The sequence below is a fragment of the Streptomyces sp. DH41 genome, from assembly GCF_029813785.1.
Lineage (GTDB): Bacteria > Actinomycetota > Actinomycetes > Streptomycetales > Streptomycetaceae > Streptomyces.
Map to the genome: position 1 here is coordinate 1 of NZ_JARVKY010000025.1, position 56,982 is coordinate 56,982.

The 56,982-nt window shown below is 70.8% G+C and carries 50 protein-coding genes (1 of these 50 only partly in view); 21 read left to right on the forward strand and 29 right to left on the reverse strand.

Translation table 11 applies throughout. From position 1 onward, the window contains the following. Positions 1-177: 177 nt before the first annotated feature. Positions 178-1,563, forward strand: a complete 1,386-nt coding sequence (locus QC283_RS31590) for a serine hydrolase domain-containing protein (protein WP_279565165.1) — start codon at positions 178-180, stop codon at positions 1,561-1,563. An 84-nt stretch (positions 1,564-1,647) separates the two neighbouring features. Here the strand turns inward: QC283_RS31590 and QC283_RS31595 are convergent, their stop codons facing one another. From QC283_RS31595 to QC283_RS31625, 7 genes are all read right to left on the reverse strand, one after another. Continuing rightward, positions 1,648-2,100, reverse strand: coding sequence for a GNAT family N-acetyltransferase (locus QC283_RS31595; protein ID WP_279565166.1), 453 nt, complete (start codon positions 2,098-2,100; stop codon positions 1,648-1,650). A gap of 129 nt (positions 2,101-2,229) precedes the next feature. Then, positions 2,230-3,096: a GNAT family N-acetyltransferase gene (locus tag QC283_RS31600; protein ID WP_279565167.1), complete on the reverse strand. Its 867-nt coding sequence runs from the start codon at positions 3,094-3,096 to the stop codon at positions 2,230-2,232. A 164-nt stretch (positions 3,097-3,260) separates the two neighbouring features. Next, positions 3,261-3,743, reverse strand: coding sequence for an NUDIX hydrolase (locus tag QC283_RS31605; RefSeq protein WP_279565168.1), 483 nt, complete (start codon positions 3,741-3,743; stop codon positions 3,261-3,263). A gap of 67 nt (positions 3,744-3,810) precedes the next feature. Next, positions 3,811-4,716 (reverse strand): LysR family transcriptional regulator, encoded by a 906-nt coding sequence (locus QC283_RS31610; RefSeq protein WP_279565169.1) that lies wholly within the window; start codon positions 4,714-4,716, stop codon positions 3,811-3,813. A gap of 231 nt (positions 4,717-4,947) precedes the next feature. Beyond that, positions 4,948-6,126, reverse strand: a complete 1,179-nt coding sequence (locus QC283_RS31615) for a cystathionine gamma-lyase (RefSeq protein WP_279565170.1) — start codon at positions 6,124-6,126, stop codon at positions 4,948-4,950. Further along, positions 6,123-6,617, reverse strand: a complete 495-nt coding sequence (locus QC283_RS31620) for a low molecular weight protein-tyrosine-phosphatase (protein WP_279565171.1) — start codon at positions 6,615-6,617, stop codon at positions 6,123-6,125. The genes QC283_RS31615 and QC283_RS31620 overlap by 4 nt, the downstream gene beginning before the upstream one ends. A 5-nt stretch (positions 6,618-6,622) precedes the next feature. Then, positions 6,623-7,000, reverse strand: coding sequence for a phage holin family protein (locus QC283_RS31625; RefSeq protein ID WP_279565172.1), 378 nt, complete (start codon positions 6,998-7,000; stop codon positions 6,623-6,625). 59 nt (positions 7,001-7,059) lie between these two features. Here QC283_RS31625 and QC283_RS31630 point away from each other — a divergent pair, with 59 nt between their 5' ends. The 4 genes from QC283_RS31630 to QC283_RS31645 all read left to right on the forward strand — a co-directional run bounded on the left by QC283_RS31630 (position 7,060) and on the right by QC283_RS31645 (position 9,347). After that, positions 7,060-7,377 carry a cupin domain-containing protein gene (locus tag QC283_RS31630; RefSeq protein ID WP_279565173.1) on the forward strand — a complete coding sequence of 106 codons (318 nt, stop codon included), beginning with the start codon at positions 7,060-7,062 and terminating at the stop codon, positions 7,375-7,377. Between the two features lie 176 nt (positions 7,378-7,553). Further along, the gene (locus tag QC283_RS31635; RefSeq protein ID WP_007388908.1) at positions 7,554-7,766 is read left to right on the forward strand and encodes a DUF5326 family protein; all 213 of its coding nucleotides are present in this window, start codon (positions 7,554-7,556) and stop codon (positions 7,764-7,766) included. Between the two features lie 318 nt (positions 7,767-8,084). Then, positions 8,085-8,810, forward strand: coding sequence for an IclR family transcriptional regulator (locus QC283_RS31640; protein WP_336620674.1), 726 nt, complete (start codon positions 8,085-8,087; stop codon positions 8,808-8,810). Positions 8,811-8,909: 99 nt separating this feature from the next. Then, positions 8,910-9,347 carry an SsgA family sporulation/cell division regulator gene (locus QC283_RS31645; protein ID WP_279565175.1) on the forward strand — a complete coding sequence of 146 codons (438 nt, stop codon included), beginning with the start codon at positions 8,910-8,912 and terminating at the stop codon, positions 9,345-9,347. Positions 9,348-9,407: 60 nt separating this feature from the next. Here QC283_RS31645 and QC283_RS31650 read toward each other — a convergent pair whose 3' ends face one another. Continuing rightward, a complete protein-coding gene (locus QC283_RS31650) occupies positions 9,408-11,024 on the reverse strand; it encodes a YibE/F family protein (RefSeq protein ID WP_279565176.1) in 1,617 nt (538 codons plus the stop codon). Between the two features lie 253 nt (positions 11,025-11,277). On the opposite strand from QC283_RS31650, the gene thiC reads away from it, so the two are divergent. Next, complete coding sequence (thiC, locus tag QC283_RS31655; RefSeq protein ID WP_279565177.1) at positions 11,278-13,071, forward strand: phosphomethylpyrimidine synthase ThiC; 1,794 nt, start codon at positions 11,278-11,280, stop codon at positions 13,069-13,071. Between the two features lie 248 nt (positions 13,072-13,319). Further along, positions 13,320-14,840, forward strand: a complete 1,521-nt coding sequence (locus QC283_RS31660) for a VWA domain-containing protein (RefSeq protein WP_279565178.1) — start codon at positions 13,320-13,322, stop codon at positions 14,838-14,840. Between the two features lie 24 nt (positions 14,841-14,864). Here the strand turns inward: QC283_RS31660 and QC283_RS31665 are convergent, their stop codons facing one another. The 3 genes from QC283_RS31665 to QC283_RS31675 all read right to left on the reverse strand — a co-directional run bounded on the left by QC283_RS31665 (position 14,865) and on the right by QC283_RS31675 (position 18,517). Next, positions 14,865-15,734 (reverse strand): hypothetical protein, encoded by an 870-nt coding sequence (locus tag QC283_RS31665; RefSeq protein WP_279565179.1) that lies wholly within the window; start codon positions 15,732-15,734, stop codon positions 14,865-14,867. 182 nt (positions 15,735-15,916) lie between these two features. Next, the gene (sppA, locus tag QC283_RS31670) at positions 15,917-17,023 is read right to left on the reverse strand and encodes a Ser/Thr/Tyr protein phosphatase SppA (RefSeq protein WP_279565180.1); all 1,107 of its coding nucleotides are present in this window, start codon (positions 17,021-17,023) and stop codon (positions 15,917-15,919) included. Positions 17,024-17,404: 381 nt separating this feature from the next. Beyond that, on the reverse strand, positions 17,405-18,517 hold the full coding sequence (locus QC283_RS31675) for a LacI family DNA-binding transcriptional regulator (RefSeq protein ID WP_279565181.1): 1,113 nt from the start codon (positions 18,515-18,517) through the stop codon (positions 17,405-17,407). Between the two features lie 409 nt (positions 18,518-18,926). Between QC283_RS31675 and hisC the strand changes: the two genes are divergently transcribed. The 6 genes from hisC (at position 18,927) to QC283_RS31705 (ending at position 29,430) form a co-directional block, all read left to right on the forward strand. After that, the gene (gene hisC, locus QC283_RS31680; RefSeq protein ID WP_279565182.1) at positions 18,927-20,006 is read left to right on the forward strand and encodes a histidinol-phosphate transaminase; all 1,080 of its coding nucleotides are present in this window, start codon (positions 18,927-18,929) and stop codon (positions 20,004-20,006) included. Positions 20,007-20,418: 412 nt separating this feature from the next. Next, positions 20,419-21,924, forward strand: coding sequence for a cytochrome ubiquinol oxidase subunit I (locus QC283_RS31685; protein ID WP_279565183.1), 1,506 nt, complete (start codon positions 20,419-20,421; stop codon positions 21,922-21,924). Between the two features lie 21 nt (positions 21,925-21,945). Continuing rightward, entirely contained in the window at positions 21,946-22,950 is a 1,005-nt protein-coding gene (cydB, locus tag QC283_RS31690) for a cytochrome d ubiquinol oxidase subunit II (protein ID WP_279565184.1), read from the forward strand. 24 nt (positions 22,951-22,974) lie between these two features. After that, positions 22,975-26,469, forward strand: coding sequence for a thiol reductant ABC exporter subunit CydD (cydD, locus tag QC283_RS31695; RefSeq protein ID WP_279565185.1), 3,495 nt, complete (start codon positions 22,975-22,977; stop codon positions 26,467-26,469). A 106-nt stretch (positions 26,470-26,575) separates the two neighbouring features. Continuing rightward, complete coding sequence (locus tag QC283_RS31700) at positions 26,576-28,258, forward strand: sensor histidine kinase (RefSeq protein ID WP_279565186.1); 1,683 nt, start codon at positions 26,576-26,578, stop codon at positions 28,256-28,258. Between the two features lie 122 nt (positions 28,259-28,380). Next, entirely contained in the window at positions 28,381-29,430 is a 1,050-nt protein-coding gene (locus QC283_RS31705; protein WP_279565187.1) for a M23 family metallopeptidase, read from the forward strand. 31 nt (positions 29,431-29,461) lie between these two features. Here the strand turns inward: QC283_RS31705 and QC283_RS31710 are convergent, their stop codons facing one another. The 5 genes from QC283_RS31710 to QC283_RS31730 all read right to left on the reverse strand — a co-directional run bounded on the left by QC283_RS31710 (position 29,462) and on the right by QC283_RS31730 (position 34,285). Continuing rightward, positions 29,462-30,349 carry an HAD-IIB family hydrolase gene (locus tag QC283_RS31710; RefSeq protein WP_279565188.1) on the reverse strand — a complete coding sequence of 296 codons (888 nt, stop codon included), beginning with the start codon at positions 30,347-30,349 and terminating at the stop codon, positions 29,462-29,464. Between the two features lie 96 nt (positions 30,350-30,445). Further along, positions 30,446-31,351, reverse strand: coding sequence for an LLM class flavin-dependent oxidoreductase (locus QC283_RS31715; RefSeq protein WP_279565189.1), 906 nt, complete (start codon positions 31,349-31,351; stop codon positions 30,446-30,448). Positions 31,352-31,403: 52 nt separating this feature from the next. After that, the gene (locus tag QC283_RS31720) at positions 31,404-31,844 is read right to left on the reverse strand and encodes a hypothetical protein (protein WP_279565190.1); all 441 of its coding nucleotides are present in this window, start codon (positions 31,842-31,844) and stop codon (positions 31,404-31,406) included. Between the two features lie 6 nt (positions 31,845-31,850). Next, on the reverse strand, positions 31,851-32,417 hold the full coding sequence (locus QC283_RS31725; protein ID WP_279565191.1) for an RNA 2'-phosphotransferase: 567 nt from the start codon (positions 32,415-32,417) through the stop codon (positions 31,851-31,853). A gap of 110 nt (positions 32,418-32,527) precedes the next feature. Beyond that, a complete protein-coding gene (locus tag QC283_RS31730) occupies positions 32,528-34,285 on the reverse strand; it encodes an SDR family oxidoreductase (RefSeq protein WP_279565192.1) in 1,758 nt (585 codons plus the stop codon). 331 nt (positions 34,286-34,616) lie between these two features. Between QC283_RS31730 and QC283_RS31735 the strand changes: the two genes are divergently transcribed. From QC283_RS31735 to QC283_RS31755, 5 genes are all read left to right on the forward strand, one after another. Continuing rightward, a complete protein-coding gene (locus QC283_RS31735) occupies positions 34,617-35,591 on the forward strand; it encodes an ABC transporter ATP-binding protein (protein ID WP_279565193.1) in 975 nt (324 codons plus the stop codon). Beyond that, positions 35,581-36,489: an ABC transporter permease gene (locus tag QC283_RS31740; protein ID WP_279565194.1), complete on the forward strand. Its 909-nt coding sequence runs from the start codon at positions 35,581-35,583 to the stop codon at positions 36,487-36,489. Before QC283_RS31735 ends, QC283_RS31740 begins: the two co-directional genes overlap by 11 nt. Then, a complete protein-coding gene (locus QC283_RS31745) occupies positions 36,486-37,397 on the forward strand; it encodes an ABC transporter ATP-binding protein (protein WP_279565195.1) in 912 nt (303 codons plus the stop codon). Before QC283_RS31740 ends, QC283_RS31745 begins: the two co-directional genes overlap by 4 nt. 11 nt (positions 37,398-37,408) lie before the next feature. After that, positions 37,409-38,128, forward strand: coding sequence for an ABC transporter permease (locus QC283_RS31750; protein ID WP_279565196.1), 720 nt, complete (start codon positions 37,409-37,411; stop codon positions 38,126-38,128). A gap of 192 nt (positions 38,129-38,320) precedes the next feature. Next, positions 38,321-38,572, forward strand: coding sequence for an SGM_3592 family protein (locus QC283_RS31755; protein WP_279565261.1), 252 nt, complete (start codon positions 38,321-38,323; stop codon positions 38,570-38,572). A 255-nt stretch (positions 38,573-38,827) separates the two neighbouring features. On the opposite strand, the gene QC283_RS31760 is transcribed toward QC283_RS31755, so the two are convergent. The 9 genes from QC283_RS31760 to QC283_RS31800 form a co-directional block, all read right to left on the reverse strand. Next, positions 38,828-39,670, reverse strand: a complete 843-nt coding sequence (locus QC283_RS31760) for an HAD family hydrolase (RefSeq protein WP_279565197.1) — start codon at positions 39,668-39,670, stop codon at positions 38,828-38,830. Then, on the reverse strand, positions 39,667-40,944 hold the full coding sequence (gene serS / locus QC283_RS31765; RefSeq protein ID WP_279565198.1) for a serine--tRNA ligase: 1,278 nt from the start codon (positions 40,942-40,944) through the stop codon (positions 39,667-39,669). The genes QC283_RS31760 and serS overlap by 4 nt, the downstream gene beginning before the upstream one ends. A gap of 625 nt (positions 40,945-41,569) precedes the next feature. Continuing rightward, positions 41,570-42,502, reverse strand: coding sequence for a prephenate dehydratase (gene pheA / locus QC283_RS31770; RefSeq protein WP_279565199.1), 933 nt, complete (start codon positions 42,500-42,502; stop codon positions 41,570-41,572). A gap of 80 nt (positions 42,503-42,582) precedes the next feature. Continuing rightward, positions 42,583-43,920, reverse strand: a complete 1,338-nt coding sequence (efeB, locus tag QC283_RS31775) for an iron uptake transporter deferrochelatase/peroxidase subunit (protein WP_279565200.1) — start codon at positions 43,918-43,920, stop codon at positions 42,583-42,585. A gap of 8 nt (positions 43,921-43,928) precedes the next feature. Next, positions 43,929-45,950 carry a copper resistance CopC/CopD family protein gene (locus QC283_RS31780; RefSeq protein ID WP_279565201.1) on the reverse strand — a complete coding sequence of 674 codons (2,022 nt, stop codon included), beginning with the start codon at positions 45,948-45,950 and terminating at the stop codon, positions 43,929-43,931. 13 nt (positions 45,951-45,963) lie between these two features. Then, positions 45,964-46,416 carry a copper chaperone PCu(A)C gene (locus tag QC283_RS31785; RefSeq protein WP_279565262.1) on the reverse strand — a complete coding sequence of 151 codons (453 nt, stop codon included), beginning with the start codon at positions 46,414-46,416 and terminating at the stop codon, positions 45,964-45,966. Between the two features lie 29 nt (positions 46,417-46,445). Continuing rightward, on the reverse strand, positions 46,446-47,096 hold the full coding sequence (locus tag QC283_RS31790) for an SCO family protein (RefSeq protein ID WP_279565202.1): 651 nt from the start codon (positions 47,094-47,096) through the stop codon (positions 46,446-46,448). A gap of 130 nt (positions 47,097-47,226) precedes the next feature. Beyond that, positions 47,227-47,979: a YcnI family copper-binding membrane protein gene (locus QC283_RS31795; protein WP_279565203.1), complete on the reverse strand. Its 753-nt coding sequence runs from the start codon at positions 47,977-47,979 to the stop codon at positions 47,227-47,229. A 145-nt stretch (positions 47,980-48,124) separates the two neighbouring features. After that, positions 48,125-48,973: a hypothetical protein gene (locus QC283_RS31800; RefSeq protein ID WP_279565204.1), complete on the reverse strand. Its 849-nt coding sequence runs from the start codon at positions 48,971-48,973 to the stop codon at positions 48,125-48,127. 271 nt (positions 48,974-49,244) lie between these two features. Between QC283_RS31800 and QC283_RS31805 the strand changes: the two genes are divergently transcribed. After that, the gene (locus QC283_RS31805; protein WP_279565205.1) at positions 49,245-49,709 is read left to right on the forward strand and encodes an ATP-binding protein; all 465 of its coding nucleotides are present in this window, start codon (positions 49,245-49,247) and stop codon (positions 49,707-49,709) included. Between the two features lie 95 nt (positions 49,710-49,804). Here the strand turns inward: QC283_RS31805 and QC283_RS31810 are convergent, their stop codons facing one another. Both QC283_RS31810 and QC283_RS31815 read right to left on the reverse strand, forming a co-directional pair. Next, positions 49,805-51,292 carry an aminopeptidase P family protein gene (locus tag QC283_RS31810; protein ID WP_279565206.1) on the reverse strand — a complete coding sequence of 496 codons (1,488 nt, stop codon included), beginning with the start codon at positions 51,290-51,292 and terminating at the stop codon, positions 49,805-49,807. A gap of 152 nt (positions 51,293-51,444) precedes the next feature. Then, positions 51,445-52,893 (reverse strand): PP2C family protein-serine/threonine phosphatase, encoded by a 1,449-nt coding sequence (locus QC283_RS31815; protein ID WP_279565207.1) that lies wholly within the window; start codon positions 52,891-52,893, stop codon positions 51,445-51,447. 649 nt (positions 52,894-53,542) lie between these two features. On the opposite strand from QC283_RS31815, the gene QC283_RS31820 reads away from it, so the two are divergent. Beyond that, positions 53,543-54,208 carry a bifunctional DNA primase/polymerase gene (locus QC283_RS31820; RefSeq protein ID WP_279565208.1) on the forward strand — a complete coding sequence of 222 codons (666 nt, stop codon included), beginning with the start codon at positions 53,543-53,545 and terminating at the stop codon, positions 54,206-54,208. Between the two features lie 1,153 nt (positions 54,209-55,361). Here QC283_RS31820 and QC283_RS31825 read toward each other — a convergent pair. Further along, positions 55,362-56,351: a DUF5926 family protein gene (locus QC283_RS31825; RefSeq protein WP_279565209.1), complete on the reverse strand. Its 990-nt coding sequence runs from the start codon at positions 56,349-56,351 to the stop codon at positions 55,362-55,364. Positions 56,352-56,488: 137 nt separating this feature from the next. Here QC283_RS31825 and QC283_RS31830 point away from each other — a divergent pair, with 137 nt between their 5' ends. After that, positions 56,489-56,671 (forward strand): hypothetical protein, encoded by a 183-nt coding sequence (locus QC283_RS31830; protein ID WP_279565210.1) that lies wholly within the window; start codon positions 56,489-56,491, stop codon positions 56,669-56,671. Positions 56,672-56,789: 118 nt separating this feature from the next. Here the strand turns inward: QC283_RS31830 and QC283_RS31835 are convergent, their stop codons facing one another. Continuing rightward, on the reverse strand, positions 56,790-56,982 hold the final stretch of the coding sequence (locus QC283_RS31835) for an ATP-binding protein (protein WP_279565211.1). It continues 359 nt past the right edge of the window; 193 of the gene's 552 nt are visible here — the last part of the coding sequence; the start codon falls outside the window, past its right edge — the gene reads right to left on this strand; the stop codon is at positions 56,790-56,792.

Consider the following 56,982-nt stretch of genomic DNA (forward strand, 5'->3'; position numbering starts at 1 on the left):
GCCGCGCTGGCCGCAGGCAGAGGAAATGACACGGAGCTGAGACAACGAGCGGATGCCCCGGCGTGAGACAGCGCGACAGTGCCCTGGTCACAGCGTCGCCGCATGACAGGAGCCGCGAGATCCTACAGGCGGGGAAATCGGCTCGACGTGGGGGAGCCGGGCCGATGAACTGGGGGTATGACGACACAACAGGAAGAGTTGCTCCCCGCCACCCGCCGGGCGCTGCTGCACCGGATCGCCGTGGCACAGGCCGAAGGGCGCACCCCGTCGCTCGTCGCCGCTGTCGTCCGGGACGGGCACGCCGTGTGGCACGGAGCCCGGACCTCGGTCGAGGGGCACGGCCCGGACAAGAACGTGCAGTACCGGATCGGATCGATCACCAAGACGTTCACCGCTGTTCTCGTTCTGCGGCTGCGTGACGAGGGTGTGCTCGACCTCGGGGATCCGCTGGAGAAATACCTGCCGGGTACCGGGGCGGGCGAGGCCACGATCGCCGAGCTGTTGGCGCACTCAGGCGGGCTGGCCGCCGAGTCGCCCGGGCCGTGGTGGGAGCGGACGCCGGGTTCTCTGCGGCCCGAACTCGCCGATGTGCTGGGCAAGCAGCCGCTCCTGCATCCGGCGGGCCGTCGGCACCACTACTCGAACCCTGGCTATACCCTGCTCGGCGCGCTGGTCGAGAAGTTGCGCGGTGCTCCGTGGGAGGAGGTCCTGCGGCGGGAGGTGCTGGAACCGCTGGGTCTGGACCGTACGAGCGGGCGCCCGTTGATGCCCCACGCCGGTGGCTGGGCGGTACATCCGTGGGCCGATGTGATGCTGGCCGAGCCCGCCGAAGACCTCGGGCGGATGGCCCCCGCCGGGCAGCTCTGGTCCACCACCGCGGACCTGGCACGGTTCGCCGTCTTCCTGACGAAGGGGGACGACAGGGTGCTGAGCGCGGAGACCGTGCGGGAGATGCGGGAGCCCGCGGCGCCGTCCGAGGCCGCGGATGTCGTGGACGGCGCCGCGTACGGCCTCGGCCTGCAGATCCAGCGCTGGGACGGGCGGCTGCTCGTGGGGCATTCCGGCTCCCTGCCGGGTTTCCTGGCGAACCTCACCATCAGCGTGGAGGACGACGTCGCCGCGGTGGTACTGACCAACTGCACGTCCGGGCCACTGCCGGCCGGGGTCGGCGCCGATCTCGTTCGTATCGTCGCCGAGGCGGAGCCCCGGATCCCCGAACCCTGGCGCCCCCTGCGAGAAGTCGACACCTCTGTGCTGGAGTTGGCCGGGCAGTGGTACTGGGGGACACACGCCTTCGCCCTGCGGCTGACGGCGGATGGGGGAGTCTCGCTGGAACCGCTGTCGGGCTATGGTCGCCGCTCACGCTTCCGGACGAACGGCGACGGCACGTGGACGGGGCTCGAGGGCTACTACGCCGGGGAATCTCTGCGAGCCGTGCGGCGCCCGGACGGTTCCGTGAGCCACCTGGACCTCGGATCGTTCGTGTTCACACGTCAGCCGTACGACGAAGGGGCCCCTGTGCCGGGAGGAGTGGACCCGGCGGGGTGGCGAGGGATCGGCTAGGCATCTCGACCAGAGTCTTGGACGCGGTGCCTTGTTTCACGTGAAACAGGGCACCGCGGAGGACCGCGCAGGCGGTGCGTTCACTCAGAGCTGGAGTTTGAAACCCGTGTGGGAGGCTGAGAAGCCGAGGCGCTCGTAGAAGCGGTGGGCGTCCGTACGGCTCTTGTCGGAGGTGAGTTGTACCAGGTGGCATCCCTGCCGACGGGACTCGTCGACCGCCCACTCGATGAGCTGGGTGCCCAGGCCGCTGCCGCGTTCGGCGGCGTGGATGCGGACACCTTCGATGACCGAGCGGGTGGCGCCGCGCCGGGACAGACCGGGGACGATCGTCAGCTGGAGGGTGCCGACGACGCGGTCGCCGCGGACAGCGACGATGAGGTGCTGGTTCGGATCGGCGCTGAGCCGTTCGAACGCGGCCAGGTAGGGATTCAGGTCGTCCGGTGACTCCCGTTGGGCGCCCAGGGGGTCGTCGGCGAGCATCGCGACGACCGCTGGGATGTCGTCCTCGGTGGTGGCGCGTATTTCAAGATCTCCCATGGCCGCACCCTACGCAGAGGCGGCAGGAGGGAGCACGGCGTAGGGCGGCGTCATGGGCGGAACGCCTCGTTCCAGAGCTTGAGGCCAACCCCGGTGTCGTCGTGGCAGGAGAGGAAGCCCGCCGCGAGGTCAGCCCGCCGCCACCGTCAGCGGTGCGAACCGCCGGTTCCAGTCTCCGGGCAGCTCGGTGATCCCGTACGTCATGACCACATTGGGCGCGATGGAGACGAGACCGTGTGCCTTCGCCCAGGACAGCAACTCCTCGTGCCGTACGTCGATGTCCGTGCGCAGCGGACGGTCGGTGCGGGCGGCGAGGGAGGCGATGAGAGCCTTGGCCGCATCGGTGTCGCGGGCGATCAGGGGACCCACGACGTGGGTGTCCATATTGGGCCAGGCCGCGGCGTACCCGATGAGCCGGCCGTGCTCCTCGGCGACGCGCAGCTGGTCGGCGAAGGCCGGCAGCCGCGTGATGATGTGGGTGCGGTCGGCGCCGAACACCTCCTCATCGAGCCGGAGGATCGCGGTGAGGTCCTCGGCCGTGGCCGCGCGCGTGGCGACCCGGGGTTCGGGTCCGCCTGGAGTGAAACGCCCGCGCACCATCTCCGCCCGGCCGGTGGCCTTGAAGCCGAGCTCCTCGTAGAGCGGTCGGCCGTGGGGAGTCGCGTGCAGGGTCAGGGGGGTGGGGCCCAGCGCGGAGACGACGTGACGCATCAGCCGTCGTCCGACGCCCTGGCGGGCATGCCGCTCGGCGACCAGCACCATGCCGATGGCGGCGAGGGAGGGACGTTCGTGCGGTCCGTACTCGGTGATGGTGCAGGCGCTGACGAGACCGCCCCCCGGGTCGTCGATGCCGTACCCCTTCCCTGCTGTGAGGAGGAATCCCCACTTGTGCTCCTCGCGCGGCCACCCCCGGTCCTCGGACAGGTCGGCGCAGGCGGCGAGATCGCGGAGCGTCAGACGGCGGATCGGCAGAGAGGCGAGGGAAGGTGTCGGCACGCAGGTCAGGCTGTCCGACGACAGCCGTCCGCGTCCACCACTTTCCGGTGGAACACGCGAGCTTTTGGCCACGTTGTGGCCGAGCGCACAGTCGCCCGTCGCCCGTCGCCCGTCGCCCGTCGCCCGTCGGACGGCGTACCGGTCGGCAGCCCCCGTCGCCGGTGTCAGCCGAGGTCGGGGGCGTGCATGGCACGCACGCCCTCGATGTTGCCGTCCAGATAGTGCCGCAGCGACAGCGGTACGAGGTGGACGGAGGCAATCCCGACCCGGGTGAACGGCACCCGGACGATCTCGTACTCACCCGTGGGCTCGTCGACCTCTGGGCCGTGGCGCAGGGCCGGATCCATGGACTCCAGGTGACAGACGAAGAAGTGCTGCACCTTCACGCCGGTCGCGCCCTCGTCCTCGCCGATGTGCTCCACGGTGTCCACGAAACACGGGACCACGTCAGTGATCTTGGCTCCGAGTTCCTCGTACACCTCGCGGTGCAGGGCGTCCACGACAGTGCTGTCGCCCGGCTCCACTCCTCCTCCGGGAGTGACCCAGTAGGGATCGACACCCGGCTTGGTGCGTTTGATCAGGATCAGGTGGTCGCCGTCAAGGAGGACGGCGCGGGCGGTGCGCTTGACCACGGGTCGGACGGTCATGGGGAAAATGTGGCCCGGTTGGTTCCACGTGAAACATCGTGGGCGCTCACCGTGCGAGCGCGCCGGCTCAGTTCCAGTCGGCGGCCGCGCGCAGCAGCCCTTCATGGGCGCGGGCGATGTGCGGCATCGCCAACGTACCGGTACGCGCCACCAGGAAATAGGTTCGCAGTGGAGGCACCGTCGGCTCATGCAGGGCGACGACGGCGCCGCGCTCCAGTGCCTCGGCGCACAGATAGCGGGGCAGTACGGCGAGCCCGGCTCCCGCGACCGTGCAGGCGAGCACCGCACGCAGGTCGGGGGCGATGACCGTGCCAGGGGAGGCCGGGCGGGTGTCGAAGACGGACGCCCAGTAGCGGGCGACAAAGGGCAGCGACTCGTGCACCTCGACCACGGGAATGTGTTCCAGAGCGGGCGCGGGGGTGAGGCGGAGCTTTTCGGCGTCGGTGGGATCCACCCAACGTGGCGCGGCGACGAGGACGTGCTCCTCGTCGCAGAGCGGAGTCGCAGTGAGCAGCGCGCCGCGCGGCCGGGCCGTGCAGATGGCCAGATCGTGATGTCCGGCGGCCAGTCCCTCGAGAGTGTCCTCGGCGTTGCCGAACGAAGCGCGTAGAGCGAAACCCTGTCCGTCCTCGCTGGTGAGGCGGGTGAGTAGGGGAAGTGCCCGCTCGGCGGTGAACTCGGGAGGACCGGCTAGATGCAGGGTTTTCAGCAAGGAGTCGTCGTCCACCCCGGTTTCGGCGATCTCCACCAGGGCGTCGAGGTGCGGGGCCACCTTGTGGGCGAGTTCGTCGCCGATGGTCGTCGGGGTGACGCCGCGGGCCTGCCGCAGGAACAGGGGGCGTCCGAGCTGCCGTTCCAGGGTGCGGATCTGCGACGTGACGGCCGGTTGGGAGAGGCCGAGCAGGGCCGCCGCGCGGGTGAAGGAGCCGGCTCGGTGCACGGTCACGAAAGTGCGCAGCAAGGCCAGGTCCACGAGAAACCCTCTCCCTCTTCCGTTCCCCTCCAGCCCTCCGGCCGCGCCCAACTATAAATATGTCGATAGGTCGCTGTCGCTACGGTGATTGGACACTGACACTGAGTCAACTAGCCTTAATCACGCGGTTCTTCGCGCGCGGAACCGGAGGACGGTCCGAGCCACGAGGGGGGAGGCTCGGACCGTCCGTCGTATGCGGCCGGACACGGCACGGGGGCTGTGCGGCGGCGGTCAGTCCGCTGATTCCTCCAGTGCGCGCAGCAGGTCGGCGACCAGGTCCTCGGGATCCTCCGCGCCGACCGAGAGCCGGACGAAGCCCTCCGGCACCGCGTCGCCGCCCCAGCGTCCGCGCCGCTCGGCCGTGGACCGCACCCCGCCGAAGCTGGTCGCGTCGTCCACGAGCCGCAGCGCGTCGAGGAAACGATCGGCACGCGCGCGCGTGGACAGCGTGAAGGAGACGACACATCCATAGCGCAGCATCTGCTGCGAGGCGATCGTGTGCGAGGGGTCGTCGGACAGTCCCGGATAGCGCAGTCCGGTGATCTCGGGCCGCGTCCGGAGGGCTTCGGCCACCTTGAGCGCGGTGGCGTTCTGCCGGTCCACACGCAGATGGAGGGTGGCGATCGAACGGTGGGCGAGCCAGGCCTCCATGGGGCCGGGGATCGCACCGACGATCTTGCGCCAGCGTCGTACGGCGGCCATCGCCCCGGCGTCCCGGCCGGTCACGTAGCCCAGCAGGACGTCGCCGTGCCCGGTGAGCTGCTTGGTGCCGCTGGCTACGGAGAAGTCAGCACCGAGCTCCAGCGGTCGCTGTCCGAGGGGCGTGGCGAGCGTGTTGTCGACGGCGACCAGGGCGCCACGCGCGTGGGCCGCCTCGACGAGCCGCCGGACGTCGCACACATCGAGCCCGGGGTTCGACGGCGTCTCGATCCACAGCAGTTTCGCTCCGTCCAGGACGTCGAGCTGGGCGTCCCCGCCGGTCGGCGCGGTGCGTACCTCGATGCCGTACGCCTCCAGCTGGGCCCGGGCCAGCGGCAGCGCCTGGTAGCCGTCGTCGGGCAGGACGGCCGCGTCACCGGCACGCAGCTGTGAGAAGAGCACCGAGGAGATCGCGGCCATTCCGGAGGCGAACACGAGTGTCTCGACGCTGTCCTGCCCGGGCGCCTCCAGCTCGCCGATGGCGCGCTCGAGGAGTGTCCAGGTCGGGTTCTCGTCGCGGCCGTAGGTGTACGGACCGGTCGGCTCGCCCGGCAGATGGAAGTGGGCGGCGAACACGGGACCGGGCAGCGTCGGTTCGTGCTTGACGGGCTCGGGCAGTCCGGCCCGTACCGCGCGCGTGCCGTCACCGGCGCCGGCGAGGACCCCCTCCGCGCCCGTACCGGCCTCGTCGTTCGTAGCGGAACAGCTCATGCCGCCAGTCCTTCCACTTGCTCGCGTACCGCGGCGAGCAGTCCGGCGCTCGCCGTCTCCACCATCTCAAGGCACTCCCCGAAGCCGTCGACTCCCCCGTAATAGGGGTCGGGCACGTCGAGGTCGCCACGGTCGGCGGCAGGGTCGTAGGACCGCAGCAGCCGCACCTTGGCCGCGTCCTGCTCCGTGGGCGCGAGGCGACGCAGGGCCCGCAGGTGGCCGGTGTCGAGGGCGATGACGAGGTCGAGGCGGGAGAACCAGGACGGTTGGAACCTGCGGGCCGTGTGGGCGACGCCGTAGCCGTTCTCCTCCAGGACGGCCACGGTGCGGGGATCGGCGCCCTCGCCCTCGTGCCAGCCGTCGGTGCCGGCGCTGTCGGCCACGACCAGGCCGTCCAGCCCGGCGTCCGCCACGCGCGCGTGGAAGACGGCCTCGGCCATCGGAGATCGGCAGATGTTGCCCGTGCACACGAAGCAGACGCGGTAGGTCATCGGGATCAGTCCTTGTCGGGCAGGAACGCGTTGAGGGCCCAGGAGACGATCGAGATGATCAGGCCGCCGAGGACGGCGGTCCAGAACCCGTCGACGTGGAAGCTCAGGTCGAGTTTGTCGGCCAGCCACGACGTGAGCAGCAGCATCAGCGCGTTGACCACCAGCGTGAAGAGCCCGAGGGTCAGGATGAACAGGGGGAAGGTCAGTAGCTGCACGATGGGCTTGACCAGCATGTTCACCAGGCCGAACACCAGGGCGACGACGATGAGGGTGGCGGCCTTCTCGCCGGTGCCGCCCCCGGTCAGAGTGATCTTGTCGAGCAGCCACACGGCGACCGCGAGGGCGCCCGCGTTGGCGATCGTCTTGACTAGGAAATTCTTCATGTGTCTGATCGTGGCAGACGCGATCGGAAACGAACGGTGAGGCAGGGGCGGACGAGGCGATGAAGGCATTCCGGCTGGACGAACTGGAGGCGGAGCGTGCCGCCAATGACGGTGCCTACCTGCAGTTCCTGCGCGAACGGAACATGTCGGTCGGTCTGTACGCCCTCGACGCGGGTACGGCCGACCCGCAGCAGCCGCACGGGCAGGACGAGGTGTACTTCGTGGTGAGCGGGCGGGCCGCGATCACCGTGGGTATGGAGACGACCCAGGTCGCCCGCGGCAGCGTGGTGTACGTGCCGGCCGGGGTCGCGCACAAGTTCCATCACATCAGCGAGGACCTGCGGGTTCTGGTGGTGTTCTCTCCGCCCGAGAGCTGAGCCGCGACCCCGGGGTTCCCTAGGGGATCGGTCAGGGGGAGACAAGGGATGCGAGGGCCCTGCCGGGACCCTCGCGGCCCTAGCATCGAGTGCAGGACAACAGAAGATTCCCAGAGGGACACCGGGCCATCCGAGGAACCGGCACTCGAACGGGCAGAGAGGTAAGGACGAGGGCGATGCGAGAGATCTTCACGGGACTGCCGTGGTGGGTGAAGTGGATCGCGGTGCCGGTCATCGCCCTGGTCGTGTTCGGCGGGCTGATCGCCAGTGTGGTCGGCTTCGTGATCGGACTGCTGTTCAAGCTGCTGGTCTTCGTCGCACTCGTCGGCGGACTGATCTACGTCGTACGCAAGTTCATGTCGAGCTCTTCGTCACGCAGCGACTGGTGAGAGCCGTGGGGAACCGGTGGCGGTAACAGGAATCGCCGGTTCCCTCGCGCGAGGGAAGTTTCCCGGACGGGCCGTCGGCGAGCGGTGACCGGCGATTAGAGTCCGGAACTCCACGCGGGGGCGACCCCGCGAGTGGCGTACACCCCCACCCGTGTTCCCCGCACGGGCTGCCCCCTCGCGTTCCGGGAGTGCCCCTTGGCCACGGCCGACACCGCATTCGTTCCGCTGCACGCACTGCCCGTGCAGCCCCACTCGACGCCTGGGACACCCGCCGGGGATCCCCCCGCGGGTCCTCCGACCGTGACCCTCATCGGCTCCGTGCAGCGGGCGATGCGCCTTCTGGAGTGCGTCGCCGAGCACGAGTACGGAGCCCCCGCCAAGCAACTGGCCCGTGAGGCGCGACTGGCGCTGCCCACGGCGTACCACCTGCTGCGCACCCTGGTGCACGAGGGGTATCTGCGCCGGGAGAAGGGCCTGTTCTTCCTCGGCGAGGCCGCCGAGCGGCTGAGCAGCAGCGGAGCCGAGCAGAAACGTCGCAGCACGGTGGTCGACGCGCTGGCACACATGCGCGACACGATCGGCGTCCCCGTCTACTACGCCATGTACCGTGACGGCGAGATCGAGATCAGGTGCGTCTCCGACACGCCGGGCAATCCGGCGGTCGAGGAGTGGGCGGATTTCCGTGAGACCGGGCACGCGCACGCCATCGGGCAGTGCCTGCTGTCGCAGTTGGACGAGGATGCCCGCCGCGACCACCTGGACCGGTACCCGGTGCAGCCGGTCACGCCCTACACGGTGCGTGACGGACACAGCCTGCTGAAACGACTGGAACGCACGCGGCGGATGACGCCGGTGACCGAACGCCAGGAGTACGCCCTGGGGACGGTCTGCGCGGCGATTCCTATCACCGTCGGCACCACGGCGGCGACGATGGCCATCTCCCTGCCCCTCCAACAGGCCGGTCGGCTGCTGCCCGCGGCGGACCGGCTGCAGCACGAGGTGGGACGGCTTCTGGGGTCACTCGCGATCTCTATCAGTATCTGAAAACTCACTCCTTGTGATCTGGTGTGTACGTTAAGCAAGATGCCATCAGTGTTAGAGGTTTGATTCCCGGACAGTCGACGGCGAATGACGGGGTAGGCGATGGGCGAGTCCGTACAGGCAGAGGTCATGATGAGCTTTCTCGTGTCCGAGGAGCTCTCTTTCCGCATTCCCGTGGAGCTGCGCTACGAGACCTGTGATCCCTATGCGGTGCGACTGACCTTCCACCTGCCCGGGGACGCGCCGGTGACCTGGGCCTTCGGCCGGGAGTTGCTGGTCGACGGGGTGGGGCGACCGTGCGGCGACGGTGACGTGCGTATCGCCCCGGTCGATCCCGAGCCGCTGGCCGAGGTGCTGATCCGGCTTCAGGTCGGCAGCGACCATGCGCTGTTCCGTTCGTCCGCGGCGCCCCTGGTGGCGTTCCTCGACCGGACCGACAAGCTGGTGCCATTGGGGCAGGAGGGCGCGCTCGCCGACTTCGACGCCCACCTCGACGAGGCCCTGGACCGCATCCTGGCGGAGGAACAGAGCGCGGGCTGAACCGTTACGGCAGCTCCACAGCGTTGGCGTAACGCTTCGCCAGGGCCGTCCGCCGAGGAGTCAGCGCTTACGGCGGCGGCCCCGTCCGCGCACGGGAGCCGCACCCGTACCCGGCGTCGACCCGGAGGCCTGTGCCGCCGGACGGTCGGCCGGTCGGTTGCCCGGCCGATCGGCCGACACGACGAGGGCCGCGAGGGCCGTGGTGACCGGAACGGACGCCACCAGGCCGATCGAGCCGACCAGCGTGCGCACGATCTCCTCCGCGACCAACTCGCTGTTGGCGACCGTCCCCACACCGCTCTGCGCGATCGAGAACAGCAGCAGCAGCGGCAGCGCGGCACCCGCGTAGGCGAGGACGAGCGTGTTGACGACCGAGGCGATGTGGTCTCGTCCGATACGGATGCCCGCGCGGTACAGCGCGCGCCGGCCCATCATCGGATTGGCCTCGTGCAGTTCCCAGACCGCCGAGGTCTGGGTGACCGTCACGTCGTCGAGGACACCGAGCGAACCGATGATGACGCCGGCGAGCAGAAGGCCGCTCATGTCGATCGTCGGATACAGGCCGTGAATGAGACCGGTGTTGTCGTCCGTGTTCCCGGTCAGCGCGGCCCAGCCGATGAACAGCGACCCGAGAACACCGATCAGCAACAACGAGATCAGGGTGCCGAGTACCGCCACGGAAGTGCGTGCCGACAGGCCGTGGCACAGATACAGGGCGATCAACATGATGGCGCTGGACCCGACCACCGCCACGGCCAGCGGGTTCGATCCCTGCAGGATCGCGGGCAGGATGAAGAAGTTCAGCAGCAGGAAGCTCATGGCCAGCGAAACCAGGGCCATGAGGCCCCGCAGCCGTCCGACGACCACGACGGCGAGCGCGAAGATGCCGGCGAGCAGGGCCATCGGGAGCCGACGATTGATGTCGGTCACCGAGTACTGCAGGTCCTCCGGCGCGGAGGGCTCGTAGGCGACCACGACCTTCTGCCCCTGCCGCAACTGCCGTGACTGGTCCGGCTGCACGAGCTCGGTGAACGTGCGGCCCTTGTCGTCGCCGCTGTCGACGCGGATCGTCGCCCGCTTGCAGTCGCCGTTGGCCTGTTGCACCGCGGAGGAGCCCTCGGCGGTGGAGGTGTCGCCGGTCGGGGGGACGCCCGAGGCGTTGACGGCCTGGCAGCTCAGCTCGACCACCTTGGTGACGGTGCCCTTCTCCGTCTGCCGGTCGAAGCCCACCCCGGTGCGTTCGTGCGGCGGGGCACCGCCCGGCCACAGCACCGCGAGCCCGATCAGCACCGCCGCGGCGAACGGGATGAGGACCGCGGCGATGACCTTTCTCAGGTGCCGGGAGACGGGCGCCGCCGGTCCGTGCCCATGGGCGTGCGCATGCCCGTGCCCGCCCCCACCCCCGCCCCCGTGGCCCCCGGAACCGCCGTCTCCGGCACCATGCCCACCGTCGGCCCCGCGTCCGTCTCCGGCACCGCGCCCATCGCCCGCGCCGTGCCCACCACCCGCACTGTGCCCACCGCCCGTACCGGGCCCGTCGCTCACGTCATGTCTGCCACCGCCCGCGCCGTGAGAACCGGTGGGGGCGTGCCCGGCTTCACGGCGACTGTGGTCCTCGGCGCTCGGTCCGGGGCGGGGCTCGTGCGGCGGAAACGGGGGATGCTGCGGTGTGGTCACCGGCCGATCATCGCAAGAACGTGGAGGGCCCTCTGTTCACCGCGCCCGAATTGACGCTAGCGTGGAGGCACCTTTGTACACGCGGGAGCTCGGAGCACCGGGCTGAGAGGGCGCTGACCTCCGTCCCAGCGATGTTTCACGGGAAACGTCACCGAACCCAAGTGATGTTCCCCACGAAGCGTCGGCAGACGGAAGCCGCTGCGTCGACCGCCGAACCTGTTACCGGGTAATGCCGGCGTAGGGAGTAGGTCTCATGACCATCAAGGACGCACGCACGCCTGCCTCCACGCAGAACTCCGCTCAGGAGGAGCCCACGGAGGCCGGGAAGTCCATCGGCTGGCACAAGGCGTACGTCGAGGGCTCGCGCCCCGACCTGCGCGTGCCGGTTCGCCAGGTGCACCTCACCAACGGGCAGTCGGTCACGCTGTACGACACTTCGGGCCCGTACACCGACCCGCTCGTCGACACCGATGTCCGCAGGGGGCTGAATCCGCTGCGTGAGAACTGGATCATCGCCCGCGGCGACACCGAGGAGTACGCGGGCCGTCCCGTTCGCCCCGAGGACGACGGAATCAAGCACACCACTCCGCGTGGCGGTCTGCGCAACCTGGACGCCGTCTTCCCCGGACGACCGCGTCAGCCGCGCCGGGGGAGGGACGGCAACGCGGTCACGCAGCTCGCGTACGCACGCAGGGGCGAGATCACGCCCGAGATGGAGTATGTGGCCGTGCGGGAGAGCGTCTCGCCGGAAGTGGTCCGTGAGGAGATCGCAGCCGGCCGGGCCGTGCTTCCCGCCAACGTCAACCACCCGGAGATCGAGCCGATGATCATCGGCAAGAGGTTCCTGGTGAAGGTCAACGCCAACATCGGCAACTCGGCGGTGACGTCCTCCATCGAGGAGGAGGTCGACAAGATGACCTGGGCGACCCGATGGGGCGCCGACACGGTCATGGACTTGTCCACCGGCCGCAACATCCACACCACACGCGAGTGGGTGCTGCGTAACTCCCCCGTCCCCATCGGGACAGTGCCGCTCTATCAGGCCCTGGAGAAGGTAGACGGCCGGGCCGAGGAGCTGACCTGGGAGATCTACAAGGACACGGTCATCGAGCAGGCCGAGCAGGGCGTGGACTACATGACGGTCCACGCCGGAGTACGCCTGGCATACGTGCCGCTCACCGCGAACCGCAAGACCGGCATCGTCTCGCGCGGCGGCTCGATCATGGCGGCATGGTGCCTGGCGCACCACAGGGAGTCGTTCCTCTACGACAACTTCGAGGAGCTCTGCGAGATCCTCGCCGCCTACGACGTCACGTACTCACTCGGCGACGGCCTGCGGCCGGGCTCGATCGCGGACGCCAACGACGAGGCGCAGTTCGCCGAGTTGCGCACGCTCGGGGAACTCAACCGGATCGCCAAGCGTTTGAACGTTCAGACCATGATCGAGGGCCCGGGCCATGTCCCGATGCACAAGATCAAGGAGAACATCGACCTTCAGCAGGAGATCTGCGATGAAGCTCCGTTCTATACGCTCGGGCCGCTGACGACGGACGTCGCGCCGGCGTACGACCACATCACCTCCGGCATCGGTGCCGCGATGATCGCCTGGTGGGGCACGGCCATGCTCTGCTACGTCACGCCCAAGGAGCATCTGGGCCTGCCCAACCGTGACGACGTCAAGACCGGCGTCATCACCTACAAGATCGCCGCCCATGCCGCCGACCTCGCCAAGGGGCACCCAGGCGCGCAGGAATGGGACGACGCGCTGTCGGACGCCCGATTCGAGTTCCGGTGGGAGGACCAGTTCAACCTGGCTCTCGACCCGGACACGGCGCGGGAGTTCCACGACGAGACGCTGCCGGCCGAGCCCGCCAAGACGGCCCACTTCTGTTCCATGTGCGGGCCGAAGTTCTGCTCGATGAAGATCTCCCAGGACATCCGACGTGAGCACGGAGGCAGCAAGGCCGAGATCGAGGAGGGCATGGCCCAGAAGTCGAAGGAGTTCGCGGCGAGCGGGAACAGGGTGTACTTGCCGCTGGCCGACTGAGCATCCCCCGCTGCGACCTCACGCTGAGCTGCCCTGTGTACGTGCGACGGGGCCGCTCAGTGCCTGTCCCCCGAGCTGTCGGCAAAGGTGCTCAGTGAGCGGTTGCGGGCCCTTCGGGAGGTAACACTGGGGCCGGATGAGGGTAAGTCCGGATGAGGCCAGGTGAGGCAGGCGGGTGAAGGGGGCGGGAGCGGTCGCCGGGGTCTGCCCTCTCCCCACCGAGGGGCTCTGCTGGGCAGACTGGGCGCATGACAGCCACCTCCCTGAGCAAGGGCGCCAACCTCGCCGTCGACTCCCCCGCGGTGCGTGCCGAACTCGTCTGGTCCGCCGGTCCGGGGGTGCCGGAGGTCGATGCCTCCGCACTGCTGCTCACCCCGGCCGGACGGGTCCGGGACGACGGCGACTTCGTCTTCTACAACCAGCCTCGCCACGCGTCCGACGCGGTGGTGTATCTGGGCAAGCAGGACGGCCACGGTACCGGCGCGGGTGTCACGACCGATGCCGTCGAGGTGGACCTGCGCTCGGTGGAATCGGCCGTCGACCGCATCGCCCTGTGCGCCTCGGCGGACGGCGGGACGTTCGGTCAGGTCCGGGGGCTGTCACTGCGCTTGCTGGACGCCGGGACCCGCACCGAGCTGGCCCGGTTCGACATCACGGCCGGGACGGAGACCGCGATGGTCGGCGGCGAGCTGTACCGGCGCCAGGGGAAGTGGAAGTTCCGCGCGGTCGGGCAGGGGTACGCCTCCGGCCTCGCGGGGCTGGCCACCGACTTCGGCATCAGTGTGGACGACACTCCCCCGGCTGGCGTGCCCACCACCCCGGCTTCCCCACCGCTCACGCCCCCGGCACCCCCGGCATCACCGACGTCCCCGGTGCCTCCGGCACCAACGGCATCCCCGGTGCCCCCGGCACCGCCCGAGCCGACGGCCCCGTCTGCTCCGCCCACCGCGCCGGCCTCGCCGCACGCAGCCAGGCCTGCGCCGCACGCGGCCACTGGCTCCGGGCCCCGCCTCACCAAGGGTGAGGAACGGCTTCCCGTGGACATGCGCAAGCGACTGTCCCTGCGCAAGGAACAGGTCGCGGTCAGCCTGACCAAGCACGGGGCGGCCGGTGCCACCGCACGCGTCATCCTGGTCCTCGACGCCTCCGGGTCCATGTCCTTCCTCTACTCCAAGGGCGTGGTCACGGACGTCGTGGAGCGGATGGCCGCCGTCGCCGCGCAGCTGGACGACGACGGTGAGATGCAGGCATGGACCTTCGCCTCGAACCCCGCCCGGCTGCCCGACCTGCGCCTGGGAGACCTCCCCGACTGGCTCCGGCTGCACGTACGCGTGGGGGAGATCAGCCTGTTCCGCCGCGGCCGGAAGAAGGGCCTGCACCCCGAGCAGGTCGACATGCGGGCGGTCGGCATCCAGAACGAGGAGCAGAAGGTGATCGCCGAGGTCCGGGCCTACGTCCGGGACAACCCGGCGTCGGCTCCGACCTTGGTGCTGTTCTTCTCCGACGGCGGTGTCTACCGCAACGCCGAGATCGAGCGGGAGCTGCGGGAGTCGGTGGAGGAGCCCGTCTTCTGGCAGTTCGTGGGGCTGGGGCGGTCCAACTACGGGGTGCTCGAGCGGTTCGACACCCTGCCGGGCCGCCGCGTCGACAACGTCGGCTTCTTCGCGGTGGACGACATCAGCACCGTCCCGGACCCGGAGCTGTACGACCGTCTGCTGTCCGAGTTCCCGGCCTGGATCACTGCCGCCGGCCGGGCGGGCATTCTCTGATCCGTTGCCCGCCCTGGCCGGTGGCTACTCGGGCCGGTGTTCCGGGCCGCCGAAGTCCGGGCTGCTGTAGTCCGGGCTCGAGTAGCGCGGACGCGGACCGGCCTCGGGGCCGCCGTCGGGGCTCGTGAAGCCGGGACGGCCGTAGCCGAGGTGCGGCATGCGGCTGGTCGGCCTCGCCAGGCCCGTACGGTGCGGTGCCGTCGTGCTCGGGTCGGCCAGGGCCTCCCGCAGGAACGGCAGGATGCCGCGTTCCAGCAGGGCGTCGTGCCAGGCGTTCCTGGCCCGGACCACTTCCTCGTCGCGTTCGTCGTAGAAGTGGGACTCGGCGGAGGGGCGGTTGCGCAGCGCGGTGAGCAGCAGGCCCACCGCGGCGACGAGGATGGCCACCGCGGTCACGGCGCCGAACACCCATCCGGTGGTGAGCATGGTCTGCGCGAAGGCCTGACCCGGATCGAGCATCTTCAGGATGTACCCGACGAGCAGGAAGATCGCCGCGGCGGTGCCGGCCAGGACGGGTGCCAGGACGGCGACGACGGCGACGGCACCCGCGCCGGTCGCCTCGGCGACCTCACCCATGGTGGCGGCGAGCCCCACCGCGCCCGTGCCCGGCTCGTCGGAGCCGGACTCGCGTGTGGACGACGACGGGGCGGGCGGTGCCGGATGACGCAGTTCCTCGCGGACCTTCACGTAATGCTGGTACTCGGTCGTGGCCGCCGCCGTGATGAGGGCGGTGGCGTTGAGTGCCATGGTGCGCAGTTGTCCGTGGTTGAGCCGCTGTCCGACAGCGGCCAGTTCCGGGCGGTGTGGTGCGGAGCGCAGCGCCTCGTCAAGGATCCGCTCGTACTCTTTGCGGTCCTCGTTCGACAGGTACTGCGGAACGCTGTTCATGTGCATCCCCCGATGCTCCGTAGGGCTTGGGGCTCGCATGCCAACGAGCCGTCGGGCAGAAACGGAGGGGAGCCTGCTACGGATAAGCCGATGGTAGAGCGGTGACGGTGGGCGGTGACAGGGGGTTTCCAGAAATTGGGTGCCGACCTGTGGGGACGCGACCGCGGTGGAAGCGCTCCGGTGAACCGTCAGACGTCGAGCGGCAGTTGCTGGACCAGCAGCTTTCCGGCCATGGTCACGCCGCCGTCCATCGCGATGGCCAGTCCGTCCGCGTAGACGTGAGGTCCCTCCACCACGGTACGCGTGTCGTCCTCGCCGTCCTCGGAGCCGACCTCGCCCAGCAGGTAGGGGATGGGGCTGTGGCCGTGAACGATCCGGGTGCCGCCGTACGTGTCCAGCAGGGAGCGTACGGCGTCGGCGCCGCCCTCGTCCCGGAAGGAGAAACGCTTGGTGAACTTGCGGAACAGGTCCCACACCTCTTCCGCGTCGTTGCGCGTGAGCGCCTCGCGGACGGTGTCGTTGACCTCCTCGATGGAGCGGCCGTAGTCGAGGTAGGTGGTGGCGTCCGAGTGGACCAGGAGGTGGTCGTCGACCTCTTCCATGGCGTCGAGGCGGGCCATCCACTGCAGGTGGTGGTCCTGCAGTCGGTCCATGTCGGTCTTCTGGCCGCCGTTCAGCAGCCAGGCCGCCTGGAAGGTGGCGGTGCCCGCGCCGGAGTTGACGGGTGTGTCGCCGAATCGCTTGGCGCCGAGCAGCAGCAGCTCGTGGTTGCCCATCAGCGCCTTGCAATAGCCGCCGGCCGCCGCGGCCTCGGCGGACAGCCGCATCACGAGGTCGATGACGCCGATGCCGTCCGGGCCGCGGTCCGTGAAGTCACCGAGGAACCACAGGCGGGAGGTGCCCGCGCACCACTGCCCGGCGGCGTCGATGAGGCCCTTCTCCCGAAGGGCGGCCAGCAGCTCGTCGAGGTAGCCGTGCACGTCGCCGACGACGAACAGCGGGCCCTGGCCCCTGGGGGACTGCTGCACCTGGACCGGTTCGGGGTCGACGGGCACCTGGACCGTGTCACCCCGACGGATGACGGGCAGATCCCGCTGAGTGGGGGTGTACCCCTCCGGGAGAGCCTCCTCGTACCCCTCCTCGGAGGGCGGCGCGGCCTCGCTCGCACGCGTGCCGGTGGCGGCGTACGGAGCGGCCTCGTGGACGTACGCGGGCACCCGGAAGTCGCGTACCGTCGCGGTCCGCTCCACCTCGGGTCCCTGACCGGCCCCCTGAGTCATCGACCCCTCCACCATCGCGCCGCATCTGCACCGCTTCGGACTGCCTGGTCGCAGCGGCCCGCGGTGTGTGGGCCCATCATAGGAATGCGGATCGCGCTGTGTGATGACCCAGGGGTGGTGAATCAGAACAGGACTCCGGTTCGCCGTGGCTTTCGCCCCGATTGGGCCCGGCTTCGCCCATCCGTGACGGCGGCTCGACCATGCCCCGGGACGCGCCGGGCGCCGCCTCCGCCCTCCTCGCCGCCGTGGCCGCGCGACGTGCCGCCGCGGGCGTGCCGTGCTCGCGCGACGTGCCCTCGTGCCGGGGCAGGGTTGCCTCCGCTTCCGCGGGGCACTGCCCCTGTTCCCGCAGTGCCTACCGGCCGGTTCCGCGTGTCCGCGTGCCCGGGGGCGGCCCTACTCGCCCTCGGGTGACCGCGGAGGGCTGACCGTCGTACGGGGCGGGCGGCGCTGCGACGATGTACGCACGATCAGTTCGGTCGGTATCACCTGCTCGACCGGCTGATCCGAGTCGAGCCCCTCGATGGCGTCGATGAGGACCTGGATCACCGCCGTGCCGATGCGGCGGGGTTTCAGCGAAAGGGTCGTGATGGGCGGCTCGGTGCTGGCGTACACGGTGGATTCGCTGCAGCAGACCAGCAGCAGGTCCTCCGGTACGCGCAGGCCGTAGCGGCGGGCGGCGGCGAGCAGGTCGGTGCCGTTCGGGTCGAACAGGCCGTAGACGGCGTCGGGCCGGTCGGGGCGGGCGAGCAGTCGGTCGGCGGCGACCGCGCCGGCACACGGATCGTGGGCCGGGTAGGCCTCGTAGACCGGGTCCTGTCCGACGCGTTCGCACCAGCGCAGGTAGGCGGTGGTCGACAGACGGGTGTACGTGTCGGTCGTAGTTCCGGTGAGCAGGCCGATCCTGCGGGCCCCGGCGTCGGCCAGGTGGTCGAGGATGCCGAGGACGGCGGCCTCGTGGTCGTTGTCGACCCAGGCGGTGACGGGGAGTGAGCCGGCCGGGCGGCCGTCGGAGACGACCGGTAAACCCTGGCGTACCAGTTCGCTGACGACCGGGTCGTGGTCGGAGGGGTCGATGACGACCGTGCCGTCGAGGGCGACGTTGGACCACACGTCGTGACGGGAGGTCGCCGGGAGGATGACGAGGGCGTAGCCGCGGGCGAGCGCCGCGGACGTGGCGGCGCGCGCCATCTCGGCGAAGTACGCGAACTCGGTGAAGGTGAAAGGTTCATCCCCGTACGTGGTGACGGTCAGGCCGATGAGTCCGGACTTGCCGGTGCGCAGCGTGCGGGCGGCGGCCGAGGGCCGGTAGCCCAGTCGGTCGGCGACCTCGCGCACATGGCGCCGGGTGGCATCCGGGAGTCGGCCCTTGCCGTTGAGGGCATCGGAGACGGTAGTGATGGATACTCCGGCGGCGGCGGCCACGTCCCTGATGCCCGCCCGGCCCGGCCGACTGCCTCGACGTGAGGTTTCCGCGCGGCTCACCTGGTGCTTCCCTGCTGCTGTCATGGCGAGCCGATAGTAGGGCTCATGGGGTGGGGTAGGGCGGACGCATATGCATGCGTTGACAGTCACGTTTCTGCAAGATCATAAAGCAGCAATGGCCTTGAAAAGTAAGCCACTTGAGCCTCTGAACCCCCGTACCTGGCGTGTCGAACAGTGAGGGCCTGCCAAGTGGTGGATGTTGCGAAGAGGTCTCAACTCACCTGCACGGGGGATGCGCGCCACGGCGCGAGCCACCGGCGCGTAGATATATGTGCGGCGCGCCCCCGAATCGTGCGCCTTCGTGTGCTGATGCCCCTGATTCCTCTGAGGTCAGTGTGACGGATGAGGCCTGGCCTCCCCTATACGCGGCGGCGCCGAATCCTCATAGGGTGAGAAGTATTCGATTCCGGTGGTGGTCACGAGGAGGACTGCGGTGAGCGAGACGAGCCCCAAGCTGCGCGCCGAGCTGGAGGGGATTCCCACCTACAAGCCGGGAAAGCCCGCCGCGACCGACGGCCCGGAGGCCTACAAGCTGTCCTCCAACGAGAACCCCTATCCGCCCCTGCCGGGCGTGATGGAGACGGTGACGGCCGCGGCCGCGTCCTTCAACCGGTACCCGGACATGGCCTGTACGTCCCTGATGAGCGAACTGTCGGACCGGTTCGGCGTGCCCCTCTCCCACCTGGCCACCGGGACCGGCTCTGTAGGTGTGGCCCAGCAGCTGATCCAGGCGACCTCGGGCCCGGGCGACGAGGTGATCTACGCCTGGCGCTCCTTCGAGGCGTACCCGATCATCACGCAGGTCAGCGGCGCGACGTCCGTGAAGGTGCCGCTGACGCCGGGTGACGTGCACGACCTGGACGCGATGGCGGCCGCGATCACCGACCGGACCCGGCTGATCTTCGTCTGCAACCCCAACAACCCGACGGGCACGGTGGTGCGGCGCGAGGAGCTGGAGCGGTTCCTCGACCGGGTGCCGAGCGACGTGCTGGTGGTTCTCGACGAGGCCTACCGCGAGTTCATCCGCGACCCCGAGGTGCCGGACGGTGTCGAGATCTACCGTGAGCGGTCCAACGTCTGTGTTCTGCGCACCTTTTCCAAGGCGTACGGACTCGCCGGCCTGCGGGTCGGCTTCGCGATCGCCCATGAGCCGGTGGCGGCGGCGCTGCGCAAGACGGCGGTGCCCTTCGGGGTGAGCCAGATCGCGCAGGAGGCGGCGATCGCCTCGCTGCGAGCCGAGGACGAGCTGATCGGCCGGGTCGGTTCGCTGGTGTGCGAGCGCACGCGCGTGGTCGACGCGCTGCGCGCGCAAGGCTGGACGGTGCCGGAGACCCAGGCCAACTTCGTGTGGCTGCGGCTGGGGGAGCGCACGGTCGCTTTCGCCGACGCCTGCGAGCAGGCCGGCGTGGTCGTCCGGCCGTTCCCGGGCGAGGGCGTGCGGGTGACGGTCGGGGAGAACGAGGCGAACGACATCTTCCTGAAGGTGTCGGAGGAGTTCCGCAAGGAGCTGTAGGCCCGCCGCCGTCGCGCGGGTCACTCGCCTATGTGTACGCCTATGTGTACGCCTATGTGTACGCCTACGTAGTCGCCTGCGCGCACGCCGCCGTACGCGCAGGTCGCTGTGCAGAGACGGCCCAGGTGTGCCGGTTTCACGTGAAACCGGCACACCTGGGCCGAAGCACCCCCTTCGCCCCACGAGACACGCCCTCCGCCGCATGGCTGATTCAGCAAGGCGTTGAGGTTCCCGCCAAGGGGTTGACGTCACAGGGGACCCCCCTTCCGGTGTCGAAAAGCTGTACGTCATAATTGCTTGTGAATGTGAACGCGTTCACAAGCGTGTCCCGGTTGCGCCCGAGATAGGTGTGACATACACGCGCAAAACGCCGCTGACCACGGCGCTGTGGCGATGTAAGGAGACTGACGACGTGGACTTGGCTCTGGCGCCGGAGACGCTGGCGCGATGGCAGTTCGGCATCACGACCGTCTACCACTTCCTGTTCGTCCCGCTGACGATCTCGCTGGCCGCCCTCACGGCCGGACTGCAGACCGCCTGGGTCCGCACGGAGAAGGAGAAGTACCTCAGAGCGACCAAGTTCTGGGGCAAGCTCTTCCTGATCAACATCGCGATGGGTGTCGTCACCGGCATCGTGCAGGAGTTCCAGTTCGGCATGAACTGGTCCGACTACTCCCGCTTCGTCGGCGACGTCTTCGGCGCCCCGCTCGCCTTCGAGGCGCTGATCGCCTTCTTCTTCGAGTCCACCTTCATCGGCCTGTGGATCTTCGGCTGGGACAAGCTGCCCAAGAAGATCCACCTGGCCTGCATCTGGATGGTCTCGATCGGCACGCTGTTGTCGGCGTACTTCATCCTCGCGGCCAACTCCTGGATGCAGCACCCCGTCGGCTACCGGATCAACGAGGAGAAGGGCCGCGCCGAACTCACCGACTTCTGGGCGGTCCTGACCCAGAACACCACCCTCAACCAGGTGTTCCACAGCTTCTCGGCGGCCTTCCTGACGGGCGGCGCCTTCATGGTCGGCATCGCGGCCTTCCACCTGATGCGCAAGAAGCACATCCCGGTGATGCGGACATCGCTGCGGCTCGGCCTGGTCACCCTGGCGGTCGGCGGCGTGCTCACCGCCGTCAGCGGCGACACCCTCGGCAAGGTCATGTACGAGCAGCAGCCGATGAAGATGGCCGCCGCCGAGGCCCTGTGGGACGGCGAGGAGCCGGCGCCCTTCTCCGTGTTCGCCTACGGGGACGTCGACGAGGGGCACAACAAGGTCGCCCTGGAGATACCCGGACTGCTGTCCTTCCTCGCCCACAGCGACTTCGACTCCTACGTGCCCGGCATCAACGACACCAACAAGGCGCTGCAGGAGAAGTTCGGCCCCGGTGACTACAAGCCCATCGTCCCCGTCGCCTACTGGGGCTTCCGCTGGATGATCGGCTTCGGGATGGCGTCCTTCTCCCTCGGCCTGCTGGGCCTGTGGCTGACGCGGAAGAGGTTCATGCTGCCGGCGGCCATGCGGAGCGGTGAGGACGAGGTGCCGCACCTGGTGCTGCTGCGCAAGCCGCTCGGCACCAGACTCACCCGCCTGTACTGGCTCGTGGCCCTGTGGACGATGGCGTTCCCGCTGATCGCCAACTCCTGGGGCTGGATCTTCACCGAGATGGGCCGGCAGCCCTGGGTCGTCTACGGAGTGATGCAGACCCGCGACGCGGTCTCCCCCGGTGTCTCCCAGACCGAGGTCATCATCTCGATGGTCGTCTTCACCACGCTTTACGCCATCCTCGCCGTCATCGAGGTCAGGCTGCTCGCCAAGTACGTGAAAGCGGGCCCGCCCGAGCTCACCGAGGCCGACCTGAACCCGCCCACGAAGATCGGCGGCGACCTCCGTGACGCCGACAAGCCGATGGCCTTCTCGTACTAGGCCCGAGGGAGCTGCACAGTCATGGAACTGCACGACGTCTGGTTCGTTCTGATCGCCGTCCTGTGGACCGGCTACTTCTTCCTGGAGGGCTTCGACTTCGGGGTCGGTGTGCTCACCAAGCTGCTCGCCCGGAACCGGGCCGAGAAGCGGGTGCTGATCAACACCATCGGTCCCGTGTGGGACGGCAACGAGGTGTGGCTGCTCACGGCCGGTGGCGCGACCTTCGCCGCCTTTCCCGAGTGGTACGCCACGCTCTTCTCCGGGTTCTACCTGCCCCTGCTGGTCATCCTGGTCTGCCTGATCGTCCGGGGTGTCGCCTTCGAGTACCGGGTGAAGCGCCCCGAGGAGAGATGGCAGCGCAACTGGGAGACCGCGATCTTCTGGACCTCGCTGCTCCCGGCGTTCCTGTGGGGCGTGGCCTTCGGCAACATCGTCCACGGAGTGAAGATCGACCGTGAGCTGGAGTACGTCGGCTCCGTCTGGGACCTGCTCAACCCGTACGCCCTCCTCGGCGGTCTCGTCACGCTGACGTTGTTCACCTTCCACGGGACGGTGTTCACCGCGCTCAAGACCGTCGGTGAGATCCGCGAGCGGGCCCGGGCGCTGGCGCTGCGCGTCGGCCTCCTCACGGCCGTGCTGGCCCTGGCCTTCCTGGTCTGGACGCAGGTCGACAGCGGGGACGGCAAGAGCCTGGTCGCCCTGGTGGTGGCCGTGGCGGCGCTGGTCGTGGCCCTGATGGCCAACCAGGCCGGGCGCGAGGGATGGTCGTTCGCGCTCTCCGGCGTCACCATCGTGGCCGCCGTGGCGATGCTCTTCCTGACGCTCTTCCCGAACGTCATGCCGTCCACGCTCGACGCGGACTGGAGCCTCACCGTCACCAACGCCTCGTCCAGCCCCTACACCCTGAAGATCATGACCTGGCTGGCCGCGATCGCCACGCCGGTCGTCCTGCTCTACCAGGGCTGGACGTACTGGGTGTTCCGCAAGCGGATCGGCACCCAGCACATCGCCGAACCCGCGCACTGAGTCCGGACGGGAGGCCTGTTTCACGTGAAACCCATCGACCCGCGGCTCCTGCGGTACGCCCGAGCCACCCGGTTCTTCCTGACGGCGGTCGTCGTCCTGGGCGCCGTCGGCGCCGGGTTGCTCGTCGCGCAGGCGATGCTTATCGCCGAGGCGGTGGTGGGCGCCTTCCAGCACGGCATGACGGCAGCCGAACTACGCACTCCCCTGCTGCTCCTGGTGGCCGTCGCCTGCGGTCGCGCGCTGGTCGGCTGGCTCACCGAACTGGCCGCGCACCGGGCGAGCGCGGCAGTCAAGTCCGAGCTGCGGGGCCGGCTGCTGGAGCGGGCCACCGCGCTCGGCCCCGGCTGGCTGAGCGGACAGCGGACCGGGTCGCTGGTCGCCCTGGCCACCCGCGGAGTCGACGCGCTCGACGACTACTTCTCGCGCTATCTGCCGCAGCTGGGACTCGCGGTGGTCGTACCCGTGGCGGTGCTGGCCCGCATCGTCACCGAGGACTGGGTCTCGGCGGCCATCATCGTCGGCACCCTGCCGCTCATCCCGATCTTCATGGTCCTGATCGGCTGGGCCACGCAGTCCAGGATGGACCGCCAGTGGCGGCTGCTGTCCCGGCTGTCCGGGCACTTCCTGGACGTGGTCGCCGGGCTGCCGACGCTGAAGGTCTTCGGGCGGGCCAAGGCACAGGCCGACTCGATCAAGCACATCACCGGCGAATACCGGCAGGCGACCATGCGGACGCTGCGGATCGCCTTCCTGTCCTCCTTCGCACTGGAACTGCTCGCCACCCTCTCCGTGGCGCTCGTCGCCGTCACCATCGGCATGCGGCTCGTCCACGGAGACATGGCCCTGTACGACGGCCTGGTCGTACTCGTGCTGGCACCCGAGGCCTATCTGCCGCTGCGGCAGGTGGGGGCGCAGTACCACGCGGCGGCCGAGGGGCTCGCCGCCGCCGAGGAGATCTTCGAGGTGCTGGAGCGGCCCGTCCCGGCCCCGGGGAACGGCCCGGTGCCGACGGACGGTGCCCTGTCCTTCGAGGACGTGACCGTCCGCTACCCCGGACGCGACGCGGACGCCGTGACGGACGTGAGCTTCACCGTCGCGCCCGGCGAGACGCTCGCGCTCGTCGGCCCGAGCGGGGCGGGCAAGTCGACCCTCCTCAACTCCCTCCTCGGCTTCGTACGCCCGACCGGGGGGCGGATCCGCGTCGGAGGAGCCGACCTCACCTCCCTCGACCTGGCGCAGTGGCACGCGCGTGTCGCCTGGGTGTCCCAGCACCCGCACCTGTACGCCGGCACCATCGCCGAGAACGTACGGCTGGCCCGTCCCGAGGCCGACGACGCCGCCGTACGGCGGGCACTGCTGGACGCGGGCGCGCTGGAGTTCGTGGACGCGCTGCCCGAGGGAACGGGGACGGTGCTCGGGGAGGACGGGGCCGGGCTGTCCGCCGGGCAGCGGCAGCGGCTGGCGCTGGCCCGGGCGTTCCTCGCGGACCGGCCGGTGCTGCTGCTCGACGAGCCGACCGCCGCCCTGGACGGGGCGACCGAGGCCGAGATCGTGGCCGCCGTACGGAGGCTGGCCAAGGGGCGGACGGTGCTGCTGGTGGTGCACCGGCCGGCCCTGCTGGAGGTGGCCGACCGGGTGGTACGGCTGGAGGACCCGGTACGCACCGCCGCGACCGTCGGTCGGGCATCGGCTGCCCGTTCTGCCGAGGAACCTCCTGGAGCCACTGCTCCGGTTCGCCCCGACGCCCCGGCCCGCTCGGCGGAGGTACGGGGCGGCATCCTCGCCAGGGTGCGCGCGATGTCCGCCGCCCGGCGCGGGCGGCTCGGCCTCGCCCTGCTGCTCGGCAGCCTGGCCCTCGGCAGTGCCGTGGGCCTGATGGCCACCTCCGGATACCTCATCTCGCGTGCCTCCGAGCAGCCGCCGGTGCTGTATCTGATGGTGGCGGTGACGGCGACGCGCGCCTTCGGCATCGGGCGGGCCGTGTTCCGCTACGCCGAGCGGCTCGTGTCGCACGACGCCGTGCTGCGGATGCTGGCCGACACCCGGGTCGCCGTGTACCGGCGACTGGAGCGGCTGGCACCCACGGGGCTGCGCCGCAGCCGTCGGGGCGACCTGCTGTCCCGGCTCGTCGCGGATGTCGACGCCCTCCAGGACTACTGGCTGCGCTGGCTGCTGCCGGCCGTGTCCGCGGTGGTCGTCTCGGCCGCCTCGGTCGGCTTCACGGCCTGGTTGCTGCCGGAGGCGGGTGCCGTTCTCGCGGTCGGCCTGCTGGCGGCCGGAGCCGGGGTCCCGCTGGTCACCGGCGCCGTGGCACGGCGAGCCGAGCACAGGCTCGCCCCGGCCCGCGGGGTGCTCGCCACCCGGGTGGCCGACCTGCTCACGGGTACCGCCGAGCTGACCGTCGCCGGAGCTCTGCCCGCGCGTGCCGCCGAGGCGCGCCGGGCCGACGGCACGCTCACCCGGATCGCCTTGCGCGCCGCCACCGCCACCGCGCTGGGCGACGGGCTCACCGCGCTGATCTCCGGCCTGACCGTCGCGGGCGCCGCCCTCGTCGGAATCCAGGCCCTCGCCGACGGCCGGCTCGCGGGCGTGGCCGTGGCCGTCGTCGTCCTCACCCCGCTGGCCGCCTTCGAGGCCGTACTCGGGCTGCCGCTGGCCGTGCAGTACCGGCAGCGGGTGCACAGGAGCGCCGAGCGCGTGTACGAGGTGCTGGACGCCCCCGCGCCCGTACGGGAGCCGGAGACGCCCCGGCGGGCGCCCACGTCGCCGTTCCCGGTCGTTCTCAGGTCGCTGGCCGCACGCCACCCCGGACAGGATCGGGACGCCCTGGCAGGGGTCGGCCTGACGCTGGCGGAAGGCCGCCGTGTCGCCGTCGTCGGACCGTCCGGGTCCGGCAAGACGACCCTGGCCCAGGTCCTGCTGCGGTTCCTCGACTCGGACGCGGGCTCCTACACACTGGCCGGCGTGGACGCCTACGCCCTGGCCGGTGACGACGTACGGCGCTTCGTCGGGCTGTGCGCGCAGGACGCGCACATCTTCGACAGCTCGGTGCGCGAGAACCTGCTCCTGGCGAAGAAGGACGCCACCGAGGGCGAGCTGCGCGGCGCGCTGGCAGGGGCCCGGCTGCTGGAGTGGGCCGACAGCCTGCCCGCCGGTCTGGACACACTGGTCGGGGAGCACGGGGCACGGCTGTCCGGCGGGCAGCGGCAGCGGCTGGCACTTGCCCGGGCGCTGCTCGCGGACTTCCCGGTTCTCGTGCTCGACGAGCCCGCCGAGCACCTGGACCTGCCGACCGCCGACGCTCTCACCGCCGATCTGCTGGCCGCCACAGAGGGCCGAACGACACTGCTGATCACACACAGGCTGGCGGGTCTGGACGCCGTGGACGAGGTGATCGTGCTGGACGAGGGCCGCGTCGTGCAGCGCGGGACATACGCGGAACTGACCGCTGTGCCGGGGCCGCTGCGGGCGATGGCCGAGCGGGAGGCGGCGTCGGAACTGCTGGTGGGGGCCAAGTGACCGGCGGCCCGTGCTCAGCTCGGCCGAGATCTTCGGCACACCGAATTGTCCCGGACAAAGGCGAATCCGACTTTCCTGAACAAAGAGGTCTCATTAGGCTCGGGTCATGGCCCCAGCACCACCTCCAGGCCCCTCGCACCCCCGTGAGGGAGCCTCGGCCGAGTTCCTGGCACGGGTGCCGGCCCTGCTGGACGCGATGCGGTCCGTCGGCAGTGGACTGGAGCTGCACTCCACGCTGAACCGGATCTGTGAGACGGCGGCCGGCCTGGCGAACGCCCGGTACGCGGCCATCGGCGTCGTCGGCGAGGACGGTGACGGCCTCGTCGACTTCGTGCACCACGGCGTCGACGAGGCGACCGTCCGACGGATCGGCCACCTGCCCGACGGACGCACAGGCCTGCTGGGCGCCCTCGTCCGCGCCCCGGAGCCGGTCCGGCTCACGGACCTGAGCGAGGACCCCCGCTCGTGCGGATTCCCCGAGCACCACCCGCCGATGCGCGGCTTCCTCGGGGTCCCCATCCGCGTACAGGGCGAGACGTTCGGCAACCTCTACCTGACCGACAAACGTGCCGCGGAGCCGTTCGACGACGACGACCTCGCCATGGTCCAGGTCCTGGCCGCGGAGGCCGGCATCGCTATCGGCAACGCGCGGCTGTACGAGGCGGCCCGGCAGCGGGAGCGCTGGATCGACGGGTCGGTCGCCGTGACCACCGCGCTGCTGTCCGGCGGTGACATCGACGACGCCCTCCAGATCGTCGCCGAACAGGCACGACGGCTCTCCGGAGCGTCGGCCGGCATCGTGCTGCTGCCGGCCGACGGGGGCGGCCTGGAGATCGTGGCCGTGGCGGCGGAGCATCCCGTGAACGCCCTGGGTGTGGTCATCCCGCCGGAGAACGGCATCGTCGCCGAACTCCTCGCGGGACGCCCCGTCTTCGTGAACGACGCTGCCACCGACCCGCGCCTGGAGGCCGGTCCGGTACGCGCGTACGGACCGGTCATGCTGCTGCCCCTGTGCCGGGACGGCCGGGTCCTGGGGGGTCTGGTCATGCCCCGCGCCCCGGGGGAGCGCCCGTTCACACGAACGGAGCGCGCGCTCGGTGACCGGTTCGCCTCGCAGGCCGCACTGGCGCTGATGACGGCCGACGCCCAGCGTGACCGGGAGCGGCTCGCGGTGTACGAGGACCGCGACCGCATCGCCCGGGACCTGCACGACCTCGTCATCCAACGGCTGTTCGCCACCGGGATGATGCTGGAGAGCGCCCAGCGCGGATCGGCCGTGCCCGAAGTACGCGACGGTGTGGGCGGGGCCGTCGACGAACTCGACGTCACCATCCAGGAGATCCGCTCGGCGGTCTTCGCGCTGCGGCACCCCGTGGAGGCTCCCCCGGGGCTGAGCACACGCGTGCTGCGTGAGATCACATTGGCGGCCGTGCCACTCGGCTTCACGCCCTCGCACCGGTTCGTCGGCCCGGTCGACACCGCCGTCGACGACCTGACCGGCAAGAACCTCATCGCCGCGCTGCGCGAGACCCTGTCCAACGCCTTCCGGCACGCCCACGCGACCCGGATCGAGGTCGTCGTCGACGCGGCGGTGACCCTGCCGGACGGTCGGCGGGGTGTGCGGCTGACCGTCGCGGACGACGGAGTCGGCATTCCCGAGGGCGGTCGGCGCAGCGGCCTGCACAACCTCGAGCGCCGTGCCGAGACCGTCGGCGGCACCAGTCGGCTCGGGCCGGGCATCGGGGCGGACGGCGGCGGCGCGACAGTGCTGTGGGAGGCACCGTACTGAGCGCTTCCGGTGCCGTGTTGCCCCATGTGCAGCAGCCGCACTGAGCCGTGTGCAGCAACGGGTCCCCCACTCGTACGACCTGGACAAGACCGTGCGCCCCCACTCGGGCCAGGATCACTGACATGCGCTCACCTCGCCGACATCCGCTCCTCGTTCCGGTGTTGCTGTGCGCGCTCGCCGTGCTGGCGGCCCGCCCCACCGACGCCATGGACGAGGACGGGGGCACCGGCACGGAGGCCGGTGCTCAGGTGGCGCGGCTCTACGAGGACGCGGCCAAGGCCACCCGGCAGTACGAGGACGGTCGGCGCGAGGCCGAGGCGCAGCGGTCGAAGGCCCTGGAGCACGAGAAGCGGCTCGACCGGCAGCGGCAGAAGATCGACGCCATGCACGAGGATCTGGGCCGGTTCGCCCGTGCCCAGTACCGCGGCGGCGGCGGGCTCCCGCTCACCGCGCGGATGATCCTCGCGGACGACCCCGAGGAACTGATGCGTGGCCAACGGGCGGTGTCACGCGTGGACCTGGCCGTCAACAAGGCCATCGCCAAGAGCCTGCGCGCCGAGGACCGGCTCGTCGCCGACGAGGCCAAGGCGCGGGCGGCCTGGCAGGCGCTGGAGGAACGCAACGCCGGACTGGCCAGGCTGAAGAAGAGGATCGCGGGCAAGCTGGAGGCCGCGCGGTCACGGCTGGAGGGACAGGCGGACGCTTCGGTCGCGGCCGGCTCGTGCCCCGGCGCGGTCCGTCTCGACCAGCCGGACATGCGCCTCGGCCGGTCCTGGGTGTCACCGGTGGAGACGTACGCCTTGTCGGCGTCCTTCGGCAGCGGTGGGTCGCGGTGGGCGAACCGGCACACCGGCCAGGACTTCGCGGTGCCGGTCGGAACGCCGGTGCGGTCGGTCGGAACGGGCCGGGTGGTGAAGGTGTCGTGCGGCGGCGCGTTCGGCATCCAGGTCGTGGTCCAGCACGCGGGCGGCTACTACACGCAGTACGCCCACCTCGCCGCTGTCGCCGTCGACCAGGGCGACCGGGTCCGCCCCGGCCAGTGGGTCGGGCAGTCGGGCAGCACCGGCAACTCCACCGGGCCGCACCTGCACTTCGAGGTGCGGGTCACACCGGAGATGGGCTCGGCGCTGGACCCGGTGCCGTGGCTGTCGCAGCGCGGGGTGCCGCTCTGACGGCTCCGAGCGCCCCGCGGGAACATCTTCCCTAGGGCAGGTCCGCCAGCAGCCGCTCGATCACGACCGCCACCCCGTCATCGTTGTTGGCGACCGTCCGCCCCGACGCGGCGGCGACCACGTCCGGGTGCGCGTTGCCCATCGCGTACGACCGTCCCGCCCAGGTGAGCATCTCCACGTCGTTCGGCATGTCACCGAAGGCGACGACCTCTTCGTGCGAGATTCCGCGCTCGGCGCAGCACAGGGCGAGCGTGCTGGCCTTGGAGACCTCCGGCCCACTGATCTCCAGCAGGGCGGTGGAGCTGGACCGGGTGACGTTGGCCCGGTCGCCGATGGCGAGGCGGGCCAGCGTGAGGAAGCCGTCGGGGTCCAGCTCGGGATGGAAAGCGAGGATCTTGAGCACCGGCTGGGCGGCGGCACGACCACCCGGCGCCAGAATCTCCTCCGCGGGGGCGAGGTCGTCGGGGACCTCCATGTGCATCTTCGGGTACGCCGGCTCCTGGTGGAAGTCGTACGTCTGCTCGACCGCGTACACCGTGCCGGGCGCCGCCTCGCGCAGCAGCCGTACGGCGTCCAGCGCGTTCTCCCGGGCCAGCTCCCGGACCTTCACGAACCGGTGTGCTCCGGGGCCGCCGTGCAGATCGACCACGGCGGCACCGTTGCCGCAGATGGCGAGGCCGTGACCGTGGACGTGGGCACTGACGACGTCCATCCAGCGGGCGGGACGGCCGGTGACGAAGAAGACCTCGATGCCCGCCTCCTCGGCGGCGGCCAGCGCGGCGACCGTACGCGGGGAGACCGACTTGTCGTCGCGCAGCAGTGTGCCGTCGAGGTCGGTGGCGATGAGCCGCGGGCGGATGGCCGCGGCCGGGGGCTCGGGCTGTCGGGTCGCTGAGATCACCCGGTCATTGTCACGCATATGCCCGCACGAACGTGCGTCAGTCCGCACATCTGTGAGCTACGGCTCTCCACCCGGGGGTCTCTCCGCCGCTACGGCCCTCAACCGCTACGGCCCTCAGTCCTTCAGCTGCGCCGGTGCCTCCGTAGCGATCCGTTCGAAGATCTTCTCGTCCGCCGTGAAGTCCGACTCGGGGATCGGCCAGTGGACGACGAGCTCGGTGAAGCCCAGATCACGGTGCCGTCCGGCGAAGTCCACGAACGCGTCCACGGACTCCAGTGGCCGGCTGCGGTCCGGCGTGAAGCCGGTGAGCAGAACCCTGTCCAGCTCACTCACGTCCCGGCCGATCGCGGCACAGGCGTCGGCCAGCTTGTCGCTCTGCCGCCGCAGCGCCCGGTCCGACTGCTCGGGAGTGCCGTTCTCGTACAGCTTCGGATCGCCGGTGGTCACCCACGCCTGCCCGCAGCGCGCGGCGAGCCGCAGCCCGCGCGGACCGGTCGCGGCCACGGCGAAGGGCAGCCGGGGCCGCTGCACACAGCCTGGGATATTGCGCGCCTCGTGCGCCGAGTAGAAGTCGCCCTCGTACGACACGGCGTCCTCGGTCAACAGCCGGTCGAGCAGCGAGAGGAACTCGGCGAACCGGTCGGCCCGCTCACGCGGCGTCCACGGCTCCTGGCCGAGGGCGGTGGCGTCGAAGCCGGTGCCGCCCGCTCCTATGCCGAGCGTGACCCGGCCACCGGAGATGTCGTCGAGAGAGATCAGTTCCTTGGCGAGCGTCACCGGGTGCCGGAAGTTCGGCGAGGTCACCAGCGTGCCCAGACGCAGCCGCTCGGTCACGGACGCGGCAGCGGTGAGCGTCGGAACGGCGCCGAACCACGGGCCGTCCCGGAAGCTTCGCCAGGACAGGTGGTCGTAGGTGTACGCGGTGTGGAAACCGAGCTGCTCGGCACGCATCCAGGTCGAACGGCCGCCTTCGTGCCAGCGGCGGTACGGGAGGATCACGGTGCTCAGACGCAGACTCATGCCTTTGAGCCTATGCGGCCGACGCCGGTTTCACGTGAAACGGCCACCGGCGTCACCGTACGCGGCTGCTCAGCCACGGGGTGAGGAGGAGCATCGGCACCAACTCCCTGTACGTGCGGTCCCCCGGTAGCGGAACGGTCAGACGACGTCCCTCGACGAAGGAGAGACCGCCGAAGACGGAACGCAGAAACGCGGGGACGTCCTCGCGTGGGGTGTCGGGAAACTCCACGTCCTCGACAGTGATCAGAGCGTCGCCCTCGGGGAAGAGCCGGACGCTCACCCGGGGCACTCCGCCGAACTCCACGAACGCCTCATGGGGCAGGGAGCCGTCGGCGTCGGTGGTCACGCCCACGCCCGCGGCGCTGCGGCGGGAGGTCTGGTCGGCGCCGATGTCGTCCGTGACCTCGATCTCCAGCGCGTACTCCGCGGCGATGGCGCGGAGAGCGGTGACGGCGGACTGGGTGGTGGGCAGCTGCTCCATGCCACCGATCATGCGGGTTCAGTGCCGAGCGGGGAAGCGCAGGTACCGCGGCGGCACGATCTTCGTCAGCCAGACCCCGTTCGCGCTGATGTGGAATACATGTCCGTCGCGGTGCATGGCGGCGGCGTCCACCGACAGTACGACCGGCCGGCCGCGGCGGGCACCCACACGGGTCGCGGTCTCGCGGTCCGTCGAAAGGTGCACGTCGTGCCGGTTCATCGGCCTCAGCCCCTCGGCGCGGATCGCGTCCAGGTGTCTGGCCAGGGTCCCGTGGTAGAGGTACGGAGGCGGGGTTGCCGCGCGGAGTGCGAGATCCACGTCGATGCTGTGGCCCTGGCTGGCGCGGATACGGGTGCCCTCGATCGCGAAGCGTCGCTTGTCGTTGGTGGCGACCACGTGGTCGAGCTCCGCGCGGGTGAAGCGGAAGCCGTGTGCCGCCGCCGCGGCGATCAGTGTGTCGATCTCGACCCAGCCGGCCTCGTCGAGCGTCAGCCCGATTCTCTCCGGCTGGTGGCGCAGATGCTTCGACAGGTATTTGGACACCCTTACGGTGCGTCTGCCGTCGTCTGTGTGTTCCTGTTGCATGGAACCAGCGTGCCGAGAGCGACGCACATCACGCGATCGATTTTGCCGCCCAGGTTTGATCCACAGTCAGGCACGGTTATCCACAGGCTGGTTGGGTGTCTCTGTGGATATCACAGAGGCGGTTTCACGCGCGCGAGTCGCCTCAGCACCCCTGGTGCGAACCGGGAGAAGAGATGGGCGCCGCGTGCCTCCGGCGTCACCGGGACCACGGCCCTGTTGCGCACGACCGCCTCCAGTACGGCGTCGGCGACCCTTTCCGGCGGGTAGCCGCGCAGCCCGTACAGCCGCGCCGTGCGCCGCCGCAGTCGCTTCTCCTCGTCGGCGTCGACGCCCGCGAAACGCGCCGTGGAGGTGATGTCCGTGTTGACGAGGCCGGGGCAGATCGCCGTGACACCGATGCCCTGACCGGCCAGTTCGGCGCGCAGGCACTCGGTCAGCATCAGCACGGCCGCCTTGGAGGTGCTGTAGGCGGGCAACGCCCTGGAGGGCTGGTAGGCCGCCGCGGACGCGATGTTGACGATGTGGCCGCCCTGCCCGCGCTCGGTCATCTGCCTGCCGAGCAGGCGGCAACCGTGGATCACACCCCACAGGTTGACGTCGAGGACCTTCTTCCAGTCCTCCGGTGCGGTGTCGAAGAAGGAGCCCGACATGCCGATCCCGGCGTTGTTCACGAGGATGTCCACCACGCCGTACTCGGCGGCGACCTTGGCCGCGAGCTTCTCCATGGCCCGCTCGTCGGAGACGTCGACGGTCTCCGCCCAGGCCGTCGGCGCACCGATCAGCCGGGACCGCTCCGCGGTGCGGTCGGCGGACTCGGCGTCCCGGTCGACGGCCACCACACGCGCGCCGGCCTCGGCGAAGGCGAACGCCGTCGCCCGCCCGATGCCGTGGCCCGCGCCGGTCACCAGTACCAGCTGCCCGCCGAAGCGGTCGGCGTGCTTCCCGCTCGCCGCGGTCCCGGGCCGGCCGCCGTCGACGGCGGTGACGAACTCCGTGATCCAGTCAGCCAGCCGGTCCGGCCGGGTACGTGGCACCCAGTGCTTGGCCGGCAGCGTGCGGCGGGTCAGCCGCGGCGCCCACAGCTCCAGTTCGTCGTAGAGCCGCTCCGACAGGAACGCGTCGCCGAGGGGGGTGATGAGCTGCACGGGCGCGTGCGCGTGGGCGTCGTCGCGAGGGTGGCGCAGCCGGGGCCGGACGTTGTCCCGGTACAGCCACGCCCCGTGCGCCGCGTCCGACGGCAGGGACGGCGTCGGGTAGTCGCCGCCGGACACCTTCTCGACCCTTCGCAGGATGCCGGGCCAGCGCTTGCCGAGGGGGCCGCGCCAGGCCAGTTCGGGCAGTACGGGTGTGTGCAGCAGGTAGACGTACCAGGACTTGGCGCCCTGACCGAGGAGTTGTCCGATCCGGCGCGGGGTGGGGCGCCTCAGACGCTTGTTGATCCAGTGCCCGAAGTGGTCGAGGGACGGCCCGGACATCGAGGTGAAGGAGGCGATACGCCCCTCGGTACGCCTCACCGTGACGAACTCCCAGCACTGCACCGAGCCCCAGTCGTGGCCCACCAGGTGCACGGGCCGGCCGGGGCTGACGGCGTCCGCCACGGCGAGGAAGTCGTCCGTCAGCCTCTCCAGGGTGAACCCTCCGCGCAGCGGGGTGGGCGCGGTGGACCGGCCGTGGCCCCGGACGTCGTAGAGGACCACGTGGAATCGGCCGGCGAGGCGGGCGGCCACCTCGGACCAGACCTCCTTGCTGTCCGGATAGCCGTGCACCAGGACGACGGTGGGATGTCGCGGGTCACCCAGTTCGGCCACGCACAGCTCGACCCCGCCCGTGCGCACCCAGCGCTCCCTGGCACCGTCCAGCACCGTCATCTCTCCTCCGCCCAGCGCCGCGTGCGCGGCAGATCGTCGTCCACCCGCGAGGCGCTCTCGCGCCGGACGGATGGGACGGGATGGCACGACGGCGGCAGGGGCAGGGGCAGGGAAACTCCGCGATCCGTGCCGACCGTGCTGCTCGCTCGTCACGTGACGACGCCGAATCTCCCAGCTGTTAGACCCAGCGTCAATAGGGCGGCCCGCGCGGCCCCGGAAAGCCGCTCCGTGGCTCTCAGGTACGGCATCCCCTACGGGCCCGTACTACTCGAGACTGATGCCAAGACGGCTCTCCGGTCTGACGACCCGAGTGGCGGGCGTCACTACTGTCATGGATGTGACTGTGATCGCGACCGAAAGCCTGAGCAAGCGGTTCCCCCGGGTGACCGCGCTCGACCGGCTCTCCGTGGACATCGGACCCGGTGTGACCGGACTCGTCGGCGCCAACGGCGCCGGCAAGTCCACCCTGATCAAGATCCTGCTGGGTCTGTCCCCCGCCACCGAGGGCCGGGCCGAAGTGCTCGGACTCGATGTCGCCACCAAGGGCGCCGACATCCGCGAGCGGGTCGGCTACATGCCGGAACACGACTGCCTGCCGCCGGACGTCTCGGCCACCGAGTTCGTCGTCCACATGGCGCGCATGTCCGGCCTGCCGCCCACCGCCGCCCGCGAACGCACGGCCGACACCCTGCGCCACGTCGGTTTGTACGAGGAGCGCTACCGGCCCATCGGCGGCTACTCGACCGGCATGAAGCAGCGCGTGAAACTCGCGCAGGCACTCGTCCACGACCCCCAGCTGGTCTTCCTCGACGAGCCCACCAACGGCCTCGACCCGGTCGGCCGCGACGAGATGCTCGGCCTCATCCGCCGCATCCACACCGACTTCGGCATCTCCGTCCTGGTCACGTCGCACCTGCTGGGCGAACTGGAGCGCACCTGCGACCACGTCGTCGTCGTCGACGGCGGCGCGCTGCTGCGCTCCAGCTCGACCACGGACTTCACCCAGAGCACGACGACCCTCGCGATCGAGGTCACCGACAGCGACGAGCACCCCGACGGCACCCGCGCGGTGCGCGACGCGCTCGACGCGCGGGGGGTGACCGTCCAGGACGGCAGCGGCCTGCCCGGCGCCGGCCACGTTCTGCTGCTCACCGCGGCGGGCGAGGAGACCTACGACCTGGTCAGAGACGTCATCGCCGACCTCGGCCTCGGCCTGGTGCGCATGGAGCAGCGCCGGCACCACATCTCGGAGGTCTTCACGGACAGCGACGCAGAACGGAAGGAGGCGGTCGGCCATGGCAACTGAGCAGCCCGTAGCCCACGCGGCGGGTGACCAGACCCGCATCCACAACATCGGCTACCGCAGCTACGACGGCCCCCGCCTCGGCCGCGCCTACGCCCGCCGCTCGCTGTACTCGCAGTCCCTGCGCGGCGCCTACGGCCTCGGCCGCTCGGCCAAGTCCAAGGTGCTGCCGATGCTGCTGTTCGTGGTGATGTGCCTGCCCGCGGCCATCATGGTCGCCGTCGCCGTCGCGACCAAGGCGAACGACCTGCCTGTCGACTACACGCGCTACGCGATCGTCCTGCAGGCCGTCATCAGCCTCTACGTCGCCTCACAGGCCCCCCAGTCCGTCTCGCGCGACCTGCGCTTCAAGACCGTCCCGCTCTACTTCTCGCGGCCGATCGAGACCTCCGACTACGTCCGCGCCAAGTACGCGTCGCTGGCCTCGGCCTTGTTCATCCTCACCGCCGCGCCCCTGCTGGTGCTCTACGTGGGCGCGCTGCTGGCCAAACTCGACTTCGCGGACCAGACCAAGGGGTTCGCACAAGGACTCGTCTCCGTGGCACTGCTCTCGCTGCTCTTCGCCGGCCTCGGCCTGGTCGTCGCGTCGGTCACCCCGCGCCGTGGTTTCGGCATCGCGGCCGTCATCGCCGTCCTGACCATCACCTACGGCGCGGTATCCACGCTTCAGGCCATCGCGGACGTCCAGGGCAGTTCCGGGGCCGTCGCCTGGATCGGGCTGTTCTCACCGATCACCCTCATAGACGGCGTGCAGTCCGCCTTCCTGGGCGCCACCTCGGCCTTCCCCGGCGGGATCGGCCCGAGCAACGGCGAGGGCGCGGTCTACGTCCTCGTCACCCTGGGCCTGATCGCCGGCGCCTACGGCCTGCTGATGCGCCGCTACACGAAGGTGGGACTGTGACCACGCTGAACATCGACCACGTCTCCCGCTGGTTCGGCAACGTGGTCGCCGTCAACGACATCACCATGACGATCGGCCCCGGCGTCACCGGCCTCCTCGGCCCCAACGGCGCTGGGAAGTCCACCCTCATCAACATGATGGGCGGCTTCCTCGCCCCCTCCACCGGCAGCGTCACCCTCGACGGCCAGCCGGTCTGGCGCAACGAGGCCATCTACAAGCACATCGGCATAGTCCCCGAGCGGGAGGCGATGTACGACTTCCTCACCGGCCGGGAGTTCGTCCTCGCCAACGCCGAGCTGCACGGCCTCGGCGCCAAGGCGGCCCACGAAGCGCTCGCCACTGTGCAGATGGAGTACGCGCAGGACCGGAAGATCGCCACGTACTCCAAGGGCATGCGGCAGCGGGTGAAGATGGCCTCCGCCCTCGTCCACCAGCCGTCCCTGCTCCTGCTCGACGAGCCGTTCAACGGCATGGACCCGCGCCAGCGCATGCAGCTGATGGACCTGCTGCGGCGCATGGGCGACGAGGGCCGCACGGTGCTGTTCTCCTCGCACATCCTCGAAGAGGTCGAACAGCTCGCCTGGCACATCGAGGTCATCGTCGCCGGACGCCACGCGGCCAGCGGCGACTTCCGCAAGATCCGCCGCCTGATGACCGACCGGCCGCACCGCTACCTGGTGCGCTCCAGCGACGACCGGGCCCTCGCGGCAGCGCTGATCGCCGACCCGTCGACGTCCGGCATCGAGGTCGACCTCGCCGAGGGCGCACTGCGCATCCAGGCCATCGACTTCGGCCGGTTCACGGCCCTGCTGCCCAAGGTCGCCCGCGACCACGGCATCCGGCTGCTCACGGTCTCGCCGTCCGACGAGTCCCTCGAGTCCGTCTTCTCGTATCTCGTCGCGGCGTAGGAGGCCGAAGAATGTACGACCCCACAGTCGCCAGGCTCACCTACCGAGCCCTGCTCGGCCGCCGCCGGGCCCTCATCCTGGGCGCGCTGCCCCTGCTGCTGCTCGTCATCGCCGTGGCGGTGCGCGCGCTCGCCGGAGCCGACGACCAGACCGCGGCGGACGTGCTGGGCGGATTCGCCCTCGCCACCATGGTGCCGATCATCGGCGTCATCGCCGGTACCGGAGCCATCGGCCCCGAGATCGACGACGGTTCCGTGGTGTACCTGCTGTCCAAGCCGATCAAACGGCCGACGATCATCTTCACCAAGCTGATCGTCGCCGTCGCCGTGACGATGGTCTTCTCCGCCGTACCCACGCTGCTCGCCGGCCTGATCCTCAACGGCAACGGCCAGCAGGTCGCCGTCGCCTACACGATCGCCGCGCTGGTCGCCTCCATCGCCTACGCCGCGTTGTTTCTGCTGCTGGGCACGGTGTCCCGGCACGCGGTGGTCTTCGGGCTCGTCTACGCCCTCGTCTGGGAGGCGCTGTTCGGTTCGCTGGTGCCCGGCGCCCGGACCCTGAGCGTCCAGCAGTGGTCGCTGGCGGTGGCCCAGAAGGTCGCCGACGGGAACCTGGTGACCTCCGACGTCGGTCTGACGACCGCGACGGTGCTGTTGGCCGGGGTGACCGTGCTCGCGACCTGGTTCGCCGGCCAGAAGCTGCGGTCGCTGACGCTCGCCGGGGAGGAGTGACCGAAGGGCCCCGGACCTGACGGGGCCTCCGCTCCGGCCCGGGCACACGGGCCGGCCGGGGGATGCACGCGGGACATGCAGGGGACACGCGAGGGCGCACGGCTGGGAGGAACAGGGATGGCGGGCCAGACACCTCAGCGGGACGGCCGCGAGCAGCCGGACGACGGAGCCGGGGACGCCACCAGAGCCGGCTTGGAGGACGAAACCGTCCCCGAAACCGCTCCCGAAGCCGCCGCCGAAGCCGCCGACGACACCTGGGACGGCCTCGTCCTGGACGAGGAGTTCATACGCGGTGCCGGGACCCCCGAACCCTCGGCCCGCGCCCGGATGCTCGCCGCCCGTTGGCGCGGCGAGAAGCCGGAGCCGCAGCCGTGGCGCTCCGACGAGCCACCCGCGGGCTGGTTCTTCAGCAAGGGGCGACGCCGCGGGTGGCGCCGCCGCTGACGCGGCGTGCGTCCCCCTTTAATCGGTGGCGCCCGGCTTTCCGTACCGGCACTGTGGTGATGCACGAGGCCGGACGGGGCCGACGAATCGGACGGCCGCTTCGAGCACGTGAGGGCCCCTCGCGTGGGCCGACCGAAGGGGACGCCGGCGCCGTCCGGACCGTGCCGCCGGATGTGCTCTCAGCCGCTCTCAGCCGCATGGAGCGGTGGCCTCAGCGGCCTGGCGCCCGAGACGCCATCGTTCCTGGGCGCGAGCTCAGGACGACAGGCGCTCCAGCACCACCGCGATGCCGTCCTCGTCGTTCGAGGACGTCACCTCGTCGGCCACCGCCTTCAGCTCCTCGTGAGCGTTGGCCATGGCCACGCCCCGCGCCGCCCAGCCGAACATCGGGACATCGTTGGGCATGTCGCCGAACGCGATCGTGTCCGCGGCCTTCAGACCGAGCCGACGCGCCGCCAGGGACAGGCCGGTGGCCTTGGACAGGCCGAGGGGGAGCAGCTCGACGATGCCCGCGCCGGCCATGGTCACCGTGACGAAGCCGCCCGCGGTGTGCCGGGCCGCCTCGGCCAGCTCGTCGTCCGACAGGGTCGGATGCTGGATGTAGATCTTGTTCAGCGGCGCCGACCACAGGTCGGAGGCGTCGGTGAACGGCACGGCCGGAAGGTCGCCCCCGACCTCGTAACCCGGCCCCACCAGGACATCGCCGTCCAGGCCGTCGCGGCTCGCCGCCAGGTACAGCGGGCCGGTCTCCGCCTCGATCTTGGCCAGCGCCACCCCGGCCAGCTGACGGTCCAGGGTGACCGAGGTCAGCAGCCGGTGCTCCCCGGCGTGGTAGACCTGCGCTCCCTGACCGCAGACGGCCAGCCCGTCGTAGCCGAGGTCGTCGAGGATGTGCCGGGTCCACGGGACCGCGCGGCCGGTGACCACGATGTGCGCCGCGCCCGCCCCGGTGGCCGCGGCGAGCGCCTCACGGGTGCGCCGTGAGATCGAGTCGTCACTGCTCAGCAGCGTGCCGTCGAGATCGGTCGCGATCAGCCGGTAGGGGAAGCTCCCGGCGGAACCGGCGCCGGACCCCGTGGCGGAGGGGGCGTCAGTCACTTGGCCACCGGTTCCAGGACCTCCCGGCCGCCCAGGTACGGACGGAGCACCTCTGGCACACGTACCGAACCGTCGGCCTGCTGGTGGTTCTCCAGGAGCGCCACGATCGTGCGCGGCACGGCGCACAGGGTGCCGTTGAGCGTGGCCAGCGGACGAACCTTCTTGTCCTCACGGACCCGGATCGACAGCCGGCGCGACTGGAACTCGGTGCAGTCCGAGGTCGAGGTCAGCTCGCGGTACTTGCCCTGGGTCGGGATCCACGCCTCGCAGTCGTACTTGCGCGCGGCCGAGGAACCCAGGTCGGCCGAGGCGACGTCGATGACCCGGAACGGCAGCCCGAGCGACGTCAGCCACTGCTTCTCCCACTCCAGCAGGCGCTGGTGCTCGGCCTGCGAGTCCTCGGGGAGGACGTAGGAGAACATCTCGACCTTGTCGAACTGATGTACGCGGAAGATGCCCTTGGTGTCCTTGCCGTGCGAGCCGGCCTCGCGGCGGAAGCAGGGCGAGAAGCCGGCGTAGCGCAGCGGCAGACGGTCGGCGTCCAGGATCTCGTCCATGTGGTACGCGGCGAGCGCCACCTCGGACGTGCCGACCAGGTACAGGTCGTCCTTGTCGAGGTGGTAGACGTCCTGGGCGGCCTGCCCGAGGAAGCCGGTGCCGGCCATCGACTGCGGGCGTACCAGGGCCGGGGTCAGCATCGGCGTGAAGCCGGCCGCCGTGGCCTGGGCGATCGCCGCGTTGACCAGGGCGAGCTCCAGGAGCGCGCCGACGCCGGTCAGGAAGTAGAAGCGCGAGCCGGAGACCTTGGCGCCGCGCTCGACGTCGATGGCGCCGAGCAGCTGGCCGAGCTCCAGGTGGTCCCTGGGCTCGAAGCCCTCGGCCGCGAAGTCGCGGTGCGTGCCGTGCGTCTCCAGCGTGACGAAGTCCTCCTCGCCGCCGACGGGCACGTCGGGGTGGACGAGGTTGCCGAGCCGCTGGAGCAGCTCCTGGGTCTCGGCGTCGGCCGCGTCGCGCTCGGCGTCGGCCGTCTTGACGTCGGCGGCGAGCCGGCTCGCCCGCGTCAGCAGCTCGGCCTTCTCGTCTCCGGTGGCCTTGCCGATGAGCTTGCCGAGGCCTTTCTGCTCGGCGCGCAGCTCGTCGAAGCGGACGCCGGACGACCTGCGCCGCTCGTCGGCGGAGAGGAGGGAGTCGACGAGCGCGACATCCTCTCCACGGGCACGCTGCGACGCGCGCACACGGTCGGGGTCCTCACGGAGCAGGCGAAGGTCAATCACGCGGTCAAGGCTACCGGTGCGCGGTGACGGGTCTCGACTCACTATTGCCGATCGCGGGTCTCGGTTCCCGTTATGCGGAGATCGAGCCTTTTGTGACCCTGGTCTGCTTCACGTTCCCTCTGTCGGTGAAGAGCGTTTTTTCCCTTGGAACGAACCAACGGCTCGGACGGCGGGCTGACTGCTGGTTGACCCGACGGGGTGACGACGGGGTGACCGAATCTCCTTGTGCGGAGGCGGACTTGAGTAGTCCGACGCGTTCGGCTGTCCACAGGGGTGCTCGATCCGGAAAAGTTATCCACAGGCTGTGCGCAAGATCTGTGGACTCGCGAAATCGACCGTCCCCCGCCCCCGAAGCGGGCTGTTTCAAACCCTCTGCGGCCCCACTTTCGAGTGGAAACCGGGCGCCCGGCGTCACCCCGGAGTATGGAGAGCGGGAAACAGGTGGACGAAGGGTTGCCTGGAGGCCTGTGTGCGGAGTGAGGGACCGTAGGGGGATATGTCGACTGAATGCCGTTTCGCTGTCGACTTGTCCCCAGGTCGAGAAGCAGACCTGTGGATAACTTCTGTGGATAACGCATATCGGCTGGTGCGACTGGTGCGACTGGCCGACGGCCGATTCCGGCCGTCAGAAACGGCCGTCCTGGCAGCGCGTCACCCAGTCCGCCGCAGCGACGAACGCCTCGTCCGAGGTGCCCGGCCGCAGTGCGCCCACGTCCGCCGGCGCGACCTCCGCGCGCGGGTACGAACCCAGGTAGCGCACCTGGAGACAGGTCCGCTTCAGGCCCATCAGGGCATCGGCCACCCGGCGGTCGGAAATGTGCCCCTCGGCGTCGATGCAGAAGCAGTAGTTGCCGATGCCGGCACCGGTGGGACGGGATTGCAGCAGCATCAGGTTGACACCCCGGGTGGCGAACTCGCCCAGGAGGTCGCGCAGGCCGCCGGGGTGGTCGTCGCGCTGCCAGAGCACGATGGAGGTCTTGTCCGCGCCGGTGGGCGCCGCAGGCCGGGAGGGGCGGCCCACCAGCACGAAGCGCGTCTGGGCGTTCTCCGCGTCGTGGATGTCGGCCTCCAGGACCTCCAGACCGTAGCGGGCCGCGGCGAACTCGCCGGCGAATGCGGCGTCGTACCGGCCCTCCTGCACCAATCGGGCACCGTCCGCGTTGGAGGCGGCCGACTCCCAGGCGGCGTCCGGGAGGTGCTTCTTGATCCAGTTACGCACCTGGGGCTGGGCGGCGGGGTGGGCGGTGACCGTCTTGATGTCCGACAGCTTGGTGCCGGGGCGGACCAGCAGCGCGAAGGTGATGGACAGCAGCACCTCGCGGTAGATCATCAGCGGCTGGCCGGCGACCAGCTCGTCGAGGGTGGTGGTGATGCCGCCCTCGACGGAGTTCTCGATCGGCACGAACGCGGCCTCGGCCTCGCCGGCGCGCACCGCGTCGAGCGCGGACTGGACGGACACGTACGGGACCAGTTCCCGGGTCGCCGTCTCCGGAAGCGTGCGCAGGGCGACTTCGGTGAAGGTGCCTTCAGGGCCGAGATACGCGTAACTGGCTGGCATGTCCTCACCCTAATGGGCCCGGGGAGACCCGGCTCACGCGTCCCGCGCATCCCGCTCCGAGGGGTGACCTCCGGCCGGTTTCACCCCTCCAGCAGCCGTTGACCCACGTATTCTCCCTCCGCGGCGCCGCCGGGCACCGCGAAAAGACCGCTCGCCTCGTGCCGGACGAACTGCGACAGCGCGTCTCCACGGTCCAGCTTGCGCTGTACCGGCACGAAGCCGCGCAGCGGATCGGCCTGCCAGCAGACGAAGAGCAGGCCCGCGTCGGGGACACCGTCCGCGTCGAATCCGTCGTGGTACGAGAAGGGGCGCCGGACCATGGCCGCGCCGCCGTTCTGGTCGGGGCGGGTGATGCGGGCGTGGGCGTTGATCGGGACGACCAGGTTCCCGTCCTGGTCCGTCTTCTCCAGGTCCATCTCGGTCGTCTCGGTGCCTCCGGACAACGGCGCCCCGTCGGCCTTCCGGCGTCCGATGACGTCCTCCTGCGCCCTGGTGGAGAGCTTCTCCCAGTCGTCGAGGAGCATGCGGATGCGGCGTATGACGGCGTAGGAGCCGTTCGCCATCCACGCCGGCCCGTCCTGGTACTCCGCGTTCGCCCCGGGGTTCTCGGGGACGAAGATCCGCTGGTCGAAGTCGGCCTCGGCCGGCTTCGGGTTGCGGGTTCCGTCGATCTGGCCCATGAGGTTGCGGGTGGTCATGGGGTGGGTGGTGGCGCCCGGCGAGCGGTTGAAGCCGTTCATCTGCCAGCGGACACGGGCGGCCGATCCCGCGTCCTGCTGGATCGCGCGCAGAGCGTGGAAGGCGACCAGGGCGTCGTCGGCACCGATCTGCACCCACAGGTCGCCGTTGCTGCGCTTCTTGTCGAGGTGGTCGGAGGAGAAGTCGGGCAGCGGGTCGAGGGCGACCGGGCGCTGTTCTTCCAGACCGGTCCGGCCAAAGAAGCTGTGCCCGAACCCGAAGGTGACGGTCAGCGAGGAAGGCCCCGCGTCCCGGGCCACGCTCGTGTCACGAGCCCCGGCGGGCTCCCCCGCCATCAGCCGCCGGGCGGTCTCGGTCCAGCGGCGCAGCAGTGCGGCGGCCTCCTTGCGGCCGGCGCCCGCCGCCAGGTCGAAGGCGACGAAGTGGCCGCGGGACTGCATGGGGGTGGTGATGCCGGGCTGATGTTTCCCGTGAAACATCACCTGCTCGCTGCCCAGCGCGGTGAGCGGCGTGGCCGCGGACGAGGGCGCGGCGGCGTAACCCGCGGCAGTGCCCGCCGCGCCGAGTACGAGCCCGGTGGCACCGGCGGTGCCGAGCAGCCGCCGCCGTGAGATGCCCTCGCGGGCGGTGGTGTCTTCGGAGTCGGGGGAACCGGGTGTGCCGGGCGACCCGTGGGGCGCCTCGGGGGTACGGGCCTCCGGGATGGACTGGTCGGACATGGTGCGGTTCAGCCGATCTGCGCGTTCTTGGAGACGGTCACCTGGTCGATGTCGGAGGTCCGTACGGTCACGGCGACCTCCCAGTCGCCGGCCATCGGGACCTGGACCCCGCTCGCCGACCAGTGTCCGGTGGTGATGTGGTCGGGGACGACGGGCAGCGGCCCGATGTCCTTGGCCTTCAAGGTGAAGGCGACCTTCACCTCGGGGATGTCGAAGGCGTTTCCGTTCGGGCCCTCGACGTAGAGGTGCATGTCGTTGGCGCCCACCCGCGCGGGGTCGAGTTCGACCCGTACGACGCCCTTGCCGTTCTGGCCGCCGGTGTCGAAGGGCATGTCCAGGGTGACCGCCCCGGTGGAGGGGGCGGACGTGGAGGCGGAGGACGAGTTGGCGGCCTTGGCCTCCTCCTCGGTCCGGCCCGGCTCGGTCTGGGTCAGGACGGTGGTGACGGCGAGCAGGACGACGGCGACGCCCGCCTCGGCGAGCACGGAGCGGCGCAGGCCGAAGCGGTGGGGGTCGGCGTCCCTCTGCCGTTTCTGCCGGGCGGCGTCCACGGCCGCGCGCTGCCGCGCGAGCTGGGCGGCCCGCCGGGAGGCGCCGGAGCTGTCCGGCGCACCCGCACCCGACACGTCTTCGACGGCCTTCGCGGTCCCGGTCGTCTTCTCGGACGCGGTCCCGGCCGTCTTTCCTGTGGCCTCCGCGGTCTCCCCGGTCGCCTTCCCGGCGGTCTTCGCCTTCTCGGCCGTAGGGTCGGTGGACGCCCGGAGCTGCTCCTTCTCCCGTTGACGGGCGATGGTGGGCACCGTCTCCGTCAGCTGTGCCGTCCATCGTCGAGAGAGGTAGGCGATGCCGACCAGCACCGCCACCAGCCCGATCTTGCCGAGGAGCAGCTGTCCGTACCGGGTGTCGGTGAAGGCCGTCCAGGAGCCGAGCTGACGCCAGGACTGGTAGGTGCCGGTCACGACGAGCGCGACCACGCTGCCGAAGGCGACGCGCGAGAACCGCCGTACGGCGAGGGCGGGGACCGGTGTGTCCGCGGGTGTCCGGTACAGGGCGACGAGGAGGGTGGTGAGCCCGCCGAGCCAGGCGGCCATGGCGAGCAGGTGGACGACGTCGACCGGCATGGCGAGACCGGTCTGGAGGCCGACGGAGGCGTGTTCGGACATCGCCCAGGTCGCCGCGAGTCCGGCTGCCACGACGGCCCCGCCGACGGCGAGCCCGAAGGTGAGGTCCCGTTTCTCCTCGTCCTCCCGCTTGTCATAGGCGCCGAAGAGTACGGCGACGAACAGCGCCGCCGCCGCGAGCAGCAGCAGCCGGGAGACCAGTGAGGCGCCGGTCTTGGTCTGCAGCACCTCGCCGAGCAGGTTCAGGTCGAAGACGTCGCCGAGCTTTCCGGAACCGGTGTAGGAGCCGCGCAGCAGGAGCAGCAGCAGGGTGGCGGCGGTCAGCGTGAGCCATCCGGAGACGACGAGCCGCTGTACGGCCCGTACTCCGGAGCCGCGCGGCCAGCAGGCGAGGACGAAGGCGGCGCCGCCCACCAGCATGGTGAACCCGGCGTACGACACGTACCGTCCGAGGCCGTACAGCCAGCCGACGGCCCCGCCGCCCGCCTCCGTGCCGGAGACGGAGACGGAGGTCTCGGACGGGGCGCCGATGGAGAAGGTGTAGGCACCGGCGACGGGGTGGCTGTCGGCGGACACGACCTGGTAGGTCACCGTGTACGTGCCGTCGGGCAGGCCGGTGTGCAGTTTCACGGAGTACGCCGTGCCGCCCGTGCCGGACGGCTTGCCGTCGTCGACACGCTTGCCCTTGGGGTCGAGGACGCGCAGCGAGTCGTCGTCCATGGAGACGGACTCGGAGAAGGTGAGCGACACCTGGGCCGGAGCCTTGTCGACCACCGCCCCCTGCCGGGGGTCGCTGCCGGTCAGTGCGGCGTGCGCGGAGGCCGGCCCCGCGCCGGCGAGCAGCGCGCAGGCCGCGGCCAGAAGCAGCAGCACCAGGGTCCGGACGCGCGGGGCGATGGTCTGCGTCAAGGTGGTCCCTCCCTCAGTGTCCGGAGTGTTCCGAGTTGTCGGTCGGCTGGTACGTGGCCGCCTTCACGGGCAGCTTGACCGTGACGGGGTCGGAGTGGGCGAAGTGCAGTTCGACGGGGACCGTCTGTCCTTCCTTGAACCGCTGCTTCAGTTTTTCGAACATCAGGTGGTTGCCGCCGCTTTCCAGTACGAGCCGGCCGTGGGCGGGGATCGGGAGGCGGTCGACCTCCTTCATCGTCCCGTCGACGGTTTCGTGCACGGTGACGTCACCGGATTCGCTGGTGACGGAGGTCAGTTCGTCCTTGGCGTCGCCCTCGTTGGTGATGGTGAGGAAACCGGCCGCCATCGTGTCGGAGACCGGTTGCGGTATGTAGGCGGCGTCGACGGAGAGTTCGGCACCGGTGGCCGAGGCGTCGGAGCCGGAGTCCGAGTCGCCGCAGCCCGCGAGGACCAGGGCGCCGATCATCGTCACGGCGGCGAGGGCGGGGCGGTTGCTCACGGGTTCTCTCCCTTGAGGAGCTTGGGGAGGTCCTTGGTGTAGTCCTGGACGGTGGCGTCCTCGCCGTAGAGGACGTAGCCCGCGTCGGACTTGGGGGAGAAGGCGACGACCTGGGTGCCGTGCGCCGAGACGATCTTGCCGTTCTTGTCCTTGGTCGGTGGGTCGATGGAGATGCCAAGGGTGCGGGCGCCGGCCTGGACGGTGTCGAAGTCGCCGGTCAGGCCGACGATCTGAGGGTCGATGCCCTTGAGCCACTTGCCGAGCGCGGCCGGGGTGTCCCGTTCCGGGTCGGTGCTGACGAAGACGATGCGGAGCTTGTCCTGCTCGGCCTGGGACAGCTGCTTCTTGGCCACGGCGATGTTGTTCATGGTCAGGGGGCAGACGTCGGGACAGTGGGTGTAGCCGAAGTAGATCAGGGTGGGTTTGCCGGCGGTCTGCTCGCGGAGGTCGTACTCCTTGCCCTGGGTGTCGGTGAGGACCAGGTCGGGCTTCTCGAACGGCTTGTCGAGGACGGTGGCGGCCTGCTGGCTGGTGTCCTCGGACACCACCGTGACGGGCTTGTCGCTGTCGGCGCCGCTGCCGCACGCGGACAGGGTCAGGGAGGCGGCGGCGAGCAGTGCGGCCGCGGCGAACGTCTTCTTGCGCATAGAAAAATGTCCCAGATGTGAGGTGCTCCGGTGCGCGCCGGGGTCCGTCGGACCGACGGAGGGTGCCCGGCGCGCACCGGACGAGAGGATGCGTCGGCGTTGTTACGCGGACGCACCGGCGCGGGCGCTGTTACGCCGACGCACCGGAATCGCGCCGCCGTCCGGCCAGCACGCCGTAGGCGACGCCCGCGGCGCCGACGACGATGCCGACGACGGCGAGAACACGTGCGGTGGTGTCGCTGCTGTCACCGGAGTCGGACGAGGCGGCGGTGTCGGCGGCGGTGTTCCGCGCCGCCGCCTCGGTGTCGTCCCCCGCCTTCGCACCCGATGATCCGTGGGCGTCGCCCTCGGCGGCGGCCAGTTCCAGCACGGGTGCCGGGTTCTCGGGCTCCTCCTGGCCCTCCTGCGGCACCTCGATCCAGCGCACGACCTCCTTGTTGTCGTACGTCTGGATCGCCTTGAACACCAACTGGTCGGCGTTCTCGGGCAGAGCGCCGACGGAGACCGGGAACTTCTGGAAGTAGCCGGGCTCGATGCCCTTGCCGTCGGCGGTCCAGGTGACCTTGGTGACGGCCTCGGTGAGCTGCTTGCCGTGCGATTCGAGCGGCTTGTCCAGCTTGGACTTGGTGACGACGGCCTTCCAGCCGGGGACCGGCTGCGGCATCACGGACGCCAGCGGGTGGTCGGTGGGGAAGTTGACCTCCAGCTTGGTGGTGGAGGCGTTGTCGCGTTCGTTGGGGACCTTGAAGCCGACGACCGCGTAGCCGCCCTTGGCGGCCGTGCCCTCGGGCTGCACGCTGACGTGCGCGAAGGCGGGGGCGGACAGGGCGAGGACGGCGATGCCGGAGACGGCGCCGGCGGCGGCGATACGAGAAGCCTTCATGGACGAGCACTCCACTTCGAGTGGGGCACCGGTGCTGAGCCGGTGACGAGTGACTGGAGGGATGCGCGCACGCGCGCGTGCCGCACGACGGCGGCCCCTCCGGACGGCGGCCGATGGGCCGAAGTGGAGTGGTGGTCGCGTCGTGTCAGGCGGCGAGGGAGAACGCGTCGCTCGGCGGGCCGCGCCTGATCACCGTGTGCTGGAGTGCGGTGGTGCGGGACCGCGGTGGCACCGGCCGCGGGGTGTGCGGCAGGCGCGGGCCGGTCCCGGGGGCACCGGCGAGCCCGGCGTGCAGGGCGCGGACCAGTGAGAGCGCCGCGCGCAGGGCGCGCACGAACGCGGCCTCGGCCAGCGAGTGGGCCGAGTGCGTCGACAGTTCGACGAGCCGGGCCAGGGCCAGGTCCCCTCGCCGCAGCAGCCAGCCGGCGGCCAGGGCCGCGAGGACGTGCCCGAGCAGCATCGGCAGGGACGGCAGCAGCGAGGCCGAGGAACCGGCGGTGGACAGGGCGTCGGCAGGGTGGTGTGCCGTGCCGGCGGGGACGTCCGGAGCGATCCTGGCGTCGGTGAGGATCCGCTGGGCCTGGGCCGGGCTGATCGCCGCCGCGGTGGTCCCGCACACCAGCCGTGCGGCCTGCTGGATCAGTGAGGCGTCGGACAGCGGGCCGGACCCGCCGGCGGACGCGGTGGCCGTACCGGACGCCGTGACGGCCGTCGTGCCGTGCTGGCCCAGTCCGAACAGGGTGTGCAGCGCGGTCTGTCCGAGGGTGAGCAGTACCGCGATGCCGGGCAGCGAGCGCTCGCGTCCGGCGAGGGGCGCGGCGACCACGACCGTCCCCAGGAATCCGGCGCCCAGCGACCACAGCGGAACGGCGGCGCAGGAGGCGAGGGTGTGCCCCGCCGCGGCCAGCACGACGCAGACCGCGGCGAACACCGCGGCCCGCAGGATCCGGAGGTCGTTCCCGGAGCGCGCCGTAGGCGAGTGGGGGGCAGTCATGGCCGCCTCATCATCCCACTGGCACCCCCCGTGCCGTACGGCAGGTCCACAAGATGCCGTACGACCGGGAGGGGCCGGAAGATCACTTTCTGGGCGAGCCGTCATGTTCTGGTGCGAGCCGCCCCGTTCTGGCCAGGACCGCCCCACATACACCGTTTGGCGGCAGGGTCACATCCGCCATCCGGAGGGTCTCGCGCGAAGACGGTGCTTATGCCCGGACACGGGGGGCAATACGTAACGGTATGTCGAGCCGCGGCCGGGAGGCTGGAGCATGAGCATCTGGTGGTCACTCCATTTGCGGCGCGAGGCTGCGAGCGTGCCCCTGGCCCGCCGCCTGCTGATCGGCACCATGGAGACCGCGGGCGTCGACCCCGACATCTCCTTCGATCTCTCCGTCGCGCTGAGCGAGGCCTGCGCGAACGCCGTCGAGCACGGCGGCGACGACGAACCCGGCGGCCCTTCGGAGGCGTACCGCGTCACGGCCTACCTCGACGGCGAGCGGTGCCGCATCGAGGTCGCCGACACGGGCCCGGGTTTCCCCGCGGCAGCTCCGGGCCGGCCGGGGGGAGTGGCCCGCCCGGTGTCCGACGACGCCGAGGACGGCCGCGGCCTGTGTCTCATCCGGGAACTCGCCGACCACGTCCATATCGGCAGTGCGCCGGGCCGGGCCGGCGCCGTGGTGAGCTTCGACAAGATCCTCAAGTGGCCCGAGGGCACTCCGCTGATGGCGGTCTGACGGGACGGGGAGACCGGGGGAAACCACTTTCCTGGGCCCCGGGCGCGTCGATGGCCGGGTACTCGTGCGGTACCCGGCCATCATCGGACCGTGGATCAGGCCTTCAGCGCGGCCATCCACTCCTCGACCTCGTCCGACCGGCGCGGCAGCCCGGCGGACAGGTTCCGGTTGCCGTCCGCGGTGACGAGGATGTCGTCCTCGATGCGGACGCCGATCCCCCGGTACTCCTCGGGCACGGTCAGGTCGTCGGCCTGGAAGTACAGGCCCGGCTCGACGGTGAGCACCATGCCGGGCTCCAGCGTGCCGTCGACGTACGACTCCACGCGCGCGGCGGCGCAGTCGTGGACGTCCATGCCGAGCATGTGGCCGGTGCCGTGCAGCGTCCAGCGGCGCTGCAGGCCCAGCTCCAGCACCCGCTCGACGGGGCCCTCGACCAGGCCCCACTCGACGAGCCGCTCGGCCAGCACGCGCTGGGACGCGTCGTGGAAGTCGCGGTACTTGCCGCCCGGCTTCACCGCCGCGATGCCGGCCTCCTGGGCGTCGTACACGGCGTCGTAGATCTTCTTCTGGAGCTCGCTGTAGCGGCCGTTGATCGGCAGGGTGCGCGTCACGTCGGCGGTGTAGTACGTGTGCGTCTCCACGCCCGCGTCGAGCAGCAGCAGGTCGCCGGAGCGGACCGGGCCGTCGTTGCGCACCCAGTGCAGGGTGCAGGCGTGCGGGCCGGCGGCGCAGATGGAGCCGTAGCCGACGTCGTTGCCCTCCACGCGCGCGCGGAGGAAGAAGGTGCCCTCGATGTAGCGCTCACTCGTCGCCTCGGCCTTGTCGAGGACCTTCACGACGTCCTCGAAGCCGCGCACGGTGGAGTCGACGGCCTTCTGCAGCTCACCGACCTCGAACTCGTCCTTGACCAGGCGGGCCTCGGAGAGGAAGACGCGCAGTTCCTCGTCGCGCTCGGCGGTGACCTTGTCGGTCAGGGCCGCCTCGATGCCGGCGTCGAAGCCGCGTACGACGCGCACCGGGCCGGTGGCCTCGCGCAGGCTGTCGGCCAGCTCGCGGACGTCGGAGGCGGGGATTCCGTACCGCTTCTCCGCCTCGGTGAGGGAGTGGCGGCGGCCGACCCACAGCTCGCCCTGGCCGTCGAGCCAGAACTCGCCGTTCTCGCGGTCGGAGCGGGGCAGGAGGTAGATCGTCGCGGTGTGACCGTCACCCTTGGGCTCCAGGACCAGGACGCCGTCCTCGGTCTGGTTGCCGGTGAGGTAGGCGTACTCGACCGAGGCGCGGAAGGAGTACTCCGTGTCGTTCGAGCGGGTCTTCAGATTGCCCGCGGGGATCACCAGGCGCTCGCCCGGGAAGCGGGCGGACAGCGCGGCGCGGCGGGCGGCGGTCTCGGCGACCTGGGCGATCGGCTCCAGGTCGCGCAGCTCCGTGTCGGCCCAGCCGGACTTCATGTTCTCGGCAAGTTCGTCGGACACGCCCGGGTACAGGCCGTTCTTGCGCTGCTTGATCGGCTCCTCGGCCTCGTTCTCCGGGCCCGCTGCGTCAGCAGCAGGATCAGGTACTGCCGGGGTGAGCTCCTCCGACACGGTCATCCTCCTTGATACGGCACTGGACCACCCCCCATCGTACGGTCGTACGGAAGGGGGCCCAGGGCCGTAGGGCCTGTTACATGGAGGCACTACCGTCCGTTATGTATGACGTGCGGGGGGTCAGCGATCCGCTATGCGAACAGTGCTGGTCAATCGAACCGGACGGCCAGCAGGACGACGTCCTCCTGCGAGTCCGCGTCGGCCTTCCCGTCCGGCAGCACCGTGCGCAGGACGTGCTCCGCGACGGCGTCCGGGTCGTGGCGCTTGGCCCGGGGCACGCCGGCCGCCGCCGCGTGCAGGCGGGCGAAGGCGCGGTCGGCCGGGTCGCCGGTGCGGTGCAGCAGCCCGTCGGTGTACAGCAGCACCGTCTCCCCGGCCTCGGCCTGGAACTCCACGCTGGGCGCCTCCCAGCAGGCGAGCATGCCGAGCGGCGCGGAGACGGAGGTCTCGACGAACTCCGTGCGCCGTTCCCCGATCAGCAGCGGCGGGCTGTGTCCGGCGCCGGCCAGGGTGATCCGGCGCAGCGCGGGCTCGCAGTAGCCGAACAGGGCGGTGGCCGAGCGGGCGGGCTCGGTGAGTCGCAGCAGCAGCTCCAGGTCGGACAGGACCGCGACCGGGTCCTCTCCCTCCATCACGGCGTACGCGCGAAGCGAGGCCCGCAGCCGCCCCATCGCGGCGACCGCGCTGGGCCCGGACCCGGTGACGGACCCGACGGCGAGACCGAGCGCGGCGTCCGGCAGCGGCAGCGCGTCGTACCAGTCACCGCCGCCGCGCGGACCGGTGCGGTGCCGGGCGGCGAGCCGGATGCCGGGCACCCGCGGCAGACGGGAGGGGAGCAGTTCCTCGGCCATCGTCGCCATACACGCGCGCGTGCGCTCGGTTTCCAGGAGTCGGGCCAGGTGCTGGGCGGCGTACCGGGCGTAGAGGCCGGCGAGGTGGCGTTGCCGCTCACCCGGTTCGGCGGGCTCGTCGTAGAGCCATACGGCGGCTCCCAGGCGCCCGGCGCCTTCCGCGGACAGGGGGAGCGCGTAACCGGCGGCGTAGCCGAGGCGGGTGGCGACTTCGCGGTGGCGAGGGTCGAGGCCCTTCTCCGCGAGCAGATCGGGCTCGGCGATCCCGCTCTCGCCGGCCGGCAGTCCGTCGAGAATCCGCCCGTGGGGGAGGGAACTTCGCGGGACGGTCTCGAGGTGGCCGAGGTCGGCGCGGGTCAGGCCGAGGCCGGTGGTGGTGTCCGGTCCGAGTCCGTCGGCCGGTTCCAGGACGGCGAGTCCGCGCCGGGCGCCCACCAGGGCGGCTCCGGCGCGCAGTACTTCCTGGAGGCCTTCGGAGAGGGAGTCCGTACGGACCAGGCGTTCGGTCAGCTCGTGCAGGGTTGTGAGGTCCGAGACCCAGCCGGCCAGCCGGTCCTGGAGCCGGGTGCCGGGAGCACAGGGCACGCCCGAGGCATCTGTGTCTGTGGCGTCTGCGACGTCTGAGGCGTCCGTGGCGTTTGGCGTGGTGGCCGGGGAGGTACCCGGGGCAACGGACGCGACAGTGTGTGCGGGGGCCGGAACCGTTGAATCGATTCCGGCCACTTTCGCAGGGTGCGGGGTCTTCATGGCGTCCGGCCTTCCGACCGGCAGTTACTGCTCAAAAGCATCGCAAACCCCCATGTCATTCTGCGCCGCTAGCAGTGTCTCCACATGTACACGCACTCGTAAGGAGATGTCCAGCATTGTCCTGCCGGGATTCCTGGTGTCCGTGGGGTGTGAGCGGCCTCCTTCGCGACCTCTTGCGGAAAAGCGAAATTGGCTTGAAACTTCCCCAGAGGACGGCTTGTTGCGGTCGACTGGGGGCGCTTCACGGAGCGTCACAGCGGTCGTGATGGGTACGTACTCGGAGAAGGCCAGGGGTGGTTGGGGACCACCCGGAACCTGGCGGCGGACCCGGGCGTCCTATCCACCGACGACCGTGCCCCATCCTCCCGTGGCGGAGGCGGAGAGAAATACGCGGGACGGTAAACGCCAGACTTCGCCACCCCCGCGCCGAGCCCATGCTTTTGCCAGACGCAGTGTGGACGGAACCGCCGCGGACGCAGTCAGTGCTCGACCCACAGGGGTTTCCCCTGCCCGTGGCAGTGATGCCCTCGGCGGAGATGCCCTTGGCCGGGGTGTGATGCGCCACCAGCTACGCACAGCGAAGAGATCGACACATGGTGTGATGTGACCACGGTGTTGCCAGGCGTGCAACGGAAAGGAACGAGCGCTCATGCGCGAGATCCTCGGAAGGCGACGCAGGCTCTTGTCCCAGCACGACGACGGGCGGCCTGAGCTGATCGGCGCGGCCCTGACCTACGCGACACAATGGCAGTGGCCCGTACTCCCGGGTGTGGCGGCGGATCCGCGGGCGCGGTCGCGCTGCGGCTGCCCCGACCCGGAGTGCACGGTGCCCGGCGCGCACCCCTTCGACCCCGGGCTCCTCGCGGCCACCACCGACGCACGCATGGTGCGCTGGTGGTGGACCAACCGGCCCACCGCGCCGATCGTCCTGGCCACCGGGGACAGCGCCCCGTGCGCCGTCTCCCTGCCCGCCCTGCCGGCCGCCCACGCCCTGGCCGCGCTCGACCGCGCCGGTCTGCGGCTCGGCCCGGTCGTCGCCTCGCCCACCCGCTGGTCGCTGCTGGTCAAGCCGTACTCCATGGAGCAGCTGGGCGAGTTGCTCTACGCCAAGGACTTCGTCCCGGGCTCTCTGCGCTTCCACGGCGAGGGCGGGTATCTCGCGCTGCCGCCGTCCGAGACCGGCGGGGGCGCCGTGCGCTGGGAGCGGGCGCCGTTGCCCGGCTCCGCCTCTCCCTGGGTGCCCGACGTGGAGGCCGTGGTGGACGCGGTGGTCGACGCCCTCACTCGTACGGGTGTGAGCGCGCCCGAGTTGTAGGGGTGTCGGGCGTGCGCGGGAGTCCGCGCACGCCCGTGTCGTTATCGTCCACCCCATGCCGCTTCTTCCCGCTTCATGCCGCTTCGTGCTGGGGAGCGGCGCGCCGCCGGACAGCGCCGCGCGGGCTGTACCGCGCCGGGTCGTACCTCGAGTCGCGTTGTGCGGGTCTGCGTCGCGCCGGGTCGTACCTCGGGCCGCGTCGTGCGGGTCTGCGTCGAGGCAGGCCAGCGGCCGGCCGGGGGACGGGTCCGTCTGTACGGCCTCGCCGGCGCGGTAGTGGGCGCGGTCGTGCTGCCGTTCGCCGTGGCGTCCGCGGAGTCGCCGGGAGACGGTGCGCAGGGGGTCCCTCCGGCCGTCCGTGCCCTCTCGCAGGGCGGGGCGACGACAAGGCACCCGACGGGGCCGGTCGCGCTCAGGCCCAGGCTCAGGCCCCGGGCGCGCCCGCCCGTTCGCCGCTGCCTCCCGGACCGGCCACCGCCGTGCGCTGCGGTCCCGAGCTCACTTAGGTCTGCGCCTCGACGCCGCGCTGCTCGGTGGGCACCGAGGACGCGCCGGGAATCTGCGAGACGCCAGGAGAGCGCACTCGGGTCGGGCCGACGGCGTACACCGCGGTCGCGGAGTTCGTGGGCCGGGCCGGAAGCGGGCCCCTGCTGCTGCGCTCCGGGAGCAACCGTGGCGGTGACGGGAGCAATCGTGGCGGCGAAAACAACCGTGACCACGAGCGCAGCCGCGACGACGAGCGCAGCCGCGACGACGAGCGCGGTCGTGGCGGCGACGGGACCGGCGGAAGCAACAGGGCGGCTGGGAGTTACGGGGCCGTCTGGGGCGACAGGGGCGTCGAGGATGACAGGCACGCCGGGAGCGGTGGCGGCGAAGGGCGGTAACTCACCTGTAGGGACGGGGAGTTGACTCACGACTGCGGTGCGTGTGCGACCAGCCGCATGGAAAGACCCGGTTGCTGGCGACGGGGGATGCACCAGCAACCGGGCTACTCGAACGGTAACAAGAGATCGGCGGTAAGCAAATTCGATCTCTTGTTTTCCGGTCACCGACTGGCTTGTCTTCGGCGGGAGTTGTGACCGGAGTCACGCGCTTGCGGGCCGCGGCCCGGGCTGACCGGTCGGTCAGCCAGGACCGCCCCCGCGGCCGCGCGTCAACTGAGGGTGACCTGCCGGTTGGTCAGGCCGCCGCGTGCCCGGCGCTCGTCGGGGGTGAGCGGCGCGTCCGTGGCCAGGGCCTCGGCGAGACGCTCGGCGAACTCGGCCGCCGGCTTCTCGATGTCCTGCGCGGTGATCTCGCTCGGCAGGTCCCACACCGGGACGGTGAGCCCGTGCGCACGGAAGGAACCGACGAGGCGGGTGCCCTCGCCGAGTGACGACCGGCCCGCGGCGTGCAGCCGGGCGAGAGCGTCCAGAAGCCGCTCCTCCTCGTGCGGCATGACCCAGCGCAGGTGGTTCTTCTCCGGCGTCTCGCACCAGTAGGCGGCGTCCACGCCCTGGAGCCGGACGGTCGGGATGGCCGCGGCGTTGGCCCGCTCCAGGGAGGCGGTCACCTCCGGCGTGGCGTTCTCCGGGTCCGGGACCCAGAACTCGAAGCCCTCGTGGACGGCCGGCTCGAACGCTCCCTCGGGGGCGAGCAGGTCCTGCAGCCGAGGACCGTCGGCCGGCGCGCGGCGGCCTTGCACCGGGGTGCCGGGCGCTGCGGTCAGTGCCCGCTGGAGGGTGTCGGCGAGGTCGCGGCTGATGTCGCCCGACGCCGTGTCGTTCTGCAGGCCGAGCAGGACCGAGCCGTCGTCGCGGCGCAGGGCCGGCCAGGCCATCGGCAGCACGGTGGCCAGTGTGACGGAGGGGACGCCCTCGGGCAGGCCGTCCTTGAGGGGCAGTTCGACCGTGGCGGCCGGTACCAGCTCGCGCAGTGCCACCCAGTCGCACTCACCGGGCAGCCCCTCGAACGGGCGCTGCACCAGCGCGGTGGTGGCCTGCGCGGCGGCCCGGCCGTGGCAGGCCTTGTACCGGCGGCCGCTGCCGCAGGGGCAGGGCTCGCGTGCGCCGACGACCGGGAAGTTCCCGTCAGCGCCTGCGGCACGTGCACCGTCGGCGGGCTGCGGGCGCTTGGCCTTCGTCTGGGGTCGCTTCTTGGCCATCGTGGGTGTCTCCCGGTTGCGGCTCATCTCGTACGGGCGCGAGCCTAGCCGCTCCCGCCCCGGCCGACGGGACCCTGTGGACAACGGGCCGTCTGTGGACAACTCGCCCCGGCTTCCCTATGGCTGCCGGCTTTCCCATGGCCGCCGCTGCGGTGCCCCCGCGTCCCGCCGGATGTCCCGCAGTCGCCCTGGGCGGCAGGCCCGCGGTCCCCATGGGCCTGGCCGCGCTCCCCATGGGCCTGGCCGCGCTCCCCACGGGCCTGGCCGCGCTCCCCACGGGCCTGGCCGCGGTCCTCGCGGGCCTGGCCGCGGTCTCCTGAGGCAGGCCCGCGGTCCCCACGAGCCTGCCTCGCGGTCTCCTGGCGTACCCGCGCCGCTCCCTGGCCTGCCCGTGCTCCCTGGTCCCTCCCCGTAGCCCTCTGCGCGCGGGCTGTTGGGTCAGCCCAGGTCGTCAAAGACGTCCGCGAAGTCCAGGCCAGGGATCTCCGACACCGCCGGTGCCGTGATCCGGGTGGCGAAGTCGTCGCGACGGTGCCCGGCGTCCGGGTCGTGCACGTCGTCGTGCACGACCACCCACACGGTGACCTCTCCGCGGACGTCGTCCCGTACGCCCCAGGCGTCGGCGAGCGCG

Excerpts from the sequence above, each read along its gene's own strand:
- QC283_RS31625 (WP_279565172.1), bottom strand. The coding sequence starts at position 7,000 with ATGAAGAATTTCCTAGTCAAGACGATCGCCAACGCGGGCGCCCTCGCG.
- QC283_RS31595 (WP_279565166.1), bottom strand. The coding sequence starts at position 2,100 with ATGGGAGATCTTGAAATACGCGCCACCACCGAGGACGACATCCCAGCG.
- QC283_RS31750 (WP_279565196.1), top strand. The coding sequence starts at position 37,409 with ATGTACGACCCCACAGTCGCCAGGCTCACCTACCGAGCCCTGCTCGGC.
- QC283_RS31800 (WP_279565204.1), bottom strand. The coding sequence starts at position 48,973 with ATGACTGCCCCCCACTCGCCTACGGCGCGCTCCGGGAACGACCTCCGG.
- thiC (WP_279565177.1), top strand. The coding sequence starts at position 11,278 with ATGACCATCAAGGACGCACGCACGCCTGCCTCCACGCAGAACTCCGCT.
- QC283_RS31620 (WP_279565171.1), bottom strand. The coding sequence starts at position 6,617 with ATGACCTACCGCGTCTGCTTCGTGTGCACGGGCAACATCTGCCGATCT.
- QC283_RS31740 (WP_279565194.1), top strand. The coding sequence starts at position 35,581 with ATGGCAACTGAGCAGCCCGTAGCCCACGCGGCGGGTGACCAGACCCGC.
- QC283_RS31710 (WP_279565188.1), bottom strand. The coding sequence starts at position 30,349 with ATGCGTGACAATGACCGGGTGATCTCAGCGACCCGACAGCCCGAGCCC.
- QC283_RS31715 (WP_279565189.1), bottom strand. The coding sequence starts at position 31,351 with ATGAGTCTGCGTCTGAGCACCGTGATCCTCCCGTACCGCCGCTGGCAC.
- QC283_RS31820 (WP_279565208.1), top strand. The coding sequence starts at position 53,543 with ATGCGCGAGATCCTCGGAAGGCGACGCAGGCTCTTGTCCCAGCACGAC.
- QC283_RS31705 (WP_279565187.1), top strand. The coding sequence starts at position 28,381 with ATGCGCTCACCTCGCCGACATCCGCTCCTCGTTCCGGTGTTGCTGTGC.
- QC283_RS31785 (WP_279565262.1), bottom strand. The coding sequence starts at position 46,416 with ATGATCGGCGCCCTGGTCCTCGCGGGCTGCGGCGACTCGGACTCCGGC.
- QC283_RS31815 (WP_279565207.1), bottom strand. The coding sequence starts at position 52,893 with ATGAAGACCCCGCACCCTGCGAAAGTGGCCGGAATCGATTCAACGGTT.
- QC283_RS31635 (WP_007388908.1), top strand. The coding sequence starts at position 7,554 with ATGCGAGAGATCTTCACGGGACTGCCGTGGTGGGTGAAGTGGATCGCG.
- sppA (WP_279565180.1), bottom strand. The coding sequence starts at position 17,023 with ATGGTGGAGGGGTCGATGACTCAGGGGGCCGGTCAGGGACCCGAGGTG.
- QC283_RS31790 (WP_279565202.1), bottom strand. The coding sequence starts at position 47,096 with ATGCGCAAGAAGACGTTCGCCGCGGCCGCACTGCTCGCCGCCGCCTCC.
- QC283_RS31630 (WP_279565173.1), top strand. The coding sequence starts at position 7,060 with ATGAAGGCATTCCGGCTGGACGAACTGGAGGCGGAGCGTGCCGCCAAT.
- QC283_RS31590 (WP_279565165.1), top strand. The coding sequence starts at position 178 with ATGACGACACAACAGGAAGAGTTGCTCCCCGCCACCCGCCGGGCGCTG.
- QC283_RS31645 (WP_279565175.1), top strand. The coding sequence starts at position 8,910 with ATGGGCGAGTCCGTACAGGCAGAGGTCATGATGAGCTTTCTCGTGTCC.
- QC283_RS31665 (WP_279565179.1), bottom strand. The coding sequence starts at position 15,734 with ATGCACATGAACAGCGTTCCGCAGTACCTGTCGAACGAGGACCGCAAA.
- QC283_RS31735 (WP_279565193.1), top strand. The coding sequence starts at position 34,617 with ATGGATGTGACTGTGATCGCGACCGAAAGCCTGAGCAAGCGGTTCCCC.
- QC283_RS31730 (WP_279565192.1), bottom strand. The coding sequence starts at position 34,285 with ATGACGGTGCTGGACGGTGCCAGGGAGCGCTGGGTGCGCACGGGCGGG.
- QC283_RS31675 (WP_279565181.1), bottom strand. The coding sequence starts at position 18,517 with ATGACAGCAGCAGGGAAGCACCAGGTGAGCCGCGCGGAAACCTCACGT.
- QC283_RS31805 (WP_279565205.1), top strand. The coding sequence starts at position 49,245 with ATGAGCATCTGGTGGTCACTCCATTTGCGGCGCGAGGCTGCGAGCGTG.
- QC283_RS31725 (WP_279565191.1), bottom strand. The coding sequence starts at position 32,417 with ATGCAACAGGAACACACAGACGACGGCAGACGCACCGTAAGGGTGTCC.
- cydB (WP_279565184.1), top strand. The coding sequence starts at position 21,946 with ATGGAACTGCACGACGTCTGGTTCGTTCTGATCGCCGTCCTGTGGACC.
- QC283_RS31700 (WP_279565186.1), top strand. The coding sequence starts at position 26,576 with ATGGCCCCAGCACCACCTCCAGGCCCCTCGCACCCCCGTGAGGGAGCC.
- efeB (WP_279565200.1), bottom strand. The coding sequence starts at position 43,920 with ATGTCCGACCAGTCCATCCCGGAGGCCCGTACCCCCGAGGCGCCCCAC.
- QC283_RS31795 (WP_279565203.1), bottom strand. The coding sequence starts at position 47,979 with ATGAAGGCTTCTCGTATCGCCGCCGCCGGCGCCGTCTCCGGCATCGCC.
- QC283_RS31615 (WP_279565170.1), bottom strand. The coding sequence starts at position 6,126 with ATGAGCTGTTCCGCTACGAACGACGAGGCCGGTACGGGCGCGGAGGGG.
- QC283_RS31660 (WP_279565178.1), top strand. The coding sequence starts at position 13,320 with ATGACAGCCACCTCCCTGAGCAAGGGCGCCAACCTCGCCGTCGACTCC.
- QC283_RS31830 (WP_279565210.1), top strand. The coding sequence starts at position 56,489 with ATGGCCGCCGCTGCGGTGCCCCCGCGTCCCGCCGGATGTCCCGCAGTC.
- QC283_RS31825 (WP_279565209.1), bottom strand. The coding sequence starts at position 56,351 with ATGGCCAAGAAGCGACCCCAGACGAAGGCCAAGCGCCCGCAGCCCGCC.
- QC283_RS31605 (WP_279565168.1), bottom strand. The coding sequence starts at position 3,743 with ATGACCGTCCGACCCGTGGTCAAGCGCACCGCCCGCGCCGTCCTCCTT.
- pheA (WP_279565199.1), bottom strand. The coding sequence starts at position 42,502 with ATGCCAGCCAGTTACGCGTATCTCGGCCCTGAAGGCACCTTCACCGAA.
- QC283_RS31720 (WP_279565190.1), bottom strand. The coding sequence starts at position 31,844 with ATGATCGGTGGCATGGAGCAGCTGCCCACCACCCAGTCCGCCGTCACC.